The following is a 56,042-nucleotide window of genomic DNA, read 5'->3' on the forward strand; positions in this document are numbered from 1 at the left end:
GGCGCCGAGGGGGTGCATTTCTACACGCGGGGCAAGGTGGTGACGTCGCGCTGGCTGGATCCGTCCCACGGCGGCGTGAACCTCGGCTTCCCCACGAACGGGTAACCGACGCCTCCCGCCGGGAGGGACCGGCGTCCCTCCCGGTCCCGTCCCCGGTAAGCTCCAGCGCAACGGACAAGGGGGGACATCGTGAGACGCCGTCGCATATCCGCCGTGGCGCTGGCCACGGCGGCGCTGGTCGCCGGCACGGGAGCGGTGTCCTCGACCTCCGAGGCGGCCGGGCAGCCGGCCGCCAGGCCGAGCCCCAAGCCCACCCCGACGGCCACGCCCTCGCCCACGGCCACCCAGAGCGACGGCACGCTGCAGATCCTCACCTACCGCGGCTACGCCGAGTACGGCGGGATCAGCCCCAAGGCCAACTGGGTCGGCTCCTTCGAGAAGGAGACCGGCTGCCGCCTGGCCCGCGTCGACACCGTCCGCACCGCCGAGGAGATGGAGCGGGCCGTCGCGGCCGCCGAGCGCCCGTACGACCTGATCTCGGCGGGCCCGGCGCTGGCCGGCGACCTGATCACGCGCAAGCTGGTACAGCCGATCGACCCGGCCAAGGTGAGCGGCTACGACGACCTGAACGAGCGTTTCCGCGACATGACGAAGGTGTCCGGCAAGGTCTACGGCGTGCCGTTCCTGTGGGGGTACCACGAGTTCGTCTACGACTCGTCCAGGGTCAAGGACGCGAGCATGAGCCAGGTGTTCGCCTCCGGCCGGACCGCGCTCCGCGACAGCCCGCTGACCATCGCCGACGCGGCGCTGGCCGACGCCGCCGTCAAGGACCCGTACGAGCTGAGCCAGGAGCAGCTCGACCGGGCCATGGCGCTGCTCGGGCAGCAGAAGGAGCGCACCTACTGGCGGAAGCCGATCGACCTGATCAAGGGCTTCGCCACCGGGTCGCTGGATTACGCGCAGGCCACACCGTACTATCGCCTGCTGCTGCAGAAGGCCGGCAAACCGGTCCGGACGGTCGCCGCCAAGACGGCCACCGGCTGGCTCGACTCCTGGATGCTCGGCGCCAACCTGCCCGACACCACCTGCGCCTACCGCTGGCTGACCTGGATGACCGCGGCCGACGCCCAGCGCGACGCGGCCGCCTGGGTGGGGCTCGCGCCGGCCAACGACAAGGCGTGCAAGGGCCGGGCCAAGTCGATCTGCGACCTGTACGGCGCCGACGACCCCAAGCGGCTCGACCGGATCGCCTTCGCCGTCCGGCCGCCGGGCGGTTGCCGCGGCGAGGACGGGGAATGCACTGATTATGCCGTCTGGGGGAAACGGTGGGCCGAACTCGCCGAGTAGGTGAGATCTCCGCCCCCGCTCGACCCCATCGCGGGCGCGCCTTCCCCCGGGTGCGCCTGCAGAGACGCCCCGGGCCTTCCCCCCTGTCCCGGGGCGTCTCGCTGTTCCCTGCTTGACGGACGTCCTGGTGCCGGGGCGTCTCGCCGTTCACCGGCCGGAGGACGTCCGTACTCGGGAACTCTCCGGCGCGAAAATTCGACTGAATGACCAGTCAGTGAGTATGTTCTCCTCATGAGAATCCTTCTTGTCGGCGCCGGAGGCGTCGGCTCCGCCGTGGTGCCCATCGCCGCCCGCCGCCATTTCTACGAACACATCGTGGTGGCCGACTCCCAACAGAGCCGGGCGGCCCGCGCCGTCGCCGCCGTGGACGACCCCCGCTTCACCGCCATCCAGCTGGACGCCTCCGACCGGGCCCAGGTCGCCGCGGCGCTCCGGGAGCACCGATGTGACGTGCTGTTCAACGCGGTCGATCCGCGCTTCACGATGCCGCTGTTCGAGGCCGCCCTGGAGGCCGGGGCCCACTACCTGGACATGGCGATGTCGTTGTCGAAGCCGCATCCGCGCGAGCCGTACCGCAAGCCCGGGGTGAAGCTGGGGGACCGGCAGTTCGAGCGCGACGGCGAGTGGCGCGGCGCGGGCCGGCTCGCGCTGGTCGGCATGGGCGTCGAGCCGGGGCTCGCGGACGTGTTCGCCCGCTACGCCGCCGACCACCTGTTCGACGAGATCGACGAGATCGGCATCAGGGACGGCGCCAACCTCGTCGTGGACGGCTACGACTTCGCGCCCACGTTCTCCATCTGGACCACGATCGAGGAGTGCCTGAACCCGCCCGTCGTCTGGGAGGACGGGCAGTGGCGCACCACCGAGCCGTTCAGCGAGCCCGAGGTGTTCGACTTCCCCGACGGGATCGGGCCCGTGGAGTGCGTGAACGTCGAGCACGAGGAGGTGCTGCTCGTCCCGAGGTGGATCCCGGCGCGGCGGGTGACGTTCAAGTACGGGCTCGGCGAGGAGTTCATCGGCGTGCTCAAGACGCTGCGCAAGCTGGGCCTGGACAGCGCCGACAAGATCAGGGTGGGCGGGGCGGAGGTGGCGCCGCGCGACATGGTCGCCGCGAGCCTGCCGGACCCGGCGACGCTGGGCGCCCGCATGCGCGGCAAGACCTGCGCGGGCACGTGGGTCAAGGGCACCGGCAAGGACGGCTCCCCGCGCGAGGTGTACCTCTACCACGTGGTGGACAACGAATGGTCGATGCGGGAGTACGGCTCCCAGGCCGTCGTGTGGCAGACGGCGATCCATCCTGTGGTCGCGCTGGAGCTGGTGGCGACCGGGGTGTGGAAGGGCGAGGGCGTGCTCGGCCCCGAGGCGTTCGACGCGGTGCCGTTCCTCGACCTGCTGCGCGAGTACGGCTCGCCGTGGGGCCTGCGCGAGGCGGCCGCTGCTTGACGGTCGCTGCTTGACGGCCCCTGCCCGGCGGTCCGTGCTTGACGGCCGGGGCTTCCCCGGCCGCGGCCTAGCGGCCGGGGAAGGCCACCACGGTCGCCATGGGAGCGGGCAGGAGCGCCTCGGCGCATTCGGTGCAGGCGAGCACGGAGGAGTTGTCGGGCAGCTTGCCGACCCGGACCCGGGGCCGCGGCCACCTCTTGTGGCACACCACGCAGGCGTCGCCGTCGCGCTGGGCCGGCGTCAGGCCCTCAGGGTCGAACGTCAACATACTCCGTGCCGTTCTGGTGGGACCCCAGTTCATCACGCTCCCAGCTGCCATCGCCCCTCCGCATGTCCGGATCCGTTATAACCCTGACCGAGGCCGTGATCGTCTAGCTGAGCGTCAAGCCAGGGTGAATTCTCTACCCGAGTGACCTGCGTTACACACACAAAATCGGGCATCCAGCCGCAAGCCGGATGCCCGATTTTTTGGACTTTGCTATAGAGCGGAGATGGCCTTCTCCAGGATCCCCAGGCCCTCCTCAAGCAGGTGCTCGGGCATGACCAGCGGGGGCAGGAAGCGCAGCACGTTGCCGTACGTGCCGGCGGTCAGGACCACCAGGCCCTCGGCGTGGCAGCGCTTGACGATCTCCTGGACGGCCGCCGGGTCCGGGTTCTTCGTGCCCGGCTCGACCAGCTCGATCGCGATCATCGCGCCGCGTCCGCGCACGTCGCCGATCGCCGGGAACCGCTCCTGGAGCGCGCGGAGGCGGGGGAGCATGATCTCGCCGATGCGGCGGGCCTTGGCGACCAGGTCCTCCGACTCGATCGTCTCCAGGACGCCGAGCGCGGCCTCGCAGGCCAGCGGGTTGCCGCCGTACGTGCCGCCCAGGCCGCCGACGTGCACGTGGTCCATCAGGTCGGCGCGGCCGGTCACGGCGGCCAGCGGCAGGCCGCCGGCGATGCCCTTGGCGGTGCAGATGATGTCGGGGACGACGCCCTCGTCCTCGCAGGCGAACAGGTCACCGGTGCGCGCGAAGCCGGTCTGGACCTCGTCGGCCACGAAGACGATGCCGTTCGCCCGGCAGAACTCGGCGATCCGCGGCAGGAAGCCCCTGGCCGGGACGATGAAACCGCCCTCGCCGGCGATCGGCTCGATCACCACGGCGGCCACGTTCTCCGCCCCGACCTGCTTGTTGATCTGGTCGATGGCCTGCGCGGCGGCCTCCTCCGCGCAGTTGTCCGCGCCCGTCGGCCAGCGGAACGGGTAGGCCAGCGGCACCCGGTACACCTCGGGCGCGTACGGGCCGAAGCCCTGCTTGTACGGCATGTTCTTGGCGGTCATGGTCATCGAGAGCAGCGTGCGGCCGTGGTAGCCGTGGTCGAACACCACGACGGCCTGCCTGCCGGTGGCGTGCCGGGCCACCTTGACGGCGTTCTCAACGGCCTCGGCGCCGGAGTTCACCAGGAAGGTGCGCTTCTCGTGGTCGCCGGGGGTCAGCTCGTTGAGCCTCTCGCAGACCTGCACGTACGACTCGTACGGGGTGACCATGAAACAGGTGTGGGTGAAGTCGGCCGCCTGCTTCTGGACGCGCTCGACGACCTTCGGCGCGGAGTTGCCCACGTTCGTCACGGCGATGCCGGAGCCGAAGTCGATCAGAGAGTTCCCGTCGGCGTCCTGGAGGATGCCGCCGCCGGCGCGGGTGACGAAGACCGGCAGCGTGGTGCCGATGCCGGAGGGGACGGCGGCCTGCTTGCGGGCCAGCAGCTCCTGCGACTTGGGGCCTGGGATCGCGGTCACGACGCGCCGCTCCTGGGGAATGCTCATGGGCTCGACGCTACGTCGGGCTCCGACCTGGGCCGATACGTCGATATGGCACACTGGGGGTGCTCGCCTTTGCCGGAATGGACAAACTCGTATGGCACCTTCGCTGCGCACCGTGGTGCGACGGATGAAGTTGCGTCAGCTCGCGGGCGCGGCGGCCTCCGGAGCGCTCGACGCGGAGGTGCGCTGGGTGGCGGTCAGCGAGCTGGAGGACCCGACGCCGTTCCTTGAGGGCTCGGAGCTGCTGCTGACGACCGGGATCCGCCTGGAGGGTGACTTCTCCGGATATGTCGCCCGGCTGGTGGATCGCGAGGTGGCCGGGCTCGGCTTCGGCGTCGGCCTCTCCCACGAGCACGTCCCGGCCGCCCTGGTCGCGGCCGCCGACGAGGCGGGGCTGCCGCTGTTCGAGGTGCCGCGCGAGACGCCGTTCATCGCCATCGGCAAGGTGGTCAGCGAGCTGCTCGCGGCCGAGCAGTACGACGAGATCACCCGCGCCTTCGCCGCGCAGGGGCGGCTGACCCGGGCGGCGCTGCGTCCGGAGGGCATGAACGCGGTCATCGACCGGGTGGCCAAGGAGATCGACGGCTGGGCGATGCTGCTCGACGAGACGGGCGAGGTCCGGCACGCCACGCCGGGGGCCGACGTGCCGGTCGTGGTGGCCGAGCTGCGCCGGCTGCGCGCCGGCGGCCCGGCAAGACCCCAGCCCGCCGGAGCCGAACGCGCACTCCCTGACGAGCCCGCCGCCCCCCAAGGGCCGGTCGGTGAGCGGGTACGCGGCGGTGGTCAGGCTGGTGAGCGGGTGGGGGGCGGCGTGCCGGTCGGGGCACGGAGGCGCGGGGCGGTCCAGGCCGGTGAGCGGGTGCCGGCGAGTCTCGCGTTGTCCGGGCCTGACGAGCACGTCGTGATCCAGCCGCTCGGCGGCGGTCCACGGCCGCGCGGCTTCTTCGCGGTCGGCGCCCGCAGGCCCTTCTCGCCGGTGACCCACACGGTGATCAACGCGGCCGGGTCGCTGCTCACGCTCGCCATGGAGCAGGGCAGGGCCCAGCGGGAGGCCGGTCGGCGGCTCCGCTCGGCCGTGCTGGAACTGCTGCTCGGCGGGGCGGTCGAGCAGGCGCGGGCGGTGGCAGGCACGCTCGGCGCGCGACTGCCCGGCGAGCCGCTGGTGGTCCTCGCAGCGGGCGCGGCCGCCCTGGAGACCCTGGAGCCGCACGGCTTCACAGCACTCCTCGACGACGGCCACAACGGTCCCGGCGGCGCACACGGCGGCGGTCCTGGCAGTGGTTCCGGCGATGGTCCTGGCGGTGGTCATGGTGGCGGTCCCGGTGGTGGTCCCGGTGGTGGTCCCGGTGGTGGTCCCGGTGGTGGTCCCGGTGGTGGTCCCGGTGGTGGTGGCAGGCGGGGGCGTGGTGGTGGGCTTCCGGGTGGGGAGACGGTGAGTGTCTGTCTGGTGGCCGAGGGGGTCGCGGAGAAGGTGGCGCGGGAGGTGGAGGGGCCGGTCGGGCTGAGCTCGCCCTGCCGCTACGACGGCCTGCGCGACGCGCTCGACCAGGCCCGCCGCGCGCTGGCCCACAGCGACGGCGGCATGACGCGCTTCGCCGACCTGGCCGGCCAGGGCCTGCTCGCCCTGCTGGACGCCGACACCCTGCGCGCGTTCTCCGGCGCGCTGCTGGCCCCGCTCACCGCGTACGGCTCCCGCGCCGACCTGGTCGAGTCGCTGCGCGCCTACCTCGACAGCAACGGCCACTGGGACGCAGCCGCCCAGCGGCTCGGCGTCCACCGGCACACGCTGCGCTACCGCATGCGCCGCGTCGCCGAACTCCTCGGCCGCGACCTCGACGACCCGGGCGTACGCGCCGAGCTGTGGCTCGCCCTGGAGGCCGCCCGCCGTTGAGCCCATCACCGGGTCCGCCGCTGGGCCCGGTGATGGGCCCACCGACCTGTGGGTGCGTCAGCGGCCGGGGGCCGACGGGAGGCTGTCCTTGTCCACCAGGTAGCAGCAGATCGTGGCCAGGGTGACCGCCTCGTACGTGCGGTCGTCCCGCAGGTGGCCGGCCCGTTCCAGGCTGATCGCGCCCTGCGCGGCGGCCCAGAGCGCGTCGGCGATCTTGCGTGGCTGGGTCGGCGTCAGGTAGCCGGCGGAGATGCAGTCGGCGATCACCCGGTCGAGGATGTTCAGCGCCGCGCGGGCGAGCGTCCTGGCCCGCTCGCTGGGCTCGAAACCGGGGATGGCCCGTTCGAACATCAGGTTGTAGTAGCCGGGCTCGGACAGGCACGCCTGCCGGTAGGCGGGGCCGAGCGCGGTCAGGTACTCCAGCGGGTTGCGCCGCTGCGGGACCGCTTCGAGAAAGCGGCGGAAACGCTCGAAACCCTCCAGATACAGCGCCTCGGCCAGGCCCTCCCGGTTGCCGAACATCGTGTAGATGACGGTCGTCGTGCAGCCGGCCTCGGCCGCGATCCTGCGCATGGTCAGACTGTCGGGACCCTCGCTCTGAAGCAGGTTCACCGCCACGTCGAGCAGGCGGGAACGGAGTTCGTCGTGGGTGGCGCGCTCGCCCAGCAGGTAGGCGCCCTGCAGGCCCAGCGGCGTCGAGGTCATGCGACCTCCCCAGCGACCAAGGAGCTCAGTGTCCTTGTGACCTCACTTTGCTCGGTCACGGGGCCCACGCCTTTCTGATCGGGGGCCCACCGCGCTGGAGACCCGCACCCGATGACTTAGCCATGGCGGAGATCGCTCAAACCACTCCGCATGGTAAACATCCCGAATTGGGTCTACTTCTGTTACATCATGGGTATACACCAGGGCTTGTACTTAACGGTGAGCGCTCATGGGAGTCTTGTGCACCGTGGTGTAAATCCCCGGACTCCCGCTTGGCATAACGTCGTGGGTATGGACGTGCGTACCTTCTGGCTTGCCGGCCGGCCCGCCACCGGCGAAACCGATCTCACCGTGACCAACCCCCATGACGGTCGTGAGGTCGGCCGGTACTCCGTACCGACCGATGCTCAGGTCGAGGAGGCCGTCGCGGCCGCCCACGCGGTCTCGCGCGAGGCCGCCGCGCTGCCCGTGCACGTACGTGCCGAGGCCCTGGCCCACGTCTCGCGCCGGCTGGCCGAGCGGGCCGACGAGATCGCCCACCTGATCACCGCCGAGAACGGCAAGCCGATCTTCTGGGCGCGCGGCGAGGTCAACCGCGCCATCTCCACGTTCCGCTTCGCGGCGGAGGAGGCCCGCCGCTGGTCGGGCCAGGTGCAGCGGCTCGACACCGAGCCGGCCGCCGCGGGCCGTCTCGCCTACGTCTCCCGCGTGCCCAAGGGACCCGTGCTGGCGATCACCCCGTTCAACTTCCCGCTGAACCTGGTCGCCCACAAGGTCGCGCCCGCCATCGCCGTCGGCGCCCCGATCATCGTCAAGCCCGCGCCCGCCACGCCGCTGTCCTCGCTGGTCCTCGGCGAGATCCTGGCCGAGACCGACCTGCCCGCGGGCATGTTCTCGGTGCTGCCCGTGCCGAACGAGCGCGCCGCCGCCCTCGTCGACGACCCCCGCCTGCCCGTGGTCTCCTTCACCGGCTCCGCGCCCGTCGGCTACGCCATCGCCGACCAGGTGCCGCGCAAGCACGTGACCCTGGAGCTGGGCGGCAACGCCGCGGCCGTCGTGCTGGCCGACGCCGACCTCGACTGGGCCGCGCAGCGCATCGCCCTGTTCTCCAACTACCAGGCCGGTCAGAGCTGCATCGCCGTCCAGCGGGTGATCGTCGAGCAGCCGGTCTACGACGCGTTCGTCGAGCGGCTGCTGCCGGCCGTCGGCGGGCTCGTCACGGGTGACCCGGCCGACGAGAAGACCCAGGTCGGGCCGCTGGTGTCGGAGGCCGCCGCCGAGCGGGTGGAGCAGTGGGTGCGCGAGGCGGTCGCCGCCGGCGCCCGCGTCCTGGCCGGCGGCACCCGCGAGGGCGCCACGGTCGCGCCGACCGTGCTGGCCGACGTCCCGCACGACGCCAAGGTGGCCTGCGAGGAGGTGTTCGGGCCCGTGATGATCCTCCAGCCGGCCGCGTCGATCGACGAGGCGTACGCCATGGTGAACGACTCCAAGTACGGCCTCCAGGCCGGCGTCTTCACCCGCTCCCTGGACGCCGCCTTCAAGGCCAACCGCGAGCTGGAGGTCGGCGGCGTGATCATCGGCGACGTGCCGTCGTACCGGGCCGACCAGATGCCGTACGGCGGCGTGAAGGACTCCGGCATCGGCCGCGAGGGCCTGCACTCGGCCATGGAGGACCTGACCTACGAGAAGGTCATGGTGCTCACCGGCCTGTCGCTGTAGCTCCCGGCCCGGCCCGGCCCGCCCCGCCCCGCGCCGCCCCGGCGCGGGGCGGTCGTGTGTCCGGGCGGGGACCGCCGAGCCGCCGCGGTCGTCAGGCGCGTTCGGCCGTGGCGTAGACCGTCCTGGCGGCCTGGCCGAAGTACGGGCCGTACATGGTGTGCTGGTCGTCGCTGTACTTGAAGCTGCTCAGCGAGGTGATCGTGCCGCGGCCGGTCATCGGGTCGAAGCCGGACAGCCAGGGGCCGCCGCTCGACCCGGCGGTCATGGCGCAGCCGAGCCCCTGGTCGCGCGTCTGCTTGTACGGGTCGTCGCGCAGCCGCCCGGCGCAGTAGACGAGCTGGTCGCCGTCGTAGGGCGGGTCGGCCGGGTAGCCGAAGCCGTAGGTCTGGCCGCCGCGCCGGGTGTTGAAGGCGATGTCCTGGGTGCCCACCACGTCGGCGACGTGCCGCCCGCCCGAGGTGGCCAGGGCGACCATGCCGACGTCGTGGTTGTCGTCGCCGGAGCGCGACCATGGGGCCGAGACGAACATGCGGCGGGCCGCGTACTGGCCGTAGGGCTGCTCGCCGCCCCTGCCGTAGCCGGGGACGAACGTCCAGTTCTGGGCCCATTCGCCGGCGCCGTCCTTGACGCAGTGGCCGGCGGTGACGACGAGGTCCTTGCTGGCGCTGGTGACCGTGCTGGCCGAGCAGACGAAGTCGGCGCCCGCCAGGGTCAGGAACACCCGCCCGGTGGTGCGGGTCACGGCTCCGCCGGTGCTCCAGCGCGCGCCGATCGTGCTGGCCTGGGGCCTGGACGACGCCTGATGGCGCCGGCGGCCGACGTTGATCTCGGTACGGCCGCCGGACCCGCCGGACCCGCCCGGCTCGGCCTGCGCCCCGCCGCGCCCGGTCAGGCCGCTGAGCAGGCCGTCGCCGTCGGTCACGGAGTCGAGCAGGCCGATGGGCAGGGCCGCCGCCATGCGTTGCGGGGTCCAGTAGCCGAGCACGCGCCGCTGCTCGGCGTCGCTCCGCGCGGCCTCGTGCTCGACCACCATGCCGAGCTGAGCAGCGGCGTGCTCGACGGCGGGACGATCGACCTGGTGCTGGCCGGGGACCGCGCCGAGGATCGCCGGTCCCGTCAGCCCCGCGATCAGCGGGACGGCCGCAAGCAGGGAGGTGCTCAGGGTCATGGCCCCCGAGTGTGCACCACGAGATGTGTTCTTGCGGCTACTTTCCGTGAATTGAATCAGAGTGCGCTGGTGGTTTGCGCTGCTTGGTACACGGCCTGCGCTTCGTTTCCGAAATAGGGGCCGAACATCCAGTTGGGGGCGAAGTTGTATTTGAAGCTGTTGACCGAGTTCTGCGTGCCGAGACCGGTCGACTCGTCGAAATTCAGCATCCACGGGCCGCCGCTCGCGCCGCCGGTCATGTCGCAGGTCAGGCCGAGGTCGTCGGAGAGCAGGAAGTCGTCGAACGTGCGTCCGCTGCAGTAGATGAGCTTCGAGCCGTCGTAGGGGGCCGCGGCCGGGTAGCCGAAGGAGTGCATCTGCCGGCCGCGTTGCTGGTTGAAGGCCACGCCCTGGCCGCCGACGACGTCCACCAGGCTCTTGCCGTCCACCTGGGCCACCACGGCGGCGGCCACGTCGAAGTCGACGTCCTCACTGGCGTTCCACTGGGGGGTGGTCAGCAGCTTGGCGGCCGGCCAGGTGCCGAAGGGGCGCCGGCCGGCGGCGTAGCCGGGCACGAACACCCAGTTGGTGTGGAAGGCGCCGCCGAGCTTGACGCAGTGGCCGGCGGTCAGCACCACGCTCTTGTTCGCGCTGGTCACCGCCGAGCCCGAGCACGAGGCGCTGCGTCCCTGGTAGGTGAAGAACACCCGGCCGGTGGTCTGCGCGACGGCGCCGCCGCCCCAGGGGGCGCCGGAGCTGTTCGCCGACCGGAGCTGCCGCCCGTCGCCCCGGCCGCCGGTGGGCGGCGCCTGCCAGGGGGTGCCGCCGTCGGGCTCGCCGGGCCCGGCCGCCGCGCCGCGGGACGCCTTCCCGCCGTTCTTGGGCGCGGGCAGGTCGAGCGGCTGCGCGCTCTCCATGCGCGCCTCGGTCCAGTACCGCGCGACCTGCCGTTGCTCGGACGCCGAGTCCGCGGCGGCGTGCTGGGCGGGACGGGGTGCCGCGCCGGCCTGGGCCGCGGTGCCGGGGAGCAGGGCGATGCTCCCGGCGGCGAAGGTGAGGACGGGGAGCAGGGCAGATCTGCGGCGCATTACGTAACCTCCCGAAACCGGAGCTGGGGCTTGGAAGGTAGCCGCACAATAATCAGGATTTCTCCAGAAATGCGCATCCCGATATAGCGATATCTGGACATAAATGGCGTGGGTTATCGCGCGTCACTCAGGAGCCGGGATCGCGCCGGTCGGCCCCTCACGTGCCCGTCCGCGTCCGGCAGCGGGGACAATGGACACGTGCATGCAGAGACCCTCCGCTCCGTCGTCGTGCTCGGCTCCACCGGCTCGGTCGGCACCCAGGCCCTCGACGTCATCGCCGCCGACCCCAACCGGTTCAAGGTCGCCGGGCTCGCGGCCGGGGGCGGCAGGGTCGAGGAGCTGGCCGCGCAGGCGGCCCGGTTCGGCGTGGAGGTCGTGGCGGTGGCCGACGCCGCCGCCGTCCCGGCGCTGAAGGAGGCGCTGGCCGCGCGCGGGGCGTCCCCCGTCGTGCTGGGCGGTCACGAGGGCGTCGCCGAGGTCGCGGGCTGGCGGTGCGACACCGTGCTCAACGGCATCACCGGCGCGCTGGGCCTGACGTCCACGCTGGTCGCGCTGGAGGCCGGCCGCACGCTCGCGCTGGCCAACAAGGAGTCCCTGATCATCGGCGGGCCGCTGGTCAAGCGGCTGGCCGCGCCGGGGCAGATCCTCCCGGTCGACTCCGAGCACTCGGCGGTGCAGCAGTGCCTGTGGGCCTCCGGCCCCGGCGGCCACGACCCCGCCGCCGTCAGGCAGCTCGTCATCACCGCCAGCGGCGGCCCGTTCCGGGGCATGAAGCGCGAGGAGATGGCCGACGTCACCCCCGAGATGGCGCTGGCCCACCCCACCTGGTCCATGGGCCCGGTCATCACCATCAACTCCGCCACGCTGGTCAACAAGGGGCTGGAGGTCATCGAGGCCCACCTGCTGTTCGACATCGGCTTCGAGCGCATCGAGGTCGTCGTCCACCCGCAGTCGGTGATCCACTCCATGGTCGAGTACGTCGACGGCTCCACCATCGCCCAGGCCAGCCCGCCCGACATGCGCCTGCCGATCGCGCTCGCGCTGGCCCACCCGGCCCGCGTGCCCGGCGCCGCCCGGCCCGTCGACTGGACCAAGGCCCACACCTGGACCTTCGAGCCGCTCGACGACGCGGCCTTCCCGGCCGTCGCGCTGGCCCGGCACGTCGGCGCCCAGGGCGGCACCGCGCCCGCCGTCTACAACGCCGCCAACGAGGTCTGCGTCGAGGCGTTCGCCAGGGGCGGGCTGCGTTTCCCCGCGATCGTCGACACGGTCGCCCAGGTCGTCGAGGAACACCGCGTCACCCCGGCCTCCAGCGTGGAGGAGGTGCTGGCCGCCGACGCCTGGGCCCGGGCGCGTGCGGCCGAACTCACAGCCGGGCAGTCCTTCTAGCTACCTAGACTGGGTAGCGTCGTCACACCTAAGGGTAGAAATGTCTTCTGTAGCACTTGGCATCCCGACGGTCCGCCCCAAGCCGCTCGCCGAACGCCGGCACTCCCGCCAGATCATGGTCGGCAGCGTTCCCGTGGGCGGCGACGCGCCCGTCTCCGTCCAGTCGATGACGACGACGGTCACCGCCGACGTCAACGCCACGTTGCAGCAGATCGCCGAGCTGACGGCGTCCGGCTGCCAGATCGTGCGCGTGGCCGTCCCGTCGCAGGACGACGCGGACGCGCTGCCGATCATCGCGAAGAAGTCCCAGATCCCGGTCATCGCCGACATCCACTTCCAGCCGAAGTACGTGTTCGCGGCCATCGAGGCGGGCTGCGCGGCGGTCCGCGTCAACCCGGGGAACATCAAGAAGTTCGACGACAAGGTGGGCGAGATCGCCAGGGCGGCCGCCGACCACGGCGTGCCGATCAGGATCGGCGTCAACGCCGGGTCGCTCGACCCCCGCCTGCTCCAGAAGTACGGCAAGGCCACGCCCGAGGCGCTGGTCGAGTCCGCGCTGTGGGAGTGCTCGCTGTTCGAGGAGCACGGCTTCAGGGACATCAAGATCTCGGTCAAGCACAACGACCCGGTCGTCATGATCAACGCTTACCGGCTGCTCGCCGCCAAGTGCGACTACCCGCTCCACCTCGGCGTCACCGAGGCCGGCCCCGCCTTCCAGGGCACCGTCAAGTCCGCCGTGGCGTTCGGCGCGCTGCTGGCCGAGGGCATCGGCGACACCATCCGCGTCTCGCTGTCCGCGCCGCCCGTCGAGGAGGTCAAGGTCGGCGCCCAGATCCTGGAGTCGCTGGGCCTGCGCGAGCGGGGGCTGGAGATCGTCTCCTGCCCGTCGTGCGGCCGGGCCCAGGTCGACGTCTACACGCTGGCCGAGCAGGTCCAGGCCGGTCTGGAGGGGCTCAAGGTCCCGCTGCGGGTGGCCGTCATGGGCTGCGTCGTCAACGGCCCAGGCGAGGCGCGCGAGGCCGACCTCGGCGTCGCCTCCGGCAACGGCAAGGGCCAGATCTTCGTCAAGGGCGAGGTCATCAAGACCGTGCCCGAGTCGCAGATCGTCGAGACCCTGATCGAGGAGGCCCTGCGGCTGGCCGAGGAGATGGGCGTCGAGGTCGACCTCGACGACGACGACGTCGCCGGGCCCCAGGTGACCGTGGGCTGAGCGCCCGCCGGGGCCGGTAACCCGGTGCAATGGCCCCATTACAAACTGGCAAGCCTTTCCCCATTCCCAGCGTCATGACCCGCTCGCCCGCGGGAGCATCACAGGGCCATGACGAGGGGGAGGGGCTGGGTGAAGCGCGTATTCAGTGTTGCCGTCGGCATCGCGGTGCTGGTCGCCGGGGTTGTCAGCGCGGACGGAGTGGCGTCGGCCGGCAGGGGCGCGGCCTGGGGGGCGCAGCAGGTGGTCTGGGGGCCGTGCCCGGCGAAGGAGGGCAAGACGGTCCGGGCCGACCTTGAGTGCGCCACCGTACGCGTGCCGCTCGACTACCGCGACTCCTGGGGCCAGTCGATCAAGCTGGCGATCAACCGCATCAAGGCCAAGGTGTCCAGGGACGGCAACCATCTCGGCACCCTGCTGATCAACCCGGGCGGCCCGGGGGCCTCGGGCCGTGACCTGACCGAGTTCGTCTCGAACGGGCTGCCGAACCGGCTGGGCGAGCGTTACGACGTCGTCGGGTTCGACCCGCGCGGGGTCGGCGGCAGCGAGCCGTCGCTCCACTGCGTGGACCCCGACACCTACTACCGGGCGCCGCGGCCCGACGCGGTGCCGCACACGGCCGGCGACGAGAGCAAGCTGCTGGCCAGGGCCGACGAGTACGCCACCCGCTGCGGCGACCTCTGGGCCTGGATGCTGCCGCACCTGACGACCGAGAACTCGGCCAGGGACATGGACACGATCAGGGCGGCCCTGGGCGAGGAGAAGATCAGCTACCTGGGCTACTCGTACGGCACCTACCTCGGGGCCGTCTACGCCACCCTGTTCCCGCAGCGGGTCAGGCGGCTGGTCATGGACAGCACGGTCAACCCCGAGGGCGTCTGGTACCGGTCGAACCTGGGCCAGGACGTCGCCTTCGAGCGCCGCCACCGCGCCTTCCTCGCCTGGACGGCCCGGCACAACGACGTCTACCGGCTGGGCGGCACGCTGAAGCAGACCTCGTTCGCCTACTACGCGATGCGCGACCGGCTGCGCACCCGCCCGGCCGGCGGCGTGGTGGGGCCGAGCGAGCTGGACGACACCTTCACCCTCGGCGGGTACACCGACCGGGTGTGGCCGGAGTTCGCCCGCGCCTGGTCCGCCTACGTGCGCAAGGGCGACGTGCAGCCGCTGGTGGAGGCGTACAACCGGCGCGGCAAGAACGACGCCGACGACGAGAACGGCTACGCCGTCTACCTCGGCGTGCAGTGCCGCGACGCCGCGTGGCCGCGCGACTGGGACAAGTGGCGCACCGACATGGCCCGCCTCCACCGCAGGGCGCCGTTCCTGACCTGGCCGAACGCCTGGTTCAACGCGCCGTGCGCGTTCTGGCCGGTCAAGGGCGGCACGCCGGTCGCGGTGCACGCCTCGCCGAAGCTGCCGCCGGTGCTGTTCCTGCAGTCGCGCGACGACGCCGCGACGCCGTACCGGGGGGCGCTGGCCATGCGCCGGCGGTTCCCGCGCAGCGGCATGGTGATCGACGAGGGCGGCAACCACGGTGTGTCGCTGGCCGGCAACCGGTGCGTGGACGGCCACCTCGCGGCGTACCTGGCCGACGGCACCCTGCCGGCCCGGACGGCGTCCTGCGCGGCCCTGCCGGACCCGTCGCCCGCCGCCCACCTGGCCGCCCACATGGCCGCGGGAGGCGCGCAGGGTCACGATCGGCTCACCGACGTGCTGTCCCGGTGAGCTATTCGGGGGACGTTCGCGTAGTCTGACCATGTGATGCTGCGTACATCGGCGTCGCGCGTGCTCGACGACAGCGACCGGGACGAGGTTCTCGCCCTGCTTGACTGCGATCCGGTCGCCAACGTCTTCGTCTCCTCCCGGGTGCGGGCCGTCGGACTCAATCCGGCACGCCTCGGGGGGCAGATGTGGGGGTTCGGGCCGCGCGGCGGGCTCGTGTCGCTCTGTTACGCCGGCGCCAACATGGTCCCGGTCAACGCCGGCCCCGAGGCCGTGCACGCGTTCGCCGACCGTGCCCGCAAGCAGGGGCGCAGGTGCTCGTCCATCGTGGGCCCCGTCGAGGCGGTGTCCCTGCTGTGGGAGCGGCTGGAGCCGCACTGGGGCAGGGCGCGGGCCATCCGGTGGGCGCAGCCGGTGATGGCGACCTCCAGCAAGGCCCCCGTGCCCGCCGATCCGCTGGTGCGCCGGGTGCGGCCCGAGGAGTTCGACATCGTGCTGCCGGCGTGCGTGGCGATGTTCACCGAGGAGGTGGGCGTCTCGCCCAACCTCGGCGACGGCGGCGCGCTCTACCGCACCCGGGTCGCCGAGCTGATCCGCATCGGCCGCTCCTACGCCCGCATCGACGACGGCCGGGTGGTGTTCAAGGCGGAGGTGGGCGCGGTCACGCCGCACGCCTGCCAGATCCAGGGCGTGTGGGTGGCCCCCGACCAGCGCGGCAAGGGCCACGCGGTGGCGGGCATGGCGGCGGTCGTGGAGGCGGCGATGAGCTGCTTCGCCCCCGTCGTGTCGCTCTACGTCAACGACTTCAACCACTCGGCGCGGGCCGTCTACCGCAAGGTGGGGTTCCGCGAGGTGGACACCTTCATGTCGGTGCTGTTCTGAGGGTGTGCGGCTAGAGGCGGACCAGCTTGTCGAACAGCCGGGCCAGCTCGGTGCCGGGGTCGGCGGTGAGGCCGGCGTGCACCGGCCCGGTCTGGACGATCGTGCTGCGCGGCGCGGTCAGCCAGCGGAACCGGCCGCCCAGCGGCTCGCTCGCGAGGGGGCCCGGCCGGTCGCCGCAGGCCCGCTCGTAGGCGCTGAGCGCGTGGCGCACGCCGTCGAGGTCGGCGCCGGGGTCGAGGGCGCGCAGGCGGGCCGGGTCGAGGTGCACGCGCGCGCACAGGTAGTCGCGTGGCTGGCAGTAGAGCAGCACGCCGGCGTTGATCAGCTCGCCGCGCTCGACCTTCGGCATGACGCGGATCACCGCGTACTCGTAGACGTCTCTGGTCACCGGCTGCCTCCCCGCCAGAATTCGCCGACCGAGCCGGGCCCGGCCGCCCTGCGTTCCTTGTCGGGGCCGCGCAGCAGCCACTCGCGCGGCCCGTGCGCCCGGCTCAGCAGATGGTCGATGTAGGACTCCCGGACGGCCTGGGCGGAGTCGAAGCCCGGCTCGCCGTCGAGCCATTCGTCGGGCACCAGGGCCGTCACCTCGCCGAGCAGGTCGCGGGTGATCCGGCCGGCCAGCTCGTCGCCGGCGGCGGGCACGTCGGGCGCGAACGGCGCGAGCACGTGGTCGCCGGTGTCGAAGGCGCGCTGCGGGTCGGCCGTGCGCCAGTTGTGGTGGAACCACAGGGCCGCGCCGTGGTCGATGAGCCAGATGTCGCGGTGCCAGACCAGGAGGTTGGGGTTGCGCCAGCTCCGGTCGATGTTGTGGATCAGGCCGTCGAACCAGACCACCCTGGAGGCGAACACCGGGTCGGGGATCCAGCCCAGGGGGTCGAACCCGAGCGCGCCGGGCAGGAAGTCGACGGCCAGGTTGAGGCCGGTGCTGGCCTTGAGGAGGTCCTGGACCTCCTCGTCGGGCTCGCGGACGCCGAGCTGCGGGTCGAGGTCGATGAGCTTGAGCTCGGGAGTGCGCAGCCCCAGCCGGCGGCCCAGCTCGGCGGCGATGATCTCCGCGACCAGCACCCGCCGGCCCTGCCCCGCCTCGCGGAACTTCACCACGTACGTGCCGAGGTCGTCGGCCTCGACCACGCCCGGCAGCGACCCGCCCTCCCGCAGCGGGGTCACATATCGGGTGGCTGCGATCTTTTCCAGCACGGGACGAGGCTATCGTCCCCCTGGCCCCCATCCGTAACTCCGGGCCGGTTCAACGCGCCGGTGGCCGGACAGGACGGGCGAAAGGGGCGAACGGCTGCCGCAACGAGGCTTCGACGGCGGTGAACGCGTAGTCGAGCATGGCGTGTTCGTAGGCCGTCTTCGCCTCGGCGAGCGGGCGGCCCGCGGCGGCGGCAGCGGCCAGCTCCGCGCTCAGGGTGCGCGCGTCGCGCAGCGCGACGTTCGCGCCCTCGCCGCGCCCCGGGCTCATGCTGTGCACCGCGTCGCCGAGCAGGGTCACCGCGGGCTCGTCCCAGGGGCGCACCCGCCGGGCCGAGTGGGTGTGCACCAGGAACGTCGCCTCGGGGTCGGCCCGCTCGACGATCCGGCGCACGCCCTCGTGCCAGCCGGCGACCGTGGCGAGCGCGAGCCGGTGCAGGGCGGCGGGGGAGGTGTCGTCCGGCAGGGGGCCGGGGGCGGTCAGCGTCCAGGAGAAGTAGCCGGGGACGTCGGTCAGCTCCAGGCCGGGGGCGTGCCGGGCGGCGGCCTCGGCCACCGGCGCGCAGGGGCGGCAGGTGGCGACCGAGATCGCGGTGTGGTCGGGCGCGGTGACGCGGTTGAAGGTGTCGACCAGGTCGGCGGGCGTGGCGGCCAGCAGGTCGGGGGTCAGGACGGTCCTGCCGTACAGGGCCCAGTCGAGCCGGTCCACGACGGCGTCGGGGAGGAGCTGGGCGCGGACGCGGGAGCCGACGCCGTCCGCGCCGGCGAGCAGGTCGCCGTCCAGGGCGGAGCCGCCGGCGAGGTGGGCGCGGACGCGGCCGCCGGGCAGCGGCTCGTACCGGCTGAACTCGGTGCCGAAGCGCACGTCGAGGCCGGACAGCAGGATCTCGCGCAGGGTGAGCCGGTTGACGCCGAAGCCGGCCACGCCGGGGAGCTGCGGCGGGACGTCCTTGGAGAACTTGGGGACGAGCCGGGTGTCCATGAAGGTCATGCGGGTGGCCGGGCGGATGGAGGTGGCCACGGCCAGGTCGTACAGGTCGGGGGGCAGGATCTCGCGCAGCGCCGCGGCGCCGGTCTCCTTGAGGCTGATGCGGTACCCCTGGGGGCGGTGGCCGGCCGAGGGGTCGCGCTCCAGGACGGTGACCTGGAAACCCGCCGTGCGCAGGCCCTGGGCCAGGGATAAGCCGCCGATGCCGCCTCCCGCGACGATGATGTGGGCAGAAGTGTCCATGGATCCGACGATAGACGATAGCTGTCGCGACAGTAAATGCTTGCGCCAGCTATTCTGGTCGCGTGACCGACGATCGAATGCCGCCGTCGTTCGAGCTGGTGCTGGGCGGCGGGTCGCTGCTCGTGCAGGTCGGACGGGAGCTCAACACCGAGACCGAGCGCCGCCTGGCTCCGCTCGGGCTCACCGCGCAGCAGGCGGCGCTGCTGCTGCACGCGGCGGGCGGGCGCAGCACGCCCGGCGTGCTGAAGGGCCGGCTCGGCACGGACACGGCCGGGATGACCCGGCTGCTGGACCGGCTGGAGGCCAAGGGGCTGCTGCGGCGGGTCCGGCGGCCGGAGGACCGGCGCTCGGTCGTCATCGAGCTGACGGACGAGGGGCACGCGCTGGTGCCGCGCCTGCCGCCGATCTTCGGCGGGGTCAGCCGCCAGGTCTTCTCGGGCTTCTCCGGGGAGGAGATCGAGCAGGTCACGGGCATGCTGCGGCGGATCATGGCCAACCTCGCCGAAGGGGGGCCGTGACCGGGACGCGCGCGCGCCGCGCCTCCCGGCCAGCATCGCCGGGGCTGCCGGAGCCCCCGGGGCTCAGGGGTCAGAGTTTGGCGATGACCTCCTCGGCGAAGCGCTCCATCGTGGCGATCTTGAGGTCGAGGCTGTCCTCGCCGTACCGGGCCTTCTCCTCAGGGGTGGCCAGCCACCAGGGTGCCGCCATGGTGGCGGTCACGCCCTTGGCGGCGAAGCGGCGGTAGGTCTCGGCGTCCGGCAGCACGGCCAGCGGGGCGACGATGTCGAACGGGCCCGTCCTGCCGTTCTCGTCGAGGTGCCGGCGGAGGGTGTCGAGCACCGGGTCGAGCTGCTCCTCGGTGTAGATGCGGTTGCCCAGCCAGCCGTCGCCGAAGCGGGCGGCCCGGCGCAGCGCCGCCTCGCTGTCGCCGCCCACGTAGACGGGCACGGGCCCGGCCGGCGTGGGGGAGATCGACAGCGGCGGCAGGCCGTCCAGCTCGACGGTCTCGCCCGACCACAGGGCGCGCAGCGTGGGCAGCATCCGGTCGAGGCGGCGGCCCCGGGTGTGGAAGTCCTGGCCGGTGCCGAGGAACTCCTCCTCGCACCACCCCACCCCGACCCCGAACGTCACCCGTTCCCGCGACAGCACCGCCGCCGTGGAGACCAGCTTGGCCACGGTGAACAGGTCGCGGGCGGGGGCGATGTAGACGTTCGGCGAGAAGCGCAGCGTCGTGGTGGCCGTGGCCATCGCGCCGATCGTCACCCACACGTCGGGCCAGTGCGTCTCGGCGCTCCACCGGGGCGCGCCCGACCGCGAGTACGGGTACCGCGAGGCGAAGTCGGCGTAGAACAGGTGGTCCGACAGCGTGAAGGTGTCGAAGCCGCAGCGCTCGGCCGCCCGCGCCAGCTCCACGAACTGGTCGGTCGGGACGAACGACGCCCCCAGCCACATCTTCATCGGAACTCCGGCGCGACCTTGGTGGCGAACATCTCCAGGTTCCGCTTGACCGTGTCCAGCGGGAGCACGCCCTGCTGCCCCTGCATGTACAGGCCGAACCACTCCAGGTCCGGCATGCGGTCGAGCATGCGCTGGATGCCGCGCTTGACGTCGTCCGGCGTGCCGAACAGCGCCATCTCCACGTCGTTCATGCGCTTGGCGTCGCCCTTCTCGGGGGAGATCGGCTTGTGCTTCTCGTCCTCCTTCTTGCGCAGCACCTCCAGGTAGCCGAAGGGGCCGAAGAAGGCGGCGAAGTCCTTGGGGATGCTGCGGCCGAAGGTGTTGATGGCCTCCTCGGTGGTGTCCGCGATGCCGACGATCTTCAGGATGCCGGTGTGCTCGCCCAGCTTGTAGTGACGGCCCTGCCGGGCCGACTCCTCCTGGTAGAGCTTGGCCTTGGCGGCGTGGTCGTCGGGGTTGGGGGTGAACATCCACGGCAGGATGTCCTCCTGCGCGGCCCTGATCACCGACCGGTCGGAGATCGTGAACGGCTGCCACAGCTCCGGATGCGGGTTCTGGTACGGCCGGGGGCAGACCGAGATGGCCTGGATCTTCCCGTCGTCGGAGACCTCGCCGGGGGCCCCGAAGGTCTTGGTCCATTCCATCGCGGGCCAGCCCTCGATACCGTCGTAGGGGTATGGCACCTCGTAGTCCAGCACGTCGGACTTGTAGCGGAGGGTCTCCTGCGTCCAGGCCATCTTCATGATCTTCAGCACCTCGCCGAAGACGTCGAAGTTCCGCGTGTCCGAGGCCGAGCCGTCGGACCGGGCGGCGGCGGCCTGCCAGCGCTGGCCGAGGACGTTCATCCAGCGGTTCTGGTAGCCGCGGGCCACGCCGAGCCGCAGGCGGCCCTTGCTGAACTGGTCGAGCAGCGCCACGTCCTCGGCGGCCCTGATCGGGTCCCAGGCGGGCAGCACCATGCCGAGCGGGGCGAGCAGGATGCGCTCGGTCCGCGCGGCGAGGTCGGTGAGGAACATCAGCGGATTGACCGAGAACTCCATCCCCTCGGAGTGGAAGTGGTGCTCGGTCATCATCAGCGCGTCGAACCCGATCTGGTCGGCGTGGACGGCTATCTCCCGCACCTCGTGCAGCAGCCGCTGATAAGACTCGGTGTCGCGTCCGATGGGACGCCGTGCCTTGGCGTTCTCCTCGGCCGCGTATCCAGAGCCTGGAATCTGCGGATTCAGGAAGATAGAGAACTTCACCGGGAACCTCTTTCCGCGGACGTCGCCTTGCAAGCTACCCTGGAAATCTTAGCCGAGCAATCGCTTGGTTGACATGAGGAGGCCGTATGAGGCTGGGTGTCACGATGTTCGCCACGGATCTGGCCATGCCGGTCCAGGACCTCGCGGCCGCGGCCGAGGAGCGCGGGTTCGACTCGCTCTACCTGCCCGAGCACACCCACATCCCGGTCAGCCGCCGCACGCCGCCCGCCGGCGGCCAGGCCGAGCTGCCCGAGGAGTACAAGCGCACCCTGGACCCGCTGGTCGCGCTCTCCTTCGCCGCCGCCGCGACCCGGCGGCTGCGCGTCGGCACCGGCATCCTGCTCGCCGCCCAGCGCGACCCGATCGTGACCGCCAAGGCCCTGGCCACGCTCGACCACCTGTCGGGCGGGCGCGTGGTGGTCGGCGTCGGGTTCGGCTGGAACGTCGAGGAGATCGAGAACCACGGCGTGCCGTACGGGCGGCGGCGCGAGGTCGCCCGGCGCAACGTGCTGGCCATGCGGGCCTTCTGGCGGGACGAGGTGGCCGCCGTCGAAGGGCTCGAGCCGTCCTGGTCGTGGCCCAAACCCGCGCACGACCTGCCCGTCTACCTCGGCGGGGCGGCCGGGCCGAAGCTGTTCGCCCACATCGCCGAGTACGGCGACGGCTGGATGCCCATCGGCGGCAAGGGCATCAAGGACGCGCTGCCCGCCCTGCGCGAGGCGTGCGAGAAGGCCGGGCGGCCGATGGCCAGGGTGATCCCGTTCGGGACGCTGCCCACCAGGGAGAAGCTGGACTACTTCGCCGGGCTCGGCATCGAGGAGGCCGTGGCCACCCTGCCGAGCGGCCCGGCGGACGCCGTGCTGCGCGCCCTCGACGGCTACGCCGCGCTGCTGCCGGCGGTGTCATAATGACGCCCTATGTCCGAGCTCCGTGCTGATGATCCCCGACGGCTGGGGGAGTACCGGCTCTCGCGCCGGCTCGGGCAGGGCGGCCAGGGCGTCGTCTTCCTCGGTCACTCGGCGGCCGGGGCGCAGGTCGCGATCAAGCTGCTGCACGCGAGCGTGTCCAAGGACGCCGACGTGCGGCGCAGGTTCCTCGGCGAGGTCGAGGCGGTGCGCCGGGTCGCGGCCTTCTGCACCGCCCAGCTCCTCGACGCCGACCTCGACGGCGACCGGCCCTACCTGGTCAGCGAGTACGTCGAGGGGCCGTCGCTGGGCGAGCACGTGGTGGCCGGTGGGCCGCGGAGCGGCGGCTCGCTCGACCGGCTGGCCATCGGCACCGCCACCGCCCTGGGGGCGATCCACCGGGCGGGGGTCGTCCACCGGGACCTGAAGCCGGGCAACGTGCTGCTCAGCCTCGACGGGCCGCGGGTGATCGACTTCGGGGTGTCCCGGCTGATGGACGCCGCCGCCACCACGACCAGGTCGCCCATCGGCACGCCGGCCTACCTGTCGCCCGAGCGCATCAACGGGGAGCCGGCGGGGCCGCCCGCGGACATGTGGGCGTGGGGGCTGACCGTGGCGTACACGGCCGGGGGGCGGCACGCGTACATGGCGGACACGTACCCGGAGGTCCTGGCCCGGATCCTGTACGGCAAGCCGGACCTGCGCGGGTTGTCGGGGCGGCTGCGGGAGATCGTGGAGGCGTGCCTGGCCCACGACCCGCGCGACCGTCCGGACGCCGAGGAGACGCTGCGCGCGCTGCTCGGCCAGGACGGCGGAACCGGCGACGTCCTCCCCTCCGGCGCCCAAGCCGCCACCCCCACCCCACCACCCCCCTCCCCCCGCCCCACCCCGATCACCCCCACCCCCACGACCACCCCCGACAGGACCCCCACCACAGCGCCCGGGCGAGCCCCCACCTCACCTGCCGAAGGCACGCCCGCCGTCGCGGCCTTCCCTCTCTCCGAAGGGACGACCGCCGTCGCGGCCGGGGGAGTGGCCGCCGCCCCTTCCCCCAAGGGGACGCCCGCCGTCGCGTGGCGGAGGTGGCAGGTGGGCGTGGCGGTGGCCGGGGTCGTGCTCGGGGTCGCAGGGTTCGTGTTCTGGTGGCGCACGTCCCAAGAACCCGGCCTGGACGGCACCCGGAAGGGGACGTCCCAGCACGCCCCCACCCCGACCACCGAAAAACCGGACACCACCCGCACCGCCCTCGACGGCACCTGGACGGGATCGGCCGAGCACCCCACGGCCGGCCGGGTCTTCCCGGTCGAGCTGCGCCTGCGCGCCGACGGCGAGTCCACCATGCGCTGGGGCGCCGACCTGCACTGCTCCGGCCGGCTCGCCCCCACAAAGAGCGCCGTCGTGTACGCGCTCGGCCAGGTCAAGGGCCAGGCGTGCCACGCCGGGACGGTCCGCATCGTCCCCTCGGACGACCCCGACCGGTTCCTGGTCAAGGTGACCCGGTCCGACACCGGCGCCGTCATGTACGCGGGCCAGCTCTCCCGTGCCACCTGACCGGCTGTGTCACGGTCAGGCGGCGATTGGCGTGCACACTGTTGACTGAACGCCGCCCGTTGCCTTCAGTGGAGAGCAAGAAGGGGTGGCGGCGAGGGGAGGCGCCCCGTGCCGACGGCGCAGCCGCTGAGAACGGGGGACCCGCACAGACTCGGCGAGTACGAGCTCGCCGGGCGGCTGGGTGAAGGCGGGCAGGGCGCGGTGTTCCTCGGTTCGCGAAGCGGCGAGAGGTACGCGGTCAAGCTGCTGCACGGGCCCGTGGGGGATGAGCAGGGCGCGTTCCTGCGCGAGGTGGAGCTGGCCAAGCACGTGGCGCGGTTCTGCACGGCCCAGGTGATCGACGCCGGGTTCGACGAGGGCCGGCCGTACATCGTGAGCGAGTACGTCGACGGGCCCTCGCTGCACCGGGAGGTCTCGCTGACCGGGCCGCGGCACGGCGGAGCGCTGGAGCGGCTGGCGGTCGGCACCGCGACCGCGCTGGCCGCGATCCACCGGGCGGGCATCGTGCACCGGGACTTCAAGCCGCAGAACGTGCTGCTCGGGCCCGACGGGCCGCGGGTGATCGACTTCGGGCTGGCCAGGGCGCTGGACGCGGCGGCCACGGTGACGAACAGGGGCGTGGGCACGCCGGCGTACATGGCTCCCGAGCAGATCACCGCCTCGGCCGTGACCGGGGCGGCCGACGTCTTCTCCTGGGGCGCGACGATGTGCTTCGCGGCCAACGCGAGCGCGCCGTTCGGGCAGGACTCGGTGGCGCCGGTGCTGCACCGCATCCTGACCGCGCCGCCCGAGCTGGGCCGGCTGGACGGGCGGCTGCGCGTGCTGGTCGCCGCCTGCCTGGACAAGGACGTCAGGAACCGGCCCACCAGCAGGGAACTGCTGCTCGCGCTGCTCGGCGAGCCGGACGCGCCGGACCGGGGGCACGGCGACGTGCCGCTGGTCCCCGGGCAGCGTCCCCCCGTGCCGCTGGCCGAGCCGGAGGTCACCGGCGTGGCCGGCGCCTACCACCTGCGCTCGCGGACGGGAGCCGGGCCGGAACCTCCCACGTCCACCGGCCCGGCGGCCCAGCCCGGCCCGACGACGCCGGTCGAGGCGCCCCCGCCAGGCCCGACGACGCCGGTCGGTGCGCCCCCGCCAGGCCCGAGGCCGTCGGACGGCCTGCGGACGCGGGCCGGGACGGGCGCGCCGGACCGGCCGGGCCGGGGACGCGGGGCCCGGTGGGTGCAGGCGGTCGTGGCGGTGTGCGCGGCGCTGGTGGTGACCGCGGTCGTGCTCACCGTGATCGTGCCCGCGCTCAACGGCCACCGCTCCGGCCAGGCGTCCGTGCTGCCGGCGCCGCCGCCGCGCCCGGCGGGTTCGGCGCACGCCTCCTCGCGGCCGGGCGGGAAGACGGCGGACCGGCAGCGCGTGCCCACCGTCGCGCCCGCCGTCGAGCCCACCGGCGTACCGGTCGGGGTGCCCACCGGCGAGCCGACAGCCGGGCGGCCGGTGACGGTCGTGGTCCCGCCGCTGACCGGCCTGGACCGGGCCGACGCGGTCAAGGCGCTCAAGCAGGCCGGGCTGACCGTCGGCGCGGTCACCAGGACCGACTCGCCGCGGGAGATCGGCCGGGTCCTGGGCAGCCGTCCGGCGGCCGGCACGGTGGTGGGCCGGGGCGGCGCGGTCGCGCTGGAGGTGTCGGCGGGGATGCCGGTGCCGTCCCTGGTCGGGCAGGGGCGCAAGGAGGCCGAGGCGGCGCTCACCGCCGCCGGACTTGCGGCGGGGACGGTCACCCGGGCCTGCTCCGGCCGGCCGGACGGCCAGGTGCTCGCGACGCGGCCGGAGGCGGGCGCGCGGCTGCCGGGCGGCGCGCCGGTGGCGCTCACGGTGGCCCGCCAGGGCGTGCAGGTGCCGTCCGTGGTGGGGCGGTCCCGCGCCGACGGCCGGGCCGGCCTGGTCGCGGCCGGCTTCACGGTACGGTCCCGCGCCCAGGTCGTGGACGACGATGCCAAGGCGGACACCGTCCTGAGCCAGAGCCTGACCCCGGGAACCTGCGCCGCGCCCGGGGACGTGGTGGTGATCACGGTCGGCGTCGTCGGCCAGTCCGGCGGCCCCGGCCCCGAGGAGCCCACGCAGACCCCGACCGGCCCCGCCACCGACCCCTCGACCGGCCTGTAGCCACCACCGGCGCGCCGGAAAGCGGCGGAGAAGCGGCCGGAAAGCAGCGGGGAAGCGGCGGGGACGCAGCGGGGAAGTCGTCAGAAGGCCAGCGCGGACTCCAGCATGACCGCGGTGACCTGGTCCTCGGGCAGGTCCATGGTCTTGACCACCCCCCACTGCAACGCCCCGAGCAGCGCCCAGCACCTGACCCTGGCCTCGGGGCCCGGGTTCTCGCCGGCGAGCTTGGCGAAGATCTCGTCCCTGAACGTGCCGACGACCGCGCGCTCGGAGCCGGGCGGCTGGGTGTCGTCGGCCGCCAGGTCCTCCATGAACAGGCGGATCACCGCGCGGTGCCGGACCGCGAAGACGGCCAGGGCCTCGACGAACGCCTTGCGGTCGGGGTGGTCGGTGTCGAGCAGCGTGATCATCTCGGCCGCGGCGGGGGAGAGCAGTTCGGAGGCCAGCCGGTCCTTGGGGTGGAAGTGGTAGGCGACGGCGGTCTTGGTCAGCCCGACCGCGGCGGCGATGTCGGCCAGCGAGGTGCCCGCGTAGCCGCGCTCGGCGAACAGCTCGCGCGCGGCCGCCAGGATCCGGGAGCGGGTGTCGTCGGGTGTGGTCATCGTCTCATTTCCCACGGGATCCGGAATTTCGGATGTCCTCCGTTTTATCGTAGTCCTGTACGACCGTACAGGACGGCCGTCGGGCAGGGGCGAGACGATGACGCGGTTTCTTGGTCGGCTGGGTGGCTGGTGTGCGCGGCACGGGCGGATCGTGCTGGCCTTATGGGTGGCCCTGGCCGCAGGCCTGATGGGCGCGAGCCTCGCGCTCGGCAGCCCGGTCAGCAACGACGCCTCCATCCCGGGCACCGACGCGCAGCGCGCGCACGACCTGATGAAGGAGGGCTTCGGCCCCGGCTACGCCACCGGCGGAACCGTGCAACTCCTGCTGTACTCCGCGGACGGGAAGCTCACCGACGAACCGCGCAAGCAGGCCGTCGAGCGCTCGGTGGCCGCGATGCGCACGATGCCGCACGTCGTCCAGGTGGACACGCCCTACCGGATGGGCGGCATCGCCTCGAACCTGCAGATCGGCGTGATCACCGTCAAGATGCAGGGCAACGACCCCGACAAGGTGGGCGAGGACACCCAGGCCCTGTCCGACGCCGCGGCCCCGGCCAGGGACGCCGGGCTGGAAGTGGTGCCCGCCGCCGACTCCAACCCGGCCAGCAAGGAGATCAAGACCGGGCCGAGCGAGATCATCGGCGTGGTCTGCGCGCTGCTCGTGCTGGTCTTCGCCTTCGGGACGCTGGTCGCCGCGATGGTGCCGATCTTCGCCGCGCTGGTCAGCGTCGCGACCGGGCTCGGCGTGATCGGCCTGCTCGGCTACGTCGTCGACATGCCGAAGCAGGCCGGGATCATGTCCACGATGATCGGGCTCGGCGTCGGCATCGACTACGCGCTGTTCCTGCTGTCGCGCCACCGCAAGCTGCTGGCCGACGGCGTGCCGGTCGTGGAGTCCGTGCGCCGGACGGTGGCCAGCTCGGGCGGGGCCGTCGTGTTCGCCGGCGGCACGGTGATCATCGCGTTGAGCGCGCTGATGCTGGCCGGGTTCCCGCTGCTCAGCACGCTCGGCTGGGTGACCGGCATCTCCGTCGTCTTCGCCGTGCTGACCTCGGTCACGCTCGTGCCCGCCCTGCTCGGGCTGCTCGGCCACCGCGTCAACGCGCTCAAGGTGCCGCTGGTGCGCGGGCGGTCGTCCACCCGCGGCGGGGGCGCCGGCTGGGCCGGGCTCGGCGCGTGGGTGGCGCGCCGGCCGTGGCGGGTGCTGATCGGCAGCGTCCTGGTGCTCGGCGCGCTGGCCGCGCCCGCGCTCGCGCTGAAGCTGGGGCCCCTGGACGAGGGCTACGCGGCCAAGGACTCGGCCGGGCGGCGCGCGTACGAGCTGATGGCCACGGCCTTCGGGCCCGGCAGCAACGGCCCGCTGATCGTGGTCGCCGAGCTGCCGGAGAAGGTCTCCGGCGCCGGGGACGCCACCGTGAAGCGGATCGCCGACGAGGTCGCCCGCGTCGACGGGGTCGCCCACGTGTCGGACCCGAAGGTGAACGACTCCGGCCGCTCGGTCCTGCTCCAGACGATCAGCGACTACGCGCCGAGCGACCCGAAGGCGGCCGAGGTGGTCAGGGAGGTCAGGGCCATTTCGATCCCGGGCGTCCAGGTGCACGTCGGCGGCAAGGTGGCCGGGCTGACCGACGCCGGCGACCGCATGAACGAGCGCACCCCGCTGGTCATCGGCGTGGTCGTGCTGCTCAGCGCGCTGCTCCTGCTGTTCGCCTTCCGCGCGCCGGTCGTCGCGATCAAGGCCGCCGTGATGAACCTGGTGTCGCTGGGCGCCGCGTTCGGCGCGCTCGCGCTGGTGTTCTCGATCGGCCTCGGCAGCGGCCTGGTCGGCATGGACGCCCCCATGGACTCCTCCTACCTCCAGACGCTGTTCTTCTCCGTGCCGATCGAGAGCTACGTGCCGCTGATGCTGTTCGCGGTGCTGTTCGGCCTGTCGATGGACTACGAGGTGTTCCTGCTGACGGCGGTGCGCCAGGCCCACGCCCGGCACGGCGACAACAGCCGGGCGGTGGCCGAGGGCCTCGGCTCGACCGGCCGGGTCATCACCTCGGCCGCCCTGATCATGGTGGCGGTGTTCGTGGCGTTCATCGCCTATCCGGACGCGATGGTCAAGACGTTCGGCGTCGGCCTGGCCGTGGCCATCGCGGTGGACGCGACCGTCATCCGCGGCTTCCTCGTGCCGGCCACGATGGTGCTGCTCGGCCGGGCGAACTGGTGGTGCCCGCGCTGGCTGGACCGGCTGCTGCCGAACCTGTCGGTCGAGGGGCACGAGGAGGACGAGCCGGAGCCGCGCCGCGAGCGCGCGCAGGAGCCGGTGGCCGCCGGGCGCTGACCCCGGCGGCGGCCGGTCAGTCGGGGTCGTCGAGGTGGCAGGCCGGCACCCAGCCGACGACGCCGGTGGCCGCGTCGGTGCCGTGGTGCCACAGGGTGCTGTCGAAGGCGTCGTCGCAGCGGAACAGCTCGTGCTCCTCCGACCGGTCGGAGTCGAAGCCGTCGCCGGGACGGCCCACGCCGAGCTGGGCCGCGCCGCCCTTCGGCTCGCTCCAGATGACCACCTCGCGGCTGCGGAAGTCGTAGCGGTAGCGGGCCTGCGCAGGGCCGGCGCCGCCCACCGTCACGACCGCGAGCAGGCCGGCCGCGACGGCTCCTCTGGCGAGCATGCGGACCTCCCTCACTGTGGGCGATTACCCGCTCACAGTACGCTCCCGGACGACCTTGTGCCCGGCACGCCGCCAGCCGATCAGGCCGCCGTCCAGCGGGCGGGCGTCGAGACCGCGCTCGCGCAGCAGGCGGGCGGCCTGCGGGGAGAGCACGCAGTACGGCCCGCCGCAGTAGGCCACGACCCGGGCGTCGGCCGGCAGCTCGGCCAGGCGGCCCGCCAGGTCGTCCAGGGGCACCGAGATCGCGCCCGGCAGGTGGCCCTTGGCGTAGGCGGCGGCCGACCGGACGTCGACGACCACCGTGCCGGGGTCGGCCAGCCTGGCGGCCAGCTCGTCGGCCGTGATGCCCGACAGGTCGCCCAGGTGCTCCCGCACCGCCTCGCGCAGGCCGGACAGCCGGTCGTGGGCGAAACGCTGGAGGTCGCCCAGGAAGCGCGAGACCTGCTCGTCGGCCAGCCGGTAGCGGATGCGCGTGCCGTCCCGGCGGCTGGTCACCAGGTGGGCCGCGTGCAGGTGCTGGAGCTGGGCCGAGGTGTTCTTGAGCGGCACGCCCGCCGCCTTCGCCAGCTCCTCGACCGTGCGCTCGCCCTGGTCGAGCACGTCGAGCAGGCGCAGCCGCACCGGGCTGGCCAGCGCCTTGCCGACGCGGGCCAGCTGCCGGTAGACGGGCTCCTCGGGGAAATCCGCCATCAGACCGCGTACTGGTCGTGGCGCAGCCAGAGTTCGGTCCACTCCTCGGAGGTGAGCTCGCGGCCGCTGTGGGTGATCTCGGCCAGCTCCTCGAAGTACGCCTCGCGCGGCGCGCCCGGCGTGAAGAGCACCAGCATCGAGGCCGGCTCGCCCGAGGCGTTGCGGAAGGCGTGCACGCCGCCCTCGGGCACGTGCAGGAAGTCGCCGGGGCGGCCGTCGGCCCACTTGTCGCCGTCGTAGAGCTGGACGGTGCCGGTCAGCACGTAGAACGACTCGGTGATGGTCCGGTGGAAGTGCGGGGACGCGCCGCCGGGACGCGGGCCCATCTCCCAGCGGTACAGGCCGTAGGCGCCGTTGGTCGAGCCGCCGGTGCCCAGGTAGTGGACGCGGGTGCCGGTCGCCATCGACAGGTCGGGGCCGTTCTCGGCCCGGCGGAGGGTGGCGCTGATCTCGCCGGTCTCGGCCAGGTAGCGCTGCTGGGGGTACGACATGGGACAACCTCCACTATTCCAAAGGAAATTAGAATAGCGCCTCAGAACGTGATGACCGTGCGGGCGACCGTCCCCTGGCGGACGTGGGCGACGGCCTCGTTGATCCGGTCGAGGGGGAGGCGTTCGGTGATCAGGCCGTCGAGGTCGAGACGGCCGCGCAGGTACTGGGCGGCCAGCATGGGCAGGTCGCGGTGCGGCGCGGCGTCGCCGCCCTGGGTGCCCATGAGGCGGCGGGAGGAGAACAGCAGGCCGGTGTCCAGCGCCATGGGATGGCCCTGGGGCGGGCTGCCGACCATGACCGTGGTCCCGCCCGGCTGGGTGGCGGCGAACGCCTCCGCCAGCACGCCGGGGACGCCGGTCGCGTCGAAGGCGTAGTCGACGCCGCCGCGGACCAGCGCGCTCACCTGGCGGGGCAGGTCGCCGGCGGTGAGCAGGTGGGTGGCCCCGAAGCGCTCGGCCAGCTTGAGCTTCCCCTCGGCCACGTCCGCGGCGATGATCGTGGTGGCGCCGGCGAGCACCGCGCCCTGGATGACGTTGAGCCCCACGCCGCCGCAGCCGACCACCAGGACCGAGGCGCCCGGCGGCACCTCGGCCACGTTCAGCACCGCGCCCACGCCGGTGACCACGCCGCAGGCCAGCAGGCACATGGCGGCGAAGGGCGCGTCCTTGGCGATCTTGACGCACATGGCCTCGGCGACCACCGCGTACTCGGCGAACGAGCCGATGCCGATGAAGCGGCGGGTCTCCCGGCCGTCCAGGGTGACCCTGGGCGGGCCGCCCATGATGGTCGGCAGCCGCTGCGGGCCCGAGCACAGGTGGAAGCGGCCGGAGCCGCAGTGGCGGCAGCGCCCGCAGGGGCCGCTCATGGCGATGATGACGTGGTCGTCCGGCCGGACGGAGGTGACGCCCGCGCCGACGCTCTCCACCACGCCCGCGCTCTCGTGCCCCAGGATGAACGGCGGCGCGCCCACCACCGGGCTCTTGCCGTCGATGGCCTTGAGGTCGGAGCCGCACACGCCCGAGGCCCTGATCCGGACGCGCACCTCGCCGGGCCCGGGGTCGTCGATCTCGACGTCGCGGATCTCCATCGGGGCGTGGAACCCGGTCAGCACGGCCGCGCGCATCAGCATGGGCCCACGCTAGCCCGGCGCGCCTGCTGCGAGCAAGCGGTTGCTCGGTAGGCCGTTGACACCCCTTCCCGGCAAATCTACGCTCAGCGAAACCAAGCGAGCGCTAGGCCGAATCGCGAGGAGAACAACATGGTACGGCGGGGCGCGGCGGCGCTCATCCTGACGCTGCTCGTCGCCGGCTGCGCGGCCCGGCAGAGCGGCGCGGCCCAGTCGGGCGCGGGAGTGACGGACACCACCATCAAGATCGGCGGCGTGCTGACCAAGACCAGCGCGAGCGGCTACTCGACCAGGGACGCCGAGATCGGGGCGAAGGCCAGGTTCGCCCGCGCCAACGCCGAGGGCGGCGTGCACGGCCGGAAGATCGACTTCATCGGCGCCGAGGACGACGCCCAGGACGCGGCCAAGGGCGACGCGGCGGCCAAGAAACTCGTCCAGAAGGACCAGGTGTTCGCCCTGGTCCCGGTGCACGCCCCGAACTTCGGCGGGGCGGCCTTCCTCGAACAGCAGGGCGTCCCCTGGTTCGGCTGGGCCACCGGGCCGCAGTGGTGCGGCACCAGGACCGGGTTCGGCTACAACGGCTGCCTGGCCCCCAAGCAGGGCGCCGGCTCCCAGACGTGGTGGGGCAGGCAGATGGCCGACCTGCTCGGCGGCGCCGCCGGCAAGAGCGTCTACGTGCAGACCAGCGACTCCAGCGGCAGCAAGTACGGCGGCACCACCATCTCCCAGTCGTTCACCGCGGCCGGGTTCGAGCTGGTCGGCGTCAACTCCGGCCTGCCGGCCGCCGCCCCGCCCCCCGACTGGCTCCCGTACGTCAACAAGATCATGACCTCGGACGGCGGCAAGGCCCCCGACGTCGTCGTCTCGGTGATCGCCGGCACCAAGTTCAACGTCGGGCTCTACGCGGCGCTCAAGCGGGCCGGGTACAAGGGCGTGCTCACCGACGCCACCAGCTACGACCTGGCCATCCTCAAGGACCCGGCCGGCGCGCAGGCGCTCGACGGCGTGATCGCCGCGCCCATGTTCGAGCCGTTCGAGTCGCCGGCGCCCGAGATCGCCCAGCTCAAGAAGGACGTCGAGCAGGTCGCCCCCGGCGCCGCGCTCACCCAGCACCTGGCGATCGGCTACTGGGCCGCCGACATCTTCCTCGACGTGCTCAAGCGCACCGGCAAGGACCTGACCAGGGAGAAGTTCCTGGCCACCGCCAACGGCGACTACCTCTACGAGAACCCCGGCTTCGGCCGCATCCGCTACCCGCGGGACCACGACGAGCCCAACGGCTGCGGCGCCCTGGTCAAACTGGAGGGCGGGGCCTTCCAGGTGGCCAGGAGGATGGCCTGCTTCGACAACGTGCCGCTGAAATGATCCTCCAGTACGTGCTCAGCGGCCTGGTCACCGGGGCCGTCTTCGCGATCATGGGCTCCGGCCTGACCCTGTCCTACGCGGCGACCGGGGTGTTCAACTTCGCCCACGGCGCCGTCGGCTTCCTGGCCGCCCTGGTGTTCTACGAGCTCACCGCCGCCGCCGGGCTGCCCGCCTGGCTGTCGGCGGTCGTGGCGGCCGGGCTGTTCGCGCCCGCGCTCGGCTACCTGCTGCACCGGGCCATGTTCCGCGGGCTCGCCCAGGCGGGGGAGACCGCGCAGATCGTCGCCACCATCGGGCTCACGATCGCGCTGCCCGCGCTCGGCCTGCTGGCCGTGGAGCTGGCCGGGCTGCCCGCCACGGACGCCACCTCGCTGCCGCGCGGCCTCGGCCCCCATCCGGCCGAGTCGTTCGACCCGCTCGGCGTGCGGCTGGACACCGACCAGCTCATCACCTTCGCCTTCTCGGCCGTCGCGGCGGCGGGGTTGTGGGCGTTCCTGCGGCACACGCCGTACGGGCTGCGCATGCGCGCCGCCGTGGACCGCCGTCGCCTGGCCACGCTCCGGGGCATCGACGCCGACGCCACCTCGGCGCTGGCCTGGATGCTCGGATCGGGGCTCGCCGGGCTGGCCGGTGTGCTGGCGGCGCCGGTGCTCGGGCTGGACGCGACGGCGTACACGGTGCTGCTGTTCGCCTCGGCGACGGCGGCGGTGTTCGGACGGCTGCGCTCGATCCCCTGGACGTTCGCCGCCGGACTCGCGCTCGGCGTCGTGCAGAACCTGGTCGCCGGGTACACCGACTTCCTGGAGGAGGTCACCGGGCTGCGCACGGCCGTGCCGGTGATCCTGCTGTTCGCCGGGCTGCTGCTGCTGAACCGGTCGCGGGAGCGGGTGGCGGGCAGCGCCGCCGAGGACGTCCCGCCGCCCGACCACCTGGCCGGGGTGCCGGCCTGGCGCAGGCGGCTGCCGTGGGCGGCGGGCCTGGCCGCGCTGGCGGCCTTCGCCCTGCTCGGGCCGGAGTACTACGTGGGCGTCGCGGCCCAGGGGCTGGTGCTGGCGCTGATCTTCTGCTCGTTCGTGGTGGTGACCGGGATCGGCGGCATGGTGAACCTGGCGCAGGCCGCCTTCGCCGCCATGGCGGCGCTGACCTGCGGGTGGGCGTTCGCCTCCGGGCTGCCGTTCGTCGTGGCGATCCTGCTCGGGGTGGCCGCCGCGGGGGCCGTAGGGCTGGTCGTGGCGCTGCCCGCGCTGCGGCTGGGCGGGCGGGTGCTGACGCTGGCCACGCTGGCCCTGGCCTTGCTGGCCGACCAGGTGCTGTTCCAGGTGGACGCCTTCAGCAACGGGACCATCGGATGGGCGCTGCCGGCGCTCGGGCTCGGCTTCGCCGACACCTCCGACCCGCGGGTGCGGGTGGCCGTGCTGCTGGCGCTGATCGGGCTGGTGGCGCTGCTGGTGCGCAACCTGGAGCGGTCGGCGTCGGGGCGGGCCGTCCTGGCCGTGCGGTCGGCGCCCGCGGCGGCCGTCACCTCCGGGCTGTCCGCGCCGCGCGCCAAGATCGTGCTGTTCGTGCTGGCGTCGGGGATCGCCGGGCTCGGCGGGGTGCTGTTCGCGATCTCCAAGGGGTCGGTGACGGCCACCGACCTGCCGGCGTTCGCCGGGTTCGTCTGGCTGGCCGTGGTGGTGCTCCAGGGCGTGCGCAGGATCGGCGGGGCGGTGCTCGGCGGGCTGGTCGCGGTGGCCGTGCCCGAACTGCTGGCCACCTGGGACGTCTCCGCGCACGTCGGGTCGATCCTGTTCGGCGCGGGCGGCATGATCCTGGCCCGGCATCCGGACGGCGTGCTCACCCAGCTCGCCGAGGCCCGCCATCGCCGCCGCGCCCGCCGCCTCCCCGCCGCTGCTTCCGCCCTGCCTGCCCTGCCTGCCGCGCCTGCCGTTCCTGCCTGGCCTTCGCCCGGCCGGCCGCTGTTCGTGCTGGAGGACGTCGTGGCGGGTTACGCCGACTGCACCGTGCTGCGCGGGGTGCGGCTGGAGGTGCGGCCCGGCGAGGTGGTGGCGCTGCTCGGCGCGAACGGCGCGGGCAAGTCCACCACGTGCGCCGCCGCCGCCGGGGACCTTCCGGTGACCGGCGGCCGGATCCTGCTCGACGGCGTGGACGTCACCGCCTGGCCGGCGCACCGGCGGGCGCGCGCCGGCGTCCTGCTGGCCCCCGAAGGGCGGGGCGTCTTCCCCGGGCTCACCGTGGAGGAGAACCTGCGCACCTGGCTGGACGATCCGGAGCCGGTCTACCGGCGCCTGCCGCAGCTCGCGGCCCGCCGTACGGTGGCCGCGGGCGCGCTGTCGGGCGGCGAGCAGCAGCTCCTCACGCTGGCCCCGGCCCTGGTGCGCCCGCCGCGGGTGCTGATCGCCGACGAGCCCTCGCTCGGCCTGGCCCCGCTCGTGGTGCGGCAGGTGTTCGACGTCTTCGCCGAGCTGCGCGACCGCGGCGTGGCGCTGCTGCTGGTCGAGGAGAAGGCGACCGAGGCGCTGGCCGTCGCCGACCGGGTCGCGTTCATGCGGCTGGGCGCCGTCACCTGGACGGGCCCCCGCTCGGAGGTGGACGGCGACCGGCTGACCGCCGCCTACCTGGGGGTGAGGTGACATGCTGGCGGTGCAGGGCGTGTCCGTGGCCTTTGGCGGCGTCAGGGCGCTGGACGGCGTGTCGTTCGAGGCCGGGCCCGGCCAGGTCTGCGGCGTGATCGGGCCGAACGGCGCGGGCAAGACCACGCTGTTCGACGTGGTGTCCGGGCTGCGCAGGCCGGTCGCGGGCCGCGTCACGCTGGACGGGCGCGACCTGACCGGCGTGTCCGCGCTCCGGCGGGCCAGGGCCGGCGTGCGCAGGACGTTCCAGCGCACGCAGGTGTTCGGCCGGCTCACCGTGGCCCAGAACGTGCTGGCCGCGCTCGACTGGCACGGCGGCGGCGGCGGACTGGCCGCCGACCTGGCCGGGTGGCCGGGCCGGCGGCGGATCGAGCGCGAGCGCGGCGCGCGCGTGGCCGAGGTGCTCGACCTGTGCGGGCTCACCCCGCTGCGCGACGCCTACGCCGCCGCGCTGCCGGTCGGGCAGCGCCGGATGGTCGAGCTGGCCCGCGCGCTGGCCGACCGTCCGCGGCTCCTGCTGCTGGACGAGCCCACCTCCGGCCTGGACGCCGCCCAGACCGCCCGGCTCGGCGCGGTCGTCAGGGCCCTGGACACCACCGTGCTGCTGGTCGAGCACGACATGGGCTTCGTCATGGAGATCTGCGACCGGATCGTCGTCCTGGACCTGGGCAGGGTCATCGCGTCCGGGACGCCGGCGCGGGTCAGGGACGATCCGGTGGTGCGGGCCGCCTACCTAGGCTGAGTGGCGTTCGGTGAAGGACAGGATGCGGCGCCAGGCGTCCTGGCAGATGCCCTCCCACTCCTTGAACGAGCGGTCGAAGAAGGAGTGGGGCGCGCCCTCGTAGACGTGGGTCTCGTGCTCGGTGCCCACCCGGTCCAGCGCCGCGGTGTAGGCGTCGAACTCCTCCGGGCTCGACACCTTGTCCGCGCCACCCCTGAGCAGCAGCAGCGGCGCGCCGGGGCCGGTCTTCGGCTCGTCGATGAAGCGCAGCGCCCCGTAGAAGCCGATGCTCCCGGCCAGGCCGTTGCCCTCCGCGCCCTGACGCCACGACAGCGCGCCGCCCATGCAGAAGCCGACCGTGAACACCGGGCCGGCGGCGGCCAGCTCGGCGGTCGCCGCCGCCGCGTCGGCCTGCACCTGGTCGAGCTTGAGCTGGTCGACGTGGGGCATGTAGTCGAAGTCGTCGCCCCGGTCGTCGGTCGCGGCGGTGCGGCCGAAGTAGTCGATCGCGATCGTGCGGAACCCCGCCTCGGCGAAGCGCACCGCGAGGTCACGGTAGAACGGGTGCAGGCCGCGCACGTCCGGCATGATCACCACGCCGCGGCCGTTGGGCTCGGCCGGGTCGGCCCGGTAGGCCATGAAGCGGGTGCCGTCGGCGGAGGTCAGGGTGATCTGCTCGTGCGCCGCGACCTCGCCCCGGATCGGCGGGGCGGGCGGCCGGCTGTCGGTGGAATGACACATGTGCCCAGCATGCCCAAGCTGATCGCCCGTCATCCACCTTCGTCCTCAGTACGGCGGCGCCGCCCGGAACGCCGCCAGCAGGTGGGCCCGCACCCGCCCCACGGCCGGCCTGGCCGGCGCCCCCGACCGTACGGCCAGGTAGCCGGTGTTGATCGGCGGCTCCGCCGGCTCGCCCAGCGCGACCAGCGTGCCCTCGGCCAGGTCGCGCCGGCACAGGTACGCGGGCAGGACGGACACCCCCATGCCGGCCCGCACCGCGCTCAGCACGCCGCGCAGGTCCGGGATGACGACCTGCGCGGCCATCGACGGCCGCCGCCCGAAGACGGCCCGCCAGTAGCGGCGCACGATCGGCAGCTCCTCGGCGTAGGCCACCACGGGGACCGCGGCCAGCTCCTTGGGCCCGACCCGGCCGGGCGGCAGCGCGCGGGCCACGGACGGCGCCGCCACCAGGACGAACTCCTCGTCGTAGACCGGATCCGCCTGGATGCCGCGCACCCGGGGCCGGATCGTGGACAGCACCAGGTCCAGCCGTCCGGCCGCGAGGTCGGCCAGCAGGTCGTCGGCCAGGCCGAGGGTGGTGCGCAGACGCAGCCCGTCGCGGACGAGCGGGGCGAGCATCGGCATGACCTCCTCGCACAGGAACTCGGCCGGGCCGCCCAGGTGCACGGCCTCGTCCGAGGGCAGCTCCGAGCCGGCCACCTCCTCCAGCGCGTCGAGGGCGGGGGCCACCCGGCGGGCCAGCTCGTCGGCGGCGGGGGTGGGCGCGACGCCGCGCGGCAGCCGGTCGAACAGCGGCCGGTCGAGCGTCGCCTCCAGCGTCTTGACCTGGGCGGTCACCGCGGGCTGCGAGAGGCCGAGCGTCTGCGCGGCGGCGGTGATGGAGCCGGTCCTGTGGACGGCGAGGAAGGTCCGCAGCAGGTCCAGCGAGAGAGAGGACACATCACCATTCTGATGCCACGACCGGCGTTTCGCTATTTGTGGCTGATGGGCCTTCCCGGCCATGCTCGACGGCATGAGCAAGCGCATCCTGATCGTGTTGACCAGCCATGACGACCTCGGCGGCGTGGAGCGTACCGGATACTACGTCCCCGAGGCGGCCCATCCCTGGCAGATCTTCACCAAGGCCGGCTTCGAGGTGGACGTCGCCAGCGTCGCCGGCGGCCGGCCGCCCCGCGACGGCCACGACCCGGACGACCCGGCGCAGGCCGCCTTCCTCGCCACCGGCCTGGACGAGGACACCGCCCCCCTCTCCGGCGTGGACGCCGCGGCCTACGACGCCGTCCTGTACGCCGGCGGCCACGGCACCATGTGGGACTTCCCCGCCGACCCCGACGTGGCCCGGGTCGGCCGCGAGGTCTACGAGCGCGGCGGCGTGGTCGCGGCGGTCTGCCACGGCCCGGCCGCGCTGGTCGGCCTCACCTTGTCCGACGGCTCCCACCTGGTGGACGGCCGGCGGGTGGCCGCCTTCACCAACAGCGAGGAGACCGCGCGGGGCGTGGCAGGGGTGGTGCCGTTCCTGCTGGCCGACGCGCTGACCGAGCGCGGCGCCCGGCACGAGCCCGCCCCCGACTGGCAGCCGCAGGTCGTCGTGGACGGCCGGCTGGTCACCGGCCAGAACCCGGCCAGCGCCGCGCCCCTGGCCGAACAGGTCGTCGCCCTGCTGACCTGACCCCGGCCGACCCCGTCCGCCCTCGGCCGGCCCCGTCCGCCCTCGGCCGGCCCCGGCAGAGGTCGCCGGACGGCGGGCGGCGGGCGCGCAACGGCAGCCGGATGGCGGTTGCCGCACCGTCGCGCGAAATCCGACCATCGAGGGGTACGGCAAGCCCCCTCCGTGGAAGGAAGTCCTCATGGCGTTCCACCCCAACCTCGATCCGGACCTGCGTGCCGCCCTGGAGAACGCGCCGTTCCCGGCGTTCGACGTGACGGCCCTCGACGCGGAGGAGCTGGCCGGGCACCGGGCCCAGATCCACGCGATGCTGGCCGCCATGCCGCCCGCCGAGACCGAGGTGCGCATCGAGGACCGCCACGTCCCCGGCCCCGACGGCGAACCGGACATCCGGGTCCGCGTCTACCGTCCCGCGCAGGACGGCGCCGGCCGGCCCGGCCTCTACTGGATCCACGGCGGCGGCATGATCGTCGGCGTGCCCGAGGTGGACGAGGCCACGATGATCGACTACGTCGAGCGGCTCGGCGTCGTCGTGGTCTCCGTCGACTACCGCCTGGCGCCCGAGCACCCGCACCCCGCGCCGGTCGAGGACTGCTACGCGGGGCTGGTGTGGACCGCCAAGAACGCAGAGGAGCTGGGCATCGACCCCCCCCGGCTGGCCGTCGGCGGGGCCAGCGCGGGTGGGGGGCTGGCCGCCGGGACCGTGCTGCTCGCCCGCGACCGGGGCGGCCCCGAGGTGGTCCTCCAGATGCTGATCTGCCCGATGCTCGACGACCGCAACACCACCCCGTCGAGCCTGGAGTTCACCGAGGCCGTGGTCTGGGACCGGGCCGCGAACCTCTACGGCTGGTCCGCCCTGCTCGGCGATCGGGCGGGCGGCCCGGACGTCCCGCCGTACGCGGCGCCGGCGCGGGCCGAGGACCTGTCGGGGCTGCCGCCCGCGTTCGTCGACGTGGGCGAGCTGGAGGTGTTCAGGGACGAGGACATCGACTACGCACAGCGGCTCGCGCGGGCCGGGGTGTCCACCGAGTTCCACCTCTACCCGGGAGCCTTCCACGGGTTCGACGTCATGGTGCCCGACACCCCGCTGAGCAGGCGGGCGCGGGAGACCCGGCTGGCCGCGCTCAGGCGGGCGTACCGCCTGTAGCGGTGGCGGCGTTCGCCAGCAGGCGCAGCAGGGCCAGGGCGAGGTGGGCGCGCAGGCGTCCGGCCGGGTCGGCGAGGGAGAAGCCCAGCACCGACTCCGCCCGCGCGATGCGGCCCGCCATCGAGCTGTGGTGCAGGTGCGCCCCGGTGGCGGCGGCGCGGACCGAGCCGGCCGAGCACAGCGCGCGCACCGCGAGCAGGTGCTCCTCGCTCAGCCGCGCCATCGCCCGCACGTCGGCCAGCTCCGCGACGGCCGGGCCGGGCAGGTCGGCGAACAGCGCGAGCGCGCCGAGATCGGTCCAGCGCACCACCCGGTCGTGCGGGCCGGTGAAGCGCAGCGCCGTGCGGGCCTTGGCCCACGACTCGGCGGCGTGCGACCCGGGCAGCTCGGGGCCGATGCCCACGCGGGCGCCCTCGGGCAGCTCGCCCTCGACGGTGGTGGTCACCAGCGCGGCCTGGGTGTCGCCGATCCTGGCCGTACGCACGTGGTGCCCCATCGCCCGCAACCCGGCCGCGACCGCGTCGCCGGGGAGGGCGAACGCCATGGCCTGGAGCGGGGTGGATGGCGCGAAGCCGAGCAGCCGCAGCGCCCGCGCCCGTTCCGCCTCGCCGGTCTCGGCCGACAGCACCAGCTCGACCAGCGCCGGGTCCCGGCCCTCGCGGGCCTGCGCGGCGGCGCGTTCCAAGGTCAGCTCGGCGGCGGCGGCGAACCGTTCGAGCACGATGTCGTCGAGGCCGTGGGGGACGCCCTCGCGTTCCATCCACACGCTGCCCAGCCCACCGCTCAGCTCCCTCGCCCGCACCCCCTCCGCGAGCCCCTCCCCGGCCTCCGCCGCGGGCCCCTCCCCGGGCCCTTCCGCGGGTCCCTTCCCGGCGCGCGGTGCCGGCGCGTCGGTGGCGCGGCCGTCCGGGCCGGTCCGGAGGCGCCGGCCGGCGGTGGCGTCGTGCAGGCCGACCGGACAGCGCGCCAGCCGCGCGGTGGCCGCGAGCAGCACGGGCACGGTCACGTGGTCGCGCACCAGCGAGTCGAAGTAGGCGATGACCCGCACCGCGCTCTCGGCGTCGGTGTCGAGCGTGGAAAGCCGGAGCAGCAGACCCTGCACGACGTCCACACTAGGCCGACGGACGGCGGCCTGGCCAGTAGACCAAGCGTGCGCTAGTTTGGTTTCGTGGATCTCGACTTCTCCCCGGCCGAGCTGGACTTCCGCGCCGAGGTTCGCGACTGGCTGGCCGCCCACGTGCCCGAGCGGCTCCCGCCGATGGACACCGGCGAAGGCTTCCGGGCCCACCGCGCCTGGGAGGCGCTGCTGGCCGGCGAGCGGCTGTCGGTCGTCTCCTGGCCGCGCGAGTACGGCGGCCGGGCCGCGTCCCTGATCGAGTGGCTGATCTTCGAGGAGGAGTACTGGGCCGCCGGCGCCCCCGCCCGGGTCAGCCAGAACGGCATCTTCCTCCTGGCCCCCAGCCTCATGCGCTTCGGCACCCCCGAGCAGCGGCGGCGCTGGCTGCCCCGGATGGCGACGGCCGAGGACGTGTGGGCGCAGGCCTGGTCCGAGCCCGAGGCCGGCAGCGACCTGGCCGCGCTCACCGCCCGCGCCGAACGCGCCGACGGCGGCTGGCTCCTGTACGGGCACAAGACCTGGAGCTCCCGAGCCGCCCACGCCTCCCACGGCTTCGGCCTCTTCCGCACCTCCGGCGCCAGGCACAAGGGCCTGACCTACTTCCTGTTCCCCCTCGACGAGGTCGCCGTCCGGCCGATCGCCCAGCTCGACGGCCTGCCCGGGTTCGCCGAGCTGCACTTCGACGGGGTGTTCACGCCCGACTCCATGGTGCTCGGCGAGCCCGGCGACGGCTGGCGGATCGCGATGTCCACCACGTCCTCCGAACGCGGCCTGACCCTGCGCAGCCCCGGCCGCTTCCTCGCCACCGCCGACCGCCTCCTCGACCTGGCCCTGGACGCCGACCCCGCCCTCGCCGACCGGGCCGCGCGCTGCTGGACGGCGGCCGAGGCGTACCGGCTGCACACCTTCGCCACGGCCCGCCGGATCATGGCCGGAGACGAGATCGGGGCGGCGGCCAGCATGGGCAAGGTCTTCTGGTCGGAGCTGGACCTGCGGATGCACGAGCTGGCCATGGAACTGCTCGGCGACCGCGCCGGCGGGACGGCCTGGCTGGACGGCTTCCTGTTCTCGCTGGCCGGGCCCATCTACGCGGGCACCAACGAGATCCAGCGCAACATCATCGCCGAGCGTGTCCTGGGCCTGCCCCGATGACCCCTCTGGAGTCGCCCTCATGCACTTCGCCTTCACCGACGAGCAACTCGCCCTGGGGGCGACCGTGCGCGACGTGCTGCGGGCGCACTGCCCGCCCGGCGCGCTGCGCACCGAACGCCGTCCCGCCTGGGACCGGCTCGCCGAGCTGGGGTTCTTTGGGCTGCTGCTGCCGCCGGAGCTCGACGGGCTCGGGCTCGGGCTGACCGACGTGCTGCCCGCGGTCGAGGAGACCGGGCGGGCCTGCCTGCCGGGGCCGGTGGTCGAGACGGCGGTGGCGGCGGCGTTCCTGACGCCCTTCCTCGCGCCCGAGGCGTCCGAGACGGCCAAGCCGGCCGAGCTCGCCTCGGGCGGGGTGTGCGTGGGGGTGCTGCTGCCGGGGGAGGCGTACCTGGCCGACGCCGATCTCGCCGACGTGCTGGTCGTGGCGCGTACGGGGGAGGGGGTGCGGGTGCTGCCCGCGCACGAGGCGCGGCTCACCGCCGTGCCCGGGGTGGATCCGTGCCGGCCGCTGTTCGACGTGGCCTTCGAGCCGTCCGGACGGGATGAGCCCGGCGGGGACCGGGTGGCGCTCGCGGCGCGGGCCGTCGCGGTGGCGACCGCCGCCCAGCTCGTCGGGGTCGCGCGGGAGCTGCTCGCGGTCTCGGTGTCGTACGCGGGGGTCAGGAGGCAGTTCGGCGCGGCGATCGGGTCCTTCCAGGCCGTCCGGCACCGGCTCGCCGACGTGGCGGTCGCCGTCGAGTTCGCCGCGCCGCTGGTGCACCGCGCGGCGCTGTCCGTCGACCGGGACGCGCCCACGGCCGGGCGGGACGCCAGTGCCGCCAAGGCCGCGGCGGGCGAGGCGGCGACGCTGGCCGCCCGGGTCGCCCTGCAGACCCACGGCGCGATCGGTTACACCGAGGAGCTGGACCTGCGGTTCTGGCTCGCGCGGGCCTGGTCCCTGTCGGCCGCGCACGGCACCACCGCCGCCCACCGCGAACACGTCCGCGCCTGCCTGCGCGCCCGCGACCTGCGGAGGTACCCGTGAAGTACGGCGTGCCGCTGGGGCTGCTGCACCCCGACGCCTGGAAGGACGTGGCCGTGGCCGCCGACGAGCTGGGGTTCGAGTCGGTGTGGCTGCCCGAGCACCTGGTGTTCGCCACCGACCTGTCGCTCGCCGTCTACCCGGGCACCGAGGACCCCGGCATCAAGCCGACGACCCCGCTGTTCGACGCCCCGGCCTACCTGTGCTGGCTGGCCGGGCTCACCACCCGCGTCCGGCTCGGCACCGCCGTGCACCTGCTGGCGCTGCGCCACCCGTTCGTCTCGGCCCGCGCCTTCGCCACCCTGGACGTGGTGTCGGACGGACGGGCGATCTGCGGCGTGGGCGCGGGCTGGTACCGCGGGGAGTGGGCGGCGGCCGGGCTGCCCTTCGAGACCCGCGGCGCCCGGCTGGACGAGGTCATCGAGATCGTCCGGCGGCTCTGGACCGAACCCGTGGTCGCCCATTCCGGACGGTTCTACCGGTTCCCGGAGGTCGCCTTCGAGCCCAAGCCCGTGCAGGGGCGGCTGCCGGTGCTGGCCGGCGGGGAGTCGGCGGCGGCGCTGCGCCGGGCGTCCCGGCTGTGCGACGGGTGGATCAGCATGCCGCACACGATCGAGTCCATCAGGCCGCAGCTCGCGCGGCTGGGGGCGGGGGTGCCGGTCACGGCGCACGCGTACGCGCTGGGCTCGCCCGGCGAGGTGGCCGCCTGGGCGGAGCTGGGAGTGGAACGGCTGATCGTCCGGCCGTGGACGCGCAGCCGGGACGCGGTCACCCGCCTGGCCGCCTTCGCCGCCGACTACGACGTGACCTGACCCCGACGCCGCCGCGCCGCCGTTGGCCTGGCCTTTTCCGCGGCCTGGCCGCGTCCGGTCGCCGGCGGGCCGTCCTCAGGCGGGCTGACGTCCCCAGTCGGGGGTGCTGACGATCTCGCGGGTGGGGGCGCGGTGACGGCGGCCGCGCAGGGGGGCGTCCTGGACGAAGGCGTCGATGGTGCTCGCGCGGCCCTGCGGGTGCTGCGAGACGGCGACCCCGGCGCTCATGGCGGGCGCGGCAATCCCCGCGGTCCCGGCGGTTCCGGCGCGACGGTGGCGGCGGCCGCGCGGGACGGAGTCGGCGGTGAACTCGTCCATGAAGAAGGGGTGATCGGAGGCGTACGCGTCCGGGACCGGCTCGCTGCGGCGGCGGCGGCCCTGGTACGTCGCGCCGATCCCGGACGCCTGGGCGGCCCGCGGCGTCGTCCTCGTGCGGGCGGCGACCTCGGCGCCCGGACGGGGGCTGGGAGAGAAGGCACTGAACGTGCTCGTCGCCGGGGGGAGCGAGATCGGCACCATGGGGCCGGTGTCGAACATGGGCTCGAAGGGGGCCGTGTCGGGCGCGGGCCGGAACGAGGCGCTGTCCAGCCGCCGCGGCGGGGCTGCCCGGTCGGTGAACGCCTCGAACGCCTCGAACGCGTCCGCACCGGCGGCGAGCTCGGCGCCGCCGGCGGGGCCGGGCTCGGGGACGGGGGCGGCGAACTCGAAGGTGCGGCTCCGGCCGCCCTCGAAAGAGCCCGCCCCGAGCTCGAAGCGGCCCTCCTGACCGGCCTCGGGCGAGGCGGCCGCGAACTCGACGGCGTCCTCCCGGCCGGTCTCGGGGGAGCCCGCGGCGAGCTCGAAGCGGTGCCTCCGGCCGGTGTCGGGCGAGACGGCCGCGCGTTCGAAGCCCGTGCCGGAGGAAGCGGCAGCGCGTTCGAAGCCCGTGCCGGAGGGAGCGGCGGCGCGTTCGAAGGGGGTGGTGGGCTCGGCGCCGGTGCGCGGCGAGGAGGGGCGGGTGTGCTCGTGGCGCGTCTCCGCGGGACGGCGGCGACGCCGGTGGCGTGAGGGCGCGGCGTGGGTGCCGCGCCTGGGACGCGCCCCCGGAAGGGGCACGGCGACGGGCACGGGAACCGGCAGAGCGACGGGCACGGCGATGCCGGCGGTGACACCCGCACTGACGCCCGCTGTGACACCCGCACTGACGCCCGCAGCGGCGCCCGCTGCGACGCCCACGGAGGCGCCCACGGAGGTGCTCTCCGGCGAAGTGACGTTCAGCGCGGCGATGCTCAGGGTGACGCCCTCGTCCGCGGAAAGGGCGGCGGCGCGTACGCGGGCGGCCTTCGCGGCGGCCGCCGGACGGAGGCGGCTCTGACGGGTCTTCGCCAGGGCGACGAGCGCCAGCGCGGCGATCAGCGCGGACCCGACCAGCGACGGGGAGCCGATCGCGGGAATCGAGCCGGTCGAGGAGGCGTCCACGAGCGTGGGCAGGGGCTCGGCGGTGGCGGACGTGGTGTCGGCGGTCGTCGCCTTGGCGTGCTTGGACTTCTGTCCCGACCTCCCGGCCGCCGCCGTCGGCGCGGGCGCGGCCCCCGTCGCGGGCGAGGCGGACGCGGACGGCGCGGCGGCGGGCGCCGGCGGCGAGGACGCCGTGGTCCTGGCCGGCTCGCCGGTCTTGGTCTTCGGACGCGCGGCGAGCGGGGCCTCGGCGGCGCGCTCCTGCTCGACGTGCGGGATCAGGGAGGCGAGCGAGTCGGCGGGGAGCTGGAGCGTTCCCACGTCGGTGCCGGGCCTGGCGGGCGTCGCCGCCTGCTCGTCGGCCCGCTTCTGGGCCGCTTCCTCGTCGAGGCGGGCCTTGACGCGCTCGGGGTAGCCGTAGCCGACGACCTTGCTGGTGTCGCGCTCCTTGCGCTTGGCGACGCCGCCGTCGATGTTGCCCTCGATGGTGAAGATCGTGTCGCCCTCGACCCGCGTGACGATGCCGACGTGGTCGATATTGTCGATCTTGCCGCTGCCGCTCCAGTCGTAGAAGACGAACGCGCCGGGCTTGGGCGTCTTCCCCCAGGCCCCCTGGGCCTTGAACCATTCGGCGTGCCGTACGGTCCAGGCGAACTGCCCGATCCACTCCTGGTAGCCGAGCTTGTGCGCGGCCCAGGAGAGGTACATGTCACACCAGGGTGCGGCGGAGTAGTCGGCGTCGAACTCGACGGTCTTGCCGTACCAGTCGCCGAACTTGGTGTACGCACCGGCCTTCTCGGCGTAGCCGAGCTGGCTCTCCAGCAGGTCGATGTACTTCTGCATCTCGGGCGTCATGGAAGTATGGGGGAACCTTCCGGTCAAGATCCGGATTTATCCGCACATACTCGGGTACACGGGGGTAACCCGGGACATGTGTGGCAAAACCGGAAACCTGTAGTCTTCCGTGCGGTGCGAGGTTACCGCTTCGTGACCAAGGTCAAGCACGCCCCAAGAGACGGTAAAGACGTCACCGGGCGCATATCCGCAGCTCAGCCAAGCTGTCGAAGCCGCCCAGGGTGGGTGATTTAACAGGAAAAGAGCCGCGTGTCGCAGCGCCGGGAGTCTAGTAACCGGCCCCCGTCAGCAGCCCTCCGTCCACCGTGAACTCGCTGCCCGTGCAGTAGCTGGCCCGGTCCGAGGCCAGGAACGCCACCACGTGCGAGACCTCCACCGGCTTGGCGAACCGCTTGATGACCATGGACTTCACGAACGCCTCCGCGTCCACCTCGGCCATCAGGTCCGGGTTCACCGCCATCGCCGTGTTGATCGCCCCCGGATGCACCGAGTTCACCCGGATCCTGAACCGGGCCAGCTCCCGCGCGGCCGACTTGGTCAGCCCGCGCACCGCGAACTTCGAGGCCGCGTACGCCGACAGCCCCTCCGCCCCGACGAACCCCTCGATCGAGGAGATGTTCACGATGGCGCCGCGCCCGGCCGCCTTCATGGGCTCGATCACCGACTTGACCCCCAGCCAGGTGCCCTTGAGGTTCACGTCGATCACCCGGTCGAAGTCCTCGGGCGCCATGTCCTGGATGCGGCCGTAGGTGAGGATGCCGGCGTTGTTCACCAGGACGTCGAGCCGCCCGTGCAGTTCCGTGGCCGTGCCGACGGCCCGCCGCCACTCCTCCGGGCTGCGCACGTCGTGCCGCACGTACGCGGCCCCGGTCTCGGCGGCCAGCGCCTTGCCCTCCTCCTCCAGCACGTCGCCGAAGACCACCCGCGCGCCCTCTTCGAGGAACAGGCGCACGTGCGCCTCGCCCATGCCCCTGGCCCCGCCCGTGATCAGCGCGACCTTGCCGTCAAGCAGCCCCACGACTACCTCCTGCCGCGACGGCCGCCGCGGCCGCCTCCATGGAGCGGTAGACGGGGACGCCCGCCGCCGCCGCGATCCGCCGTACCTCGTCCTCCACGCCCGCGGGCGCGCACTCGCCGTTCCTGGTGACGAGCGTGATCCTGACCCGCGGCAGCGCCTCCTGCGCGCCGGCCAGGGCCCGCGCGTAGGCGTACAGGGGCTCGGCCGCGTCGCCGTAGGTGAAGAAGCTCTGCACGTTCACGTGGGCGACCACGTCCGCGTACGGCTCACGCCGGACGATCGCCCCGATCACCTCCGCCACCAGCCCCGGACGCCCGCGCGGCCCCACCGGCACCTCCAGCGGGTTGCCCGCGGCGGCCAGGCCGAGCCCGTCGAGCGCGTCGAGCACCGGGTCCGGCAGCGGGGCCAGCCGCACCCCGGCCCGGTCGAACGCGTCGGCCGCCAGCACCCCCGCGCCGCCGCTCGGCCCGATCACCAGCACCCGGTCGCCGTCCGTCACGCGGGAGCCGTGCGCCTGGAAGAAGGCCAGCACGCCGATCAGGTCGTCCTGGGAGGAGACCAGCGCCGTGCCGGTCTGGGCCGCGACCGCCGCCCACACCCGCAGGTCGCTCACCATGCCGCCGGTGTGCGAGAGCGCCGCCCGCTGCCCCTGCGAGCTGCGCCCGCCGACCAGCAGCGCCACCGGCAGCCCCGCCGCACGAAGCGCCTCGTGCAGCTCCCGGCCGCCGCGCGGGTCCTCCAGGTAGAGCCCGACGGCCCGCGTCTCGGGGTCGCGGGCCAGCCAGGACAGCAGCTCGGCGGGGGTCACGTCGGCCGCGTTCCCCACGGTGACGACCCGGCTGAACGCCAGCCCGCGCCGCTCCCCGACCTTGATCACCTCACCCGCGAGGCCGCCGCTCTGGGAGATCAGCGCGACCGTCCCCGCCGGTCCGACGCCGCCGCCGACGAACGTCTGCCGGCCGCGCGGGCAGTACACGCCCATGCAGTTGGGGCCGAGCAGCCGGGTGCCCGCCGCGCGGGCGGCCCCGGCCAGGTCGCGTTCCAGGTCCGCGCGTCCGGCCTCGCCGAACCCGCCGCTCATGACCTGCACGTACGGGATGCCGGACGCCTGCCGCACGACCTCGGCGCACCGCTCGGCGGGCACCGCCACCAGCGCGTAGTCCACGTCGGCGGCGGCCAGCGACGGCACCGCGGGCACCCCCGCCACCTCGGCGGCCGACGGGTGCACGGCCACCAGCGGCACCCCGGCGGCCCGGTAGAAGTCGAGGAACATGTTCCCGAAGTTCGGCCTGCTCGCCGAGGCGCCGACGACGGCCACCGCGCGCGGCTCGAAGAGCGGCAGGAAGTCCGCGGGCTCGCGGACGGCGGGCGGGCGCGGCCGGCCGGGAAGGTGGCGCGCGTCCACGGCGGTCACGCCGGACGGGGTGGCGATGACCGGGTTCAGCTCGAACTCGCCCAGTTCCAGCCGTTCCCACAGGCCGCCGGGGCCGCCGACCGTCATGAGCAGTTTGATCACGGCGTCCACGTCCACGGGCGGGTGGCCGCGGTGGCCGCGCAGGAGGGCCGCGCCGCGCAGTTCGTCCAGCATGAGCCGCGCGTCCGGCTCGGAGATCGGGCAGAGGCGCAGCGCCGTGTCGCGCATCGCCTCCGTCCAGACGCCGCCCAGCCCGGCCAGCAGCACCGGGCCGAACCCCGGATCGCCGACCAGCCCGACGATCAGCTCCACCCCGGCGGGCGCCTGCTCCTCGACCAGGAACCCCTCCACGTCGAGCCGGGAGCGCATCTCCGCGGCCGCCGCGGCGAGGTCGTCCGCCCGCAGGCCGAGCCGTACGGCCCCCACCTCCGACTTGTGCACCAGCCCCGGACCGAACGCCTTCAGCACCAGCGGCTCGGCCAGCTCCCCGGCCGCCGCGAAGTCCAGGCCGCGCACCACGACCCCGCGCGGCACCGGCACCCCGGCCGCCGCGACGAGCGCCTTGACCTCGTGCTCGCGGGGGACGCGAGGGGTGTCATGGAAGTCATGGGGGGCGCGGGGGAGGTCCCGGCTCCCGTGCACTGGGGCGCTCACCCGAGCAGGTGCCCGTGCTGCTCGCGGATCCGGCGGCGCAGCAGCTTGCCGGGGCCGCCGGAGGCGTCCTGCGAGTGCGGCAGCTCGCCGGTCACCACGATGTGGTCGGGCCGCTGGTGCGGGGGCAGCGTGTCGGCCAGGGCGAGCGACAGCTTGGCGGCGTCCAGCGACTGCCCGGCGCGGGGCACGACCGCCAGCAGCACCCGCTGCTCGGCCGCCCCCTCGGGGACGCCCACCGCGCCGGCCTCCGCCACGCCGTCCAGGGCCGAGACGGCCTCCTCGATCGTGGCGGGCTGCGTCCACTGGCCGTGCTTGAGTATCGAGTCCTCGCGGCGGCCGAGGACGCGCAGCACGCCGTCGGCCGACAACGTCCCGAGGTCGCCGCCCACGTACCACTCGCCGCGCAGGACGCCGTGGTCGTCCGCGCCGTCGTAGCCGGCCATGCGGTGCGGCCCGGCCAGGTTGATCTCGCCGACCTCGCCCGTCACCGCGGCCCCGGACGGGCCGGTGATCCGTACGGCGTTGCCCGTCCGCGCCCGCCCGGACGACCCGAGCGGCGTCGAACCGTCGTCCACCCGGCCCATGCACGTGTACGGCGCCTCGGTCTGCCCGTAGTAGGAGTAGACCCCGGCCCCGGGCAGCCTGGCCTTGATCCGGTCGAGCATGGTCGCGGTCAGCGGCTCGCCGCCCAGCATGATCACCTGGATCGACGACAGGTCCACCCCCTCGTGCTCGGACGTCCCCAGCAGCGCCGCGTAGAACGACGGGATCTGCGACACGTGCGTGACCCGTTCGCGCGGCACCACGCGCAGGAAGTTCGCCGGCCCCCAGTCCTGCTCCAGCACCAGGCGCATGCCCGCGTACAGGGCGGGGCCGACGATGGCGGGGAAGCCGATGCCCCAGATGATCGCGCCGGTGCCGAACACCGAGTCGGGGCCGCGCGGCACGTCCAGCCAGATCTGGGCGGTCGCCAGGGAGGAGGCGTGGGTGTGCACGACGGCCTTCGGCAGGCCGGTCGTGCCGGAGGTGTAGTAGAGGGCCACCGGGTCGTCGTGGAACCCGCCCAGCGGCGGCTCCTCCTCCTGGCCGCCGGTCAGCTCCCCGGCGTCGATCCAGGTGGTGACCTGCGGGAGGGCGTCCCTGATGCCGTCGACCAGGCCGGCGACCGTGGAGTCGTACACGAAGGCCGTGCAGCCGGAGGCGGCCACCACCGCCCGCAGCGTCTCGGCCGGCCAGTACGGGTTGAGCGCCGCCGTCACCGCCCCGATCTTGGCCTGGGCCAGGTAGACCTCGGCGACCAACAGCGTCTCGTTGAGCAGCGCCGCCACCCGCTGCCCGGCGGTGATCCCGGCCGCCAGCAGCGCGTTCGCCCGGCGGTTGACGGCCCGGTTCAGCTCGTCGTAGGTGAAGCTGCGCTCGCCGCAGTACGTCAGCGCCACCCGGTCGGGCGTGCGCAGCGCTCCCGCGGTCAGGATCGCGTGGCCGTAGTTGCCGTAGGGTGATCGCGCCATGGGGGGTGCCTCCAGGTCAGAGGGGCGAGTAGAGCACGAACGTGTTTCCCGAGGGGTCGCGCAGCACGGCCCGCCTCTCGTGCGGCCCGTCCTCGGGCGCGCGCACCACCTCGGCCCCGCGCGCCGCCATCTCGCGTACCGCGACCGCCACGTCGTCCACCTTGTACGACGGCGCCGCCGACGCGGTGACGTGCTCGGCCGGACCGGCCAGCGCCACGGTGACGCCGCCGCCGTCCAGCGCGGCGAACCTGTCGCCGTCCCTGAACTTCACCGGCAGGCCGTAGAAGGCGATCGCCTCGTCCAGGTCGGCTACGGGGATGAGCACGTTGCCGAGCTTCACACGGGCCTCCAATGCGGCAGATCGTCCACGAACGTCACCCGCACCGGCATCCCGACGCGGACCTCCTCCGGCGCGCACCCCACGACGTGCCCGAACGCGCGCACACCCTCGTCCAGGTCCACCCACGCCGGCACGTACGGCTCCCGCCCCCGGTAGCCGGGCGCGAACGACCGGTGCACGACGGTGAACGTGTGGACCGTCCCCGTGCCCCTGGCGGGCTCGGCGGCCAGCTCGCCGCCGCCGCACGCCGGGCACGACGGCTCGGGCAGGCAGCCGCGGCGGCCGCAGGACACGCAGCGCTGGATCACCAGCTCGCCACGCGCCCCCGCGGCGCCGGTGGGGGAGGTCTCACCGCTCATCGCTGCCAAGCTAGCGCACGCTTGGTTCCCGAACAAGAGCCCCCACGCGGCTCCGGTGCTCCTGGTGACCGGGCACCAGGCCGCCCTGCCCGGAGGGGGAGTGCGCCGGGGCGGCCCCCGTGGGGTACGTGGTCCCCGGCGTGGGATGCGCCACGGGCCGGCCGCTGATCGGCGGCGTCGCGCCGGGGGCCGGACGGTCCACGGGCTGCTCGACCGTGGGGGAGGCGGTGCCGGTCGAGGGGCCGGTCGGGGGGCCGGTCGGGGGGCCGGTCGGGGTGGGCGGTCCTGAGCGGGTCGGTGGTGGGGCGGTGCAGGCGGGGCCGTCCACCGCGACCTCGCTCACCTGCGGCCCGTTGACCGCCGCCGGCTCGGTCATGACGATGATCCCGAGGTAGGCCCGCACCCCGCAGTCCACGCCCCCGGGATCGTGCCGGACCCCGCTGGTGTAGGCGGTGCTGCCGCGCAACGTGAGGGTCTCCCGCCGCACGGTGGTGACCGGCCCGTCGCCGAGCCGCCGCGTGTACGCGATCCGCAGCCGCACCGGCCCCGTGCCGTCCGCGGACACCCTGATCGCGCCCGCCGAACCGCTCCACCGCGCGATGCTCGCCTCCCGTACGGCGGGCGGCGTCAGAGCGGTCCCGCTCTGCGCCCGCGTCGGCACCGGCGGCGTCGTCGTCGGCGGGGGCGCAGCGCTCGTGGGGGCGGGCGGCCCTGTCGGGACGCGCGGCCCGCCGGTGGGGGCGGGCGGCGACGCGCTCCCTCGGCCCGTGGCGGGCGGGCTCCTGCGCGGCGTCGGCGTGTGGGCGTCGACCGGCGCCGGGTTCAGCTCGCCCGACGGCCTCGGCTGCGGCATCAGGATCGTGCCCGCCCCCGGCGACAGCCGTCCGCCGGAGATCACCAGGGCGATGGCCACGGCGACCACCGTCGCGCCCGCCACCCACAGGTGCGGCGGCAGCGCGGGCAGCCGGACCGCCCGCCCGCGGATCCCGGCCGGGGCGCGGGCGTCCCGCTCGGTCCTGGCCGCCAGCGGGAAGCGCAGGGCCAGCAGCGTGGCCAGCTCGGCGAGCCGGCGGCGGCCCCGCTGCTCCCAGCCGGGCCCGTACCCCGCGACGGCGTCCTCCTCCAGCTCGGCCGCGAACTGCCGGGCCGAGGCGTACCGGACCGCCGGGTCCTTGGCCAGCCCGCGCCTGAGCAGGTCGCGCAGGGCGTCCGGGACCACCTCCAGCGGCACCGGCGCCGCCAGGTGCAGGTCCCGCAGGGCCGCGACGTCCTGCTCGCCGTCCCGCTCGCCGTCCGGGCCCTCCTTGTACGCCCGGTAGGGCGGCCGCCCCCTGACCGCCTCGAACAGCACGCAGGCCGCCGCGTACAGGTCGGCAGGGGGCCCCGCCCGTCCCTGCGTCCACAGCTCCGGCGACATGTACGCCGGGCTCCCCGCCGGCACCCCCGGCTCCTCGGCGTGCACGACCACCCCGAAGTCGGCCAGCTTGCTCGTGCCGTCCGCCTGGACCAGGACGTTCTCCGGCTTGACGTCCCGGTGCGGGACGCCCTTCTCGTGCGCGGCGGCCAGGGCGGCGAGGATGCCCTTGAGCAGCACCAGGGCCGCCTCCGGGGCCGTCCGGCCGTGCTCGGCCAGCAGCGTGCGCAGCGAGACGCCGTCCACCAGCTCCATGACGACGGCGGCCCGGTCCGGGGTCTCGACGTACTCGTGCAGGCGGACCACGTTGGGGTCGTCGAGCTCGACGAGGTGATGGGTGTCGGCCCTGAAGCGGTCCATGAACTCGGGGTCCCTGCGCAGGGTGGCGTTCAGGTACTTGATCGCGACGTAGGCGCCGGTGGACTGGTAGGTGGCGAGGAACACGCGGCCGGTGCGGCCCGCGCCGAGCTGACGAACTTCACGGTAACCAGGGACCAAGTCCAACCCCCATCAGCCATGCCGTCGTGCATTCGACGGTCTCACCCGGGGTGTGGGTTGTCACGTCTGGAGAAATTTCGCTCTTTGTGATGAAAGGTGGGGTCGTGGGGGCGGTGTTATGCTGTGGCGAACCCAAGCAAGCGCTCGGCTAAATGACGGAGGGTGCGGGTGGAGCGGTCGGCCGTGCTGGTGATGGAGATGCAGCGGGGGGTCGTCGGCGATCTCACGAAATTTCCGGATTTGGTGGCGGCCTGCGCCCGTCACGACGTCGTCCCCAACGCCGCCCGCGTCCTGGGCACGGCCCGAGCGGCCGGGCTCCCGGTGATCCACTGCACGGCCGCCTTCCGGCCGGACCGGGCGGGCTCGCACACCGGCAACTGCCCGTTCATCGTCTCCCTGCTCAAGGACCCCGCGCACATGCTGGAGGGCACGCCCGCCGTGGAGGTGCTGCCCGAGCTGCGCGCGGACGGCGACCTGGAGAGCCGGCGGCACCACGGGTTCTCGCCGTTCACCGGCACCTCGCTGGACATGACGCTGCGCTCGCTCGGCGTCTCGTCCGTGGTCGCGATGGGGGTCTCGCTCAACCTGGGCATCCCGGGGCTGGCGCTGGAGGCGGTCAATCTCGGCTACCGGGTGACGGTGGTGCGGGACGCGGTGGCCGGGATCCCCGAGGACTACGCCAAGGCCGTCCTGCGCAACACGATCGGCCTGCTGGCCACCCGCGTCGCCGCGGCCGACCTCGTCCGGGCCTGGACGTGATGGACGGCCTGCGCCTCGACGGCCGCGTCGCCGTCGTCACCGGCGGAGCGGGCGCGATCGGCACGGCCGTCGCGACCGACCTCGCCGCGCTCGGCGCCCGCGTCACCGTCGCCGACGTGGACCTGCCGGGGGCCCGCCGGACGGCCGCGGCGCTGCCCGGGGCGCGGGCGCTGGCCGTGGACCTGGCCTCGCCCGCCTCCGTCGAGGCGTTCTGCGCCGAGGCCGGGCCGGTGGACGTGCTCGTGCACAACGCCGGGGTGTCGGTCGTGCGGCCGTTCACGGCGAGCGACCCGGCGGACTGGGACCTCATGTGGCAGGTCAACCTGCGCGGCCCGATGCTCATGACCAAGCTGCTCCTGCCCGGCATGACGGCCAGGGGATGGGGACGGCTGGTGTTCGTCTCCTCCGACGGCGCCAGGGCCGGGTCGGGCGGCGAGGGCGCGTACGCGGCCACCAAGGCGGGGCTGTTCGGCCTGGCCAAGACGCTCGCCCGGGAGGCCGCCAGGGGCGGGGTGACCTCGAACGTCGTCTGCCCCGGGCCGACCGACACCCCGATGCTCCGGCGGATCTCCGAGGCCGAGCCGGGGCTCGTGGACAAGATCGCCAAGGGGATCCCGCTGCGCCGGCTGGGCACGCCCGCCGACGTCGCGGGGCTGATCGCCTACCTGTGCACCGACCGCGCCGCCTACATCACCGGCCAGACGCTGTCGGTGAGCGGCGGCGTGACCATGCAGTGACGCGCGCCGTGCGGTCACAGGGAGCGGTAGACGGCCTCGATCAGGCGCAGGCCGCGCAGGTTGCCGGTGAGGCTGTCGGCCATCCGGTTCATCACGTACCCGAAGGCGAGCTTGCGTTCGGGGTCGCCCAGGCCGAGCGAGCCGCCCATCCCCGAGTGGCCGAACGCGGTCGCCGACGGCATCGGGAACGTGAACGACGGGCGCATGTAGCCGAGGCCGAACGCGGTGTCCATGAACAGCACGCGGTCGGGGCCGCTGACGCGGGGGCGCAGGGCGTCCTGGAGGGTCGCCGGGCTCAGGAGGTCGCCGCCGACCAGCGCGCGGTAGAACCCGGCCAGGCCCTTGGCGGTGGTGACGACCCCGGCGGCGGGCCATCCGGCGCGCAGGATCACCGGGTTGTTCGCGCCGCCTTCGAGCAGGCGGATGGCCGGGTTGCCGAGCGCCCGGTTCATCAGGCTGCCGGGGTCGAGCGCCGCCCGGCTCATCTCGCCCAGCAGATCCCGCCCCCCACCGGCCCCCGGCCCGCTCCCCCCACCGGCCCCCGGCCCGCTCCCCCCGCCGGAGGGCGCAGGGCTCTCCGGGGCGGCCGCGGGGGTGGGGCTCTCCGGGGTGGGGCGGGGGCGGGCGGGGGCCTTGAGGCGGGCGGCGCGGGGGATCACGTCGTCGGGCGCGCCGACCCACAGGTCCAGCCCCAGCGGCCCGGCGATCTCCGCCGCCACCAGCTCGCCCACCGACTTCCCGGCGACCCGCCGCACCACCTCCCCGACCAGGAAGCCGTACGTCAGCGCGTGGTACCCGTGCGCCGTCCCCGGCTCCCACAGGGGCCGCTGACCGGCGAGCCGGGCCGCGATGGCCGGCAGGTCCTCGAACTCCGCCACCGGCACCGGCGTCTCGATCACCGGCAGGCCGCAGGAGTGCGTCAGCACGTGCTCGACCGTGACCGCCTCCTTGCCCCCGGCGGCGAACTCCGGCCACACGTCGGCGACCGGCGCCCGCACGTCCACCAGCCCCCGCTCGGCG

Annotated in this window: 49 protein-coding genes (1 of these 49 running past the window's edge); 23 read left to right on the top strand and 26 right to left on the bottom strand. The window is 73.9% G+C overall.

Annotation, left to right across the window (positions count from 1 at the left end; genetic code table 11):
* The first annotated feature begins 189 nt into the window (after positions 1–189).
* Together ACIBQ8_RS12485 and ACIBQ8_RS12490 are read left to right on the top strand one after the other, a co-directional pair.
* Positions 190–1,347 (top strand): extracellular solute-binding protein, encoded by a 1,158-nt coding sequence (locus ACIBQ8_RS12485; protein ID WP_397191965.1) that lies wholly within the window; start codon positions 190–192, stop codon positions 1,345–1,347.
* Positions 1,348–1,578: 231 nt separating this feature from the next.
* The gene (locus ACIBQ8_RS12490) at positions 1,579–2,790 is read left to right on the top strand and encodes a saccharopine dehydrogenase family protein (protein ID WP_397179561.1); all 1,212 of its coding nucleotides are present in this window, start codon (positions 1,579–1,581) and stop codon (positions 2,788–2,790) included.
* Between the two features lie 67 nt (positions 2,791–2,857).
* Here the strand turns inward: ACIBQ8_RS12490 and ACIBQ8_RS12495 are convergent, their stop codons facing one another.
* Positions 2,858–3,058, bottom strand: coding sequence for a hypothetical protein (locus tag ACIBQ8_RS12495; RefSeq protein WP_352362958.1), 201 nt, complete (start codon positions 3,056–3,058; stop codon positions 2,858–2,860).
* 210 nt (positions 3,059–3,268) lie between these two features.
* Positions 3,269–4,597: a 4-aminobutyrate--2-oxoglutarate transaminase gene (gene gabT / locus ACIBQ8_RS12500; RefSeq protein ID WP_397179562.1), complete on the bottom strand. Its 1,329-nt coding sequence runs from the start codon at positions 4,595–4,597 to the stop codon at positions 3,269–3,271.
* A 124-nt stretch (positions 4,598–4,721) separates the two neighbouring features.
* Between gabT and ACIBQ8_RS12505 the strand changes: the two genes are divergently transcribed.
* Positions 4,722–6,485 carry a PucR family transcriptional regulator gene (locus tag ACIBQ8_RS12505; protein ID WP_397191966.1) on the top strand — a complete coding sequence of 588 codons (1,764 nt, stop codon included), beginning with the start codon at positions 4,722–4,724 and terminating at the stop codon, positions 6,483–6,485.
* 57 nt (positions 6,486–6,542) lie between these two features.
* On the opposite strand, the gene ACIBQ8_RS12510 is transcribed toward ACIBQ8_RS12505, so the two are convergent.
* On the bottom strand, positions 6,543–7,190 hold the full coding sequence (locus ACIBQ8_RS12510; protein ID WP_352362964.1) for a TetR/AcrR family transcriptional regulator: 648 nt from the start codon (positions 7,188–7,190) through the stop codon (positions 6,543–6,545).
* Positions 7,191–7,481: 291 nt separating this feature from the next.
* Between ACIBQ8_RS12510 and ACIBQ8_RS12515 the strand changes: the two genes are divergently transcribed.
* On the top strand, positions 7,482–8,909 hold the full coding sequence (locus tag ACIBQ8_RS12515; RefSeq protein ID WP_397179564.1) for an aldehyde dehydrogenase family protein: 1,428 nt from the start codon (positions 7,482–7,484) through the stop codon (positions 8,907–8,909).
* A 91-nt stretch (positions 8,910–9,000) separates the two neighbouring features.
* Here the strand turns inward: ACIBQ8_RS12515 and ACIBQ8_RS12520 are convergent, their stop codons facing one another.
* Together ACIBQ8_RS12520 and ACIBQ8_RS12525 are read right to left on the bottom strand one after the other, a co-directional pair.
* Positions 9,001–10,077, bottom strand: coding sequence for a trypsin-like serine peptidase (locus ACIBQ8_RS12520; RefSeq protein WP_397179565.1), 1,077 nt, complete (start codon positions 10,075–10,077; stop codon positions 9,001–9,003).
* Positions 10,078–10,133: 56 nt separating this feature from the next.
* Positions 10,134–11,144: a peptidase gene (locus tag ACIBQ8_RS12525; protein ID WP_397191967.1), complete on the bottom strand. Its 1,011-nt coding sequence runs from the start codon at positions 11,142–11,144 to the stop codon at positions 10,134–10,136.
* A gap of 198 nt (positions 11,145–11,342) precedes the next feature.
* On the opposite strand from ACIBQ8_RS12525, the gene dxr reads away from it, so the two are divergent.
* The 4 genes from dxr to ACIBQ8_RS12545 all read left to right on the top strand — a co-directional run bounded on the left by dxr (position 11,343) and on the right by ACIBQ8_RS12545 (position 16,344).
* Complete coding sequence (gene dxr / locus ACIBQ8_RS12530) at positions 11,343–12,533, top strand: 1-deoxy-D-xylulose-5-phosphate reductoisomerase (protein ID WP_397191968.1); 1,191 nt, start codon at positions 11,343–11,345, stop codon at positions 12,531–12,533.
* A 40-nt stretch (positions 12,534–12,573) separates the two neighbouring features.
* Positions 12,574–13,743 (top strand): flavodoxin-dependent (E)-4-hydroxy-3-methylbut-2-enyl-diphosphate synthase, encoded by a 1,170-nt coding sequence (ispG, locus tag ACIBQ8_RS12535; protein ID WP_397179568.1) that lies wholly within the window; start codon positions 12,574–12,576, stop codon positions 13,741–13,743.
* Positions 13,744–13,872: 129 nt separating this feature from the next.
* Positions 13,873–15,465 carry an alpha/beta hydrolase gene (locus tag ACIBQ8_RS12540; RefSeq protein ID WP_397191969.1) on the top strand — a complete coding sequence of 531 codons (1,593 nt, stop codon included), beginning with the start codon at positions 13,873–13,875 and terminating at the stop codon, positions 15,463–15,465.
* A 36-nt stretch (positions 15,466–15,501) separates the two neighbouring features.
* Complete coding sequence (locus tag ACIBQ8_RS12545) at positions 15,502–16,344, top strand: GNAT family N-acetyltransferase (protein WP_352319456.1); 843 nt, start codon at positions 15,502–15,504, stop codon at positions 16,342–16,344.
* A 10-nt stretch (positions 16,345–16,354) separates the two neighbouring features.
* On the opposite strand, the gene ACIBQ8_RS12550 is transcribed toward ACIBQ8_RS12545, so the two are convergent.
* The 3 genes from ACIBQ8_RS12550 to ACIBQ8_RS12560 are packed head-to-tail and all read right to left on the bottom strand — an operon-like array spanning position 16,355 to position 18,769.
* A complete protein-coding gene (locus ACIBQ8_RS12550; RefSeq protein WP_397179570.1) occupies positions 16,355–16,732 on the bottom strand; it encodes a DUF3037 domain-containing protein in 378 nt (125 codons plus the stop codon).
* A complete protein-coding gene (locus ACIBQ8_RS12555; RefSeq protein ID WP_397179571.1) occupies positions 16,729–17,541 on the bottom strand; it encodes a HipA family kinase in 813 nt (270 codons plus the stop codon). Before ACIBQ8_RS12555 ends, ACIBQ8_RS12550 begins: the two co-directional genes overlap by 4 nt.
* 49 nt (positions 17,542–17,590) lie before the next feature.
* Positions 17,591–18,769, bottom strand: coding sequence for an FAD-dependent oxidoreductase (locus tag ACIBQ8_RS12560; RefSeq protein WP_397179572.1), 1,179 nt, complete (start codon positions 18,767–18,769; stop codon positions 17,591–17,593).
* Between the two features lie 62 nt (positions 18,770–18,831).
* Between ACIBQ8_RS12560 and ACIBQ8_RS12565 the strand changes: the two genes are divergently transcribed.
* Positions 18,832–19,287 (top strand): MarR family winged helix-turn-helix transcriptional regulator, encoded by a 456-nt coding sequence (locus ACIBQ8_RS12565; RefSeq protein WP_397191970.1) that lies wholly within the window; start codon positions 18,832–18,834, stop codon positions 19,285–19,287.
* Between the two features lie 70 nt (positions 19,288–19,357).
* Here ACIBQ8_RS12565 and ACIBQ8_RS12570 read toward each other — a convergent pair whose 3' ends face one another.
* Complete coding sequence (locus tag ACIBQ8_RS12570; RefSeq protein WP_397179574.1) at positions 19,358–20,227, bottom strand: TIGR03619 family F420-dependent LLM class oxidoreductase; 870 nt, start codon at positions 20,225–20,227, stop codon at positions 19,358–19,360.
* On the bottom strand, positions 20,224–21,471 hold the full coding sequence (locus ACIBQ8_RS12575) for an LLM class flavin-dependent oxidoreductase (RefSeq protein ID WP_397179575.1): 1,248 nt from the start codon (positions 21,469–21,471) through the stop codon (positions 20,224–20,226). Before ACIBQ8_RS12575 ends, ACIBQ8_RS12570 begins: the two co-directional genes overlap by 4 nt.
* An 86-nt stretch (positions 21,472–21,557) precedes the next feature.
* On the opposite strand from ACIBQ8_RS12575, the gene ACIBQ8_RS12580 reads away from it, so the two are divergent.
* From ACIBQ8_RS12580 to ACIBQ8_RS12590, 3 genes are all read left to right on the top strand, one after another.
* Positions 21,558–22,379: a TIGR03619 family F420-dependent LLM class oxidoreductase gene (locus ACIBQ8_RS12580; RefSeq protein ID WP_397191971.1), complete on the top strand. Its 822-nt coding sequence runs from the start codon at positions 21,558–21,560 to the stop codon at positions 22,377–22,379.
* 9 nt (positions 22,380–22,388) lie between these two features.
* Complete coding sequence (locus ACIBQ8_RS12585) at positions 22,389–23,927, top strand: serine/threonine-protein kinase (protein ID WP_397191972.1); 1,539 nt, start codon at positions 22,389–22,391, stop codon at positions 23,925–23,927.
* Positions 23,928–24,035: 108 nt separating this feature from the next.
* A complete protein-coding gene (locus ACIBQ8_RS12590; RefSeq protein WP_397191973.1) occupies positions 24,036–26,084 on the top strand; it encodes a PASTA domain-containing protein in 2,049 nt (682 codons plus the stop codon).
* An 80-nt stretch (positions 26,085–26,164) separates the two neighbouring features.
* Here ACIBQ8_RS12590 and ACIBQ8_RS12595 read toward each other — a convergent pair whose 3' ends face one another.
* Entirely contained in the window at positions 26,165–26,686 is a 522-nt protein-coding gene (locus ACIBQ8_RS12595; protein WP_397179579.1) for a TetR/AcrR family transcriptional regulator, read from the bottom strand.
* 151 nt (positions 26,687–26,837) lie between these two features.
* On the opposite strand from ACIBQ8_RS12595, the gene ACIBQ8_RS12600 reads away from it, so the two are divergent.
* Complete coding sequence (locus ACIBQ8_RS12600) at positions 26,838–29,015, top strand: MMPL family transporter (protein ID WP_397191974.1); 2,178 nt, start codon at positions 26,838–26,840, stop codon at positions 29,013–29,015.
* A gap of 16 nt (positions 29,016–29,031) precedes the next feature.
* On the opposite strand, the gene ACIBQ8_RS12605 is transcribed toward ACIBQ8_RS12600, so the two are convergent.
* The 4 genes from ACIBQ8_RS12605 to ACIBQ8_RS12620 are packed head-to-tail and all read right to left on the bottom strand — an operon-like array spanning position 29,032 to position 31,654.
* Positions 29,032–29,343, bottom strand: a complete 312-nt coding sequence (locus ACIBQ8_RS12605) for a hypothetical protein (RefSeq protein WP_352319407.1) — start codon at positions 29,341–29,343, stop codon at positions 29,032–29,034.
* Positions 29,344–29,367: 24 nt separating this feature from the next.
* A complete protein-coding gene (locus ACIBQ8_RS12610; protein ID WP_397179582.1) occupies positions 29,368–30,033 on the bottom strand; it encodes an ArsR/SmtB family transcription factor in 666 nt (221 codons plus the stop codon).
* The gene (locus ACIBQ8_RS12615; protein WP_397179584.1) at positions 30,033–30,524 is read right to left on the bottom strand and encodes a cupin domain-containing protein; all 492 of its coding nucleotides are present in this window, start codon (positions 30,522–30,524) and stop codon (positions 30,033–30,035) included. The genes ACIBQ8_RS12610 and ACIBQ8_RS12615 overlap by 1 nt, the downstream gene beginning before the upstream one ends.
* 41 nt (positions 30,525–30,565) lie before the next feature.
* Entirely contained in the window at positions 30,566–31,654 is a 1,089-nt protein-coding gene (locus ACIBQ8_RS12620) for an alcohol dehydrogenase catalytic domain-containing protein (protein WP_397191975.1), read from the bottom strand.
* A 129-nt stretch (positions 31,655–31,783) separates the two neighbouring features.
* Here ACIBQ8_RS12620 and ACIBQ8_RS12625 point away from each other — a divergent pair, with 129 nt between their 5' ends.
* The 3 genes from ACIBQ8_RS12625 to ACIBQ8_RS12635 are packed head-to-tail and all read left to right on the top strand — an operon-like array spanning position 31,784 to position 36,391.
* The gene (locus tag ACIBQ8_RS12625; protein ID WP_397191976.1) at positions 31,784–33,016 is read left to right on the top strand and encodes an ABC transporter substrate-binding protein; all 1,233 of its coding nucleotides are present in this window, start codon (positions 31,784–31,786) and stop codon (positions 33,014–33,016) included.
* Positions 33,013–35,649 (top strand): ATP-binding cassette domain-containing protein, encoded by a 2,637-nt coding sequence (locus tag ACIBQ8_RS12630; protein ID WP_397191977.1) that lies wholly within the window; start codon positions 33,013–33,015, stop codon positions 35,647–35,649. Before ACIBQ8_RS12625 ends, ACIBQ8_RS12630 begins: the two co-directional genes overlap by 4 nt.
* Before the next feature lies 1 nt (position 35,650).
* Positions 35,651–36,391, top strand: a complete 741-nt coding sequence (locus ACIBQ8_RS12635) for an ABC transporter ATP-binding protein (RefSeq protein ID WP_397191978.1) — start codon at positions 35,651–35,653, stop codon at positions 36,389–36,391.
* Here the strand turns inward: ACIBQ8_RS12635 and ACIBQ8_RS12640 are convergent.
* The gene (locus ACIBQ8_RS12640; RefSeq protein WP_397179589.1) at positions 36,383–37,111 is read right to left on the bottom strand and encodes a dienelactone hydrolase family protein; all 729 of its coding nucleotides are present in this window, start codon (positions 37,109–37,111) and stop codon (positions 36,383–36,385) included. The genes ACIBQ8_RS12635 and ACIBQ8_RS12640 overlap by 9 nt on opposite strands.
* 45 nt (positions 37,112–37,156) lie before the next feature.
* Positions 37,157–38,050, bottom strand: coding sequence for a LysR family transcriptional regulator (locus ACIBQ8_RS12645; RefSeq protein ID WP_397191979.1), 894 nt, complete (start codon positions 38,048–38,050; stop codon positions 37,157–37,159).
* 73 nt (positions 38,051–38,123) lie between these two features.
* Here ACIBQ8_RS12645 and ACIBQ8_RS12650 point away from each other — a divergent pair, with 73 nt between their 5' ends.
* Both ACIBQ8_RS12650 and ACIBQ8_RS12655 read left to right on the top strand, forming a co-directional pair.
* Complete coding sequence (locus ACIBQ8_RS12650) at positions 38,124–38,780, top strand: type 1 glutamine amidotransferase domain-containing protein (RefSeq protein ID WP_397179591.1); 657 nt, start codon at positions 38,124–38,126, stop codon at positions 38,778–38,780.
* A 178-nt stretch (positions 38,781–38,958) separates the two neighbouring features.
* Positions 38,959–39,924, top strand: coding sequence for an alpha/beta hydrolase (locus ACIBQ8_RS12655; RefSeq protein WP_397191980.1), 966 nt, complete (start codon positions 38,959–38,961; stop codon positions 39,922–39,924).
* On the opposite strand, the gene ACIBQ8_RS12660 is transcribed toward ACIBQ8_RS12655, so the two are convergent.
* Positions 39,902–41,026: a helix-turn-helix domain-containing protein gene (locus ACIBQ8_RS12660; protein ID WP_397191981.1), complete on the bottom strand. Its 1,125-nt coding sequence runs from the start codon at positions 41,024–41,026 to the stop codon at positions 39,902–39,904. The genes ACIBQ8_RS12655 and ACIBQ8_RS12660 overlap by 23 nt on opposite strands.
* Positions 41,027–41,092: 66 nt before the next feature.
* Here ACIBQ8_RS12660 and ACIBQ8_RS12665 point away from each other — a divergent pair, with 66 nt between their 5' ends.
* Genes ACIBQ8_RS12665 through ACIBQ8_RS12675 form a run of 3 tightly spaced genes read left to right on the top strand, consistent with a single transcriptional unit; the run spans position 41,093 to position 44,026 of the window.
* The gene (locus tag ACIBQ8_RS12665; protein WP_397179594.1) at positions 41,093–42,193 is read left to right on the top strand and encodes an acyl-CoA dehydrogenase family protein; all 1,101 of its coding nucleotides are present in this window, start codon (positions 41,093–41,095) and stop codon (positions 42,191–42,193) included.
* 19 nt (positions 42,194–42,212) lie between these two features.
* Positions 42,213–43,217 carry an acyl-CoA dehydrogenase family protein gene (locus ACIBQ8_RS12670; RefSeq protein WP_397179595.1) on the top strand — a complete coding sequence of 335 codons (1,005 nt, stop codon included), beginning with the start codon at positions 42,213–42,215 and terminating at the stop codon, positions 43,215–43,217.
* Entirely contained in the window at positions 43,214–44,026 is an 813-nt protein-coding gene (locus ACIBQ8_RS12675; RefSeq protein WP_387681852.1) for a TIGR03619 family F420-dependent LLM class oxidoreductase, read from the top strand. Before ACIBQ8_RS12670 ends, ACIBQ8_RS12675 begins: the two co-directional genes overlap by 4 nt.
* A gap of 75 nt (positions 44,027–44,101) precedes the next feature.
* On the opposite strand, the gene ACIBQ8_RS12680 is transcribed toward ACIBQ8_RS12675, so the two are convergent.
* From ACIBQ8_RS12680 to ACIBQ8_RS12710, 7 genes are all read right to left on the bottom strand, one after another.
* On the bottom strand, positions 44,102–46,318 hold the full coding sequence (locus tag ACIBQ8_RS12680; RefSeq protein WP_397191982.1) for a CHAP domain-containing protein: 2,217 nt from the start codon (positions 46,316–46,318) through the stop codon (positions 44,102–44,104).
* A 268-nt stretch (positions 46,319–46,586) separates the two neighbouring features.
* Entirely contained in the window at positions 46,587–47,336 is a 750-nt protein-coding gene (locus ACIBQ8_RS12685) for a glucose 1-dehydrogenase (protein WP_397179597.1), read from the bottom strand.
* Complete coding sequence (locus ACIBQ8_RS12690) at positions 47,323–49,404, bottom strand: acetate--CoA ligase family protein (RefSeq protein WP_397191983.1); 2,082 nt, start codon at positions 49,402–49,404, stop codon at positions 47,323–47,325. The genes ACIBQ8_RS12685 and ACIBQ8_RS12690 overlap by 14 nt, the downstream gene beginning before the upstream one ends.
* A complete protein-coding gene (locus ACIBQ8_RS12695; RefSeq protein WP_397179599.1) occupies positions 49,401–50,915 on the bottom strand; it encodes a class I adenylate-forming enzyme family protein in 1,515 nt (504 codons plus the stop codon). Before ACIBQ8_RS12695 ends, ACIBQ8_RS12690 begins: the two co-directional genes overlap by 4 nt.
* Positions 50,916–50,931: 16 nt before the next feature.
* Positions 50,932–51,255 (bottom strand): VOC family protein, encoded by a 324-nt coding sequence (locus ACIBQ8_RS12700; protein WP_358000513.1) that lies wholly within the window; start codon positions 51,253–51,255, stop codon positions 50,932–50,934.
* Complete coding sequence (locus ACIBQ8_RS12705; protein ID WP_397179600.1) at positions 51,252–51,614, bottom strand: Zn-ribbon domain-containing OB-fold protein; 363 nt, start codon at positions 51,612–51,614, stop codon at positions 51,252–51,254. The genes ACIBQ8_RS12700 and ACIBQ8_RS12705 overlap by 4 nt, the downstream gene beginning before the upstream one ends.
* A gap of 10 nt (positions 51,615–51,624) precedes the next feature.
* Entirely contained in the window at positions 51,625–53,526 is a 1,902-nt protein-coding gene (locus tag ACIBQ8_RS12710; protein ID WP_397191984.1) for a protein kinase, read from the bottom strand.
* A 168-nt stretch (positions 53,527–53,694) separates the two neighbouring features.
* Here ACIBQ8_RS12710 and ACIBQ8_RS12715 point away from each other — a divergent pair, with 168 nt between their 5' ends.
* Both ACIBQ8_RS12715 and ACIBQ8_RS12720 read left to right on the top strand, forming a co-directional pair.
* Positions 53,695–54,285, top strand: coding sequence for an isochorismatase family cysteine hydrolase (locus tag ACIBQ8_RS12715; protein ID WP_397179602.1), 591 nt, complete (start codon positions 53,695–53,697; stop codon positions 54,283–54,285).
* Positions 54,285–55,022: an SDR family NAD(P)-dependent oxidoreductase gene (locus ACIBQ8_RS12720; RefSeq protein WP_397179603.1), complete on the top strand. Its 738-nt coding sequence runs from the start codon at positions 54,285–54,287 to the stop codon at positions 55,020–55,022. Before ACIBQ8_RS12715 ends, ACIBQ8_RS12720 begins: the two co-directional genes overlap by 1 nt.
* A gap of 14 nt (positions 55,023–55,036) precedes the next feature.
* Here ACIBQ8_RS12720 and ACIBQ8_RS12725 read toward each other — a convergent pair whose 3' ends face one another.
* Positions 55,037–56,042 carry the 3' portion of a serine hydrolase domain-containing protein gene (locus ACIBQ8_RS12725; RefSeq protein ID WP_397191985.1) on the bottom strand. The gene runs 227 nt beyond the window's last position, so 1,006 of the gene's 1,233 nt are visible here — the last part of the coding sequence; its start codon lies beyond the right edge, outside the window — the gene reads right to left on this strand; its stop codon occupies positions 55,037–55,039.

Source organism: Nonomuraea sp. NPDC049646 (genome assembly GCF_044465525.1).
In the GTDB taxonomy this organism is placed as follows: Bacteria; Actinomycetota; Actinomycetes; order Streptosporangiales; family Streptosporangiaceae; genus Nonomuraea.

Bases quoted from the DNA above. Each gene is read 5' to 3' on its own strand.
- ACIBQ8_RS12490 (WP_397179561.1), top strand. From the start codon at position 1,579: ATGAGAATCCTTCTTGTCGGCGCCGGAGGCGTCGGCTCCGCCGTGGTG.
- ACIBQ8_RS12495 (WP_352362958.1), bottom strand. From the start codon at position 3,058: ATGTTGACGTTCGACCCTGAGGGCCTGACGCCGGCCCAGCGCGACGGC.
- gabT (WP_397179562.1), bottom strand. From the start codon at position 4,597: ATGAGCATTCCCCAGGAGCGGCGCGTCGTGACCGCGATCCCAGGCCCC.
- ACIBQ8_RS12505 (WP_397191966.1), top strand. From the start codon at position 4,722: ATGAAGTTGCGTCAGCTCGCGGGCGCGGCGGCCTCCGGAGCGCTCGAC.
- ACIBQ8_RS12510 (WP_352362964.1), bottom strand. From the start codon at position 7,190: ATGACCTCGACGCCGCTGGGCCTGCAGGGCGCCTACCTGCTGGGCGAG.
- ACIBQ8_RS12515 (WP_397179564.1), top strand. From the start codon at position 7,482: ATGGACGTGCGTACCTTCTGGCTTGCCGGCCGGCCCGCCACCGGCGAA.
- ACIBQ8_RS12520 (WP_397179565.1), bottom strand. From the start codon at position 10,077: ATGACCCTGAGCACCTCCCTGCTTGCGGCCGTCCCGCTGATCGCGGGG.
- ACIBQ8_RS12525 (WP_397191967.1), bottom strand. From the start codon at position 11,144: ATGCGCCGCAGATCTGCCCTGCTCCCCGTCCTCACCTTCGCCGCCGGG.
- ispG (WP_397179568.1), top strand. From the start codon at position 12,574: ATGTCTTCTGTAGCACTTGGCATCCCGACGGTCCGCCCCAAGCCGCTC.
- ACIBQ8_RS12545 (WP_352319456.1), top strand. From the start codon at position 15,502: ATGCTGCGTACATCGGCGTCGCGCGTGCTCGACGACAGCGACCGGGAC.
- ACIBQ8_RS12560 (WP_397179572.1), bottom strand. From the start codon at position 18,769: ATGGACACTTCTGCCCACATCATCGTCGCGGGAGGCGGCATCGGCGGC.
- ACIBQ8_RS12570 (WP_397179574.1), bottom strand. From the start codon at position 20,227: ATGAAGATGTGGCTGGGGGCGTCGTTCGTCCCGACCGACCAGTTCGTG.
- ACIBQ8_RS12580 (WP_397191971.1), top strand. From the start codon at position 21,558: ATGAGGCTGGGTGTCACGATGTTCGCCACGGATCTGGCCATGCCGGTC.
- ACIBQ8_RS12585 (WP_397191972.1), top strand. From the start codon at position 22,389: ATGTCCGAGCTCCGTGCTGATGATCCCCGACGGCTGGGGGAGTACCGG.
- ACIBQ8_RS12595 (WP_397179579.1), bottom strand. From the start codon at position 26,686: ATGACCACACCCGACGACACCCGCTCCCGGATCCTGGCGGCCGCGCGC.
- ACIBQ8_RS12605 (WP_352319407.1), bottom strand. From the start codon at position 29,343: ATGCTCGCCAGAGGAGCCGTCGCGGCCGGCCTGCTCGCGGTCGTGACG.
- ACIBQ8_RS12610 (WP_397179582.1), bottom strand. From the start codon at position 30,033: ATGGCGGATTTCCCCGAGGAGCCCGTCTACCGGCAGCTGGCCCGCGTC.
- ACIBQ8_RS12615 (WP_397179584.1), bottom strand. From the start codon at position 30,524: ATGTCGTACCCCCAGCAGCGCTACCTGGCCGAGACCGGCGAGATCAGC.
- ACIBQ8_RS12620 (WP_397191975.1), bottom strand. From the start codon at position 31,654: ATGCTGATGCGCGCGGCCGTGCTGACCGGGTTCCACGCCCCGATGGAG.
- ACIBQ8_RS12625 (WP_397191976.1), top strand. From the start codon at position 31,784: ATGGTACGGCGGGGCGCGGCGGCGCTCATCCTGACGCTGCTCGTCGCC.
- ACIBQ8_RS12630 (WP_397191977.1), top strand. From the start codon at position 33,013: ATGATCCTCCAGTACGTGCTCAGCGGCCTGGTCACCGGGGCCGTCTTC.
- ACIBQ8_RS12635 (WP_397191978.1), top strand. From the start codon at position 35,651: ATGCTGGCGGTGCAGGGCGTGTCCGTGGCCTTTGGCGGCGTCAGGGCG.
- ACIBQ8_RS12640 (WP_397179589.1), bottom strand. From the start codon at position 37,111: ATGTGTCATTCCACCGACAGCCGGCCGCCCGCCCCGCCGATCCGGGGC.
- ACIBQ8_RS12650 (WP_397179591.1), top strand. From the start codon at position 38,124: ATGAGCAAGCGCATCCTGATCGTGTTGACCAGCCATGACGACCTCGGC.
- ACIBQ8_RS12655 (WP_397191980.1), top strand. From the start codon at position 38,959: ATGGCGTTCCACCCCAACCTCGATCCGGACCTGCGTGCCGCCCTGGAG.
- ACIBQ8_RS12670 (WP_397179595.1), top strand. From the start codon at position 42,213: ATGCACTTCGCCTTCACCGACGAGCAACTCGCCCTGGGGGCGACCGTG.
- ACIBQ8_RS12680 (WP_397191982.1), bottom strand. From the start codon at position 46,318: ATGACGCCCGAGATGCAGAAGTACATCGACCTGCTGGAGAGCCAGCTC.
- ACIBQ8_RS12695 (WP_397179599.1), bottom strand. From the start codon at position 50,915: ATGGCGCGATCACCCTACGGCAACTACGGCCACGCGATCCTGACCGCG.
- ACIBQ8_RS12705 (WP_397179600.1), bottom strand. From the start codon at position 51,614: ATGAGCGGTGAGACCTCCCCCACCGGCGCCGCGGGGGCGCGTGGCGAG.
- ACIBQ8_RS12720 (WP_397179603.1), top strand. From the start codon at position 54,285: ATGGACGGCCTGCGCCTCGACGGCCGCGTCGCCGTCGTCACCGGCGGA.